The 57,671-nt window shown below is 43.1% G+C and carries 59 protein-coding genes (2 of these 59 cut by a window edge); 15 read left to right on the forward strand and 44 right to left on the reverse strand.

Translation table 11 applies throughout. The annotated features are described in order from the left end of the window. The 9 genes from ACQKL0_RS11015 to ACQKL0_RS11055 all read right to left on the reverse strand — a co-directional run. Positions 1-323, reverse strand: the 5' portion of a protein-coding gene (locus tag ACQKL0_RS11015; protein ID WP_427687558.1) for a hypothetical protein. 19 nt of this gene lie to the left of the window's left edge; only the first 323 of its 342 coding nucleotides appear in the window; it begins with the start codon at positions 321-323; the stop codon falls past the left edge of the window. A 410-nt stretch (positions 324-733) separates the two neighbouring features. Continuing rightward, a complete protein-coding gene (locus ACQKL0_RS11020) occupies positions 734-1,153 on the reverse strand; it encodes a hypothetical protein (protein WP_427687560.1) in 420 nt (139 codons plus the stop codon). Positions 1,154-1,275: 122 nt separating this feature from the next. Continuing rightward, on the reverse strand, positions 1,276-2,004 hold the full coding sequence (locus ACQKL0_RS11025) for an MOSC domain-containing protein (RefSeq protein WP_427687562.1): 729 nt from the start codon (positions 2,002-2,004) through the stop codon (positions 1,276-1,278). Positions 2,005-2,333: 329 nt separating this feature from the next. Then, positions 2,334-2,486: an FbpB family small basic protein gene (locus tag ACQKL0_RS11030; RefSeq protein WP_427687564.1), complete on the reverse strand. Its 153-nt coding sequence runs from the start codon at positions 2,484-2,486 to the stop codon at positions 2,334-2,336. A gap of 3 nt (positions 2,487-2,489) precedes the next feature. Beyond that, positions 2,490-2,645, reverse strand: a complete 156-nt coding sequence (locus ACQKL0_RS11035; protein WP_427687566.1) for a Fur-regulated basic protein FbpA — start codon at positions 2,643-2,645, stop codon at positions 2,490-2,492. 1,017 nt (positions 2,646-3,662) lie between these two features. Continuing rightward, a complete protein-coding gene (locus tag ACQKL0_RS11040; protein ID WP_427687568.1) occupies positions 3,663-4,118 on the reverse strand; it encodes a DUF600 domain-containing protein in 456 nt (151 codons plus the stop codon). A 21-nt stretch (positions 4,119-4,139) separates the two neighbouring features. Next, positions 4,140-6,104 (reverse strand): T7SS effector LXG polymorphic toxin, encoded by a 1,965-nt coding sequence (locus ACQKL0_RS11045; protein WP_427687570.1) that lies wholly within the window; start codon positions 6,102-6,104, stop codon positions 4,140-4,142. After that, the gene (locus ACQKL0_RS11050) at positions 6,101-6,388 is read right to left on the reverse strand and encodes a YwqI/YxiC family protein (protein WP_427687572.1); all 288 of its coding nucleotides are present in this window, start codon (positions 6,386-6,388) and stop codon (positions 6,101-6,103) included. The genes ACQKL0_RS11045 and ACQKL0_RS11050 overlap by 4 nt, the downstream gene beginning before the upstream one ends. After that, positions 6,389-6,853, reverse strand: coding sequence for a YwqH-like family protein (locus ACQKL0_RS11055; RefSeq protein ID WP_427687574.1), 465 nt, complete (start codon positions 6,851-6,853; stop codon positions 6,389-6,391). A gap of 323 nt (positions 6,854-7,176) precedes the next feature. Here ACQKL0_RS11055 and ACQKL0_RS11060 point away from each other — a divergent pair, with 323 nt between their 5' ends. Then, the gene (locus tag ACQKL0_RS11060; protein ID WP_427687576.1) at positions 7,177-8,538 is read left to right on the forward strand and encodes a cytochrome P450; all 1,362 of its coding nucleotides are present in this window, start codon (positions 7,177-7,179) and stop codon (positions 8,536-8,538) included. A gap of 250 nt (positions 8,539-8,788) precedes the next feature. Here ACQKL0_RS11060 and ACQKL0_RS11065 read toward each other — a convergent pair whose 3' ends face one another. The 4 genes from ACQKL0_RS11065 to ACQKL0_RS11080 form a co-directional block, all read right to left on the reverse strand. Continuing rightward, entirely contained in the window at positions 8,789-9,247 is a 459-nt protein-coding gene (locus ACQKL0_RS11065; protein ID WP_402987074.1) for a VOC family protein, read from the reverse strand. A gap of 143 nt (positions 9,248-9,390) precedes the next feature. Continuing rightward, positions 9,391-10,137: an amino acid ABC transporter ATP-binding protein gene (locus ACQKL0_RS11070; protein ID WP_402957679.1), complete on the reverse strand. Its 747-nt coding sequence runs from the start codon at positions 10,135-10,137 to the stop codon at positions 9,391-9,393. A 14-nt stretch (positions 10,138-10,151) separates the two neighbouring features. Further along, complete coding sequence (locus tag ACQKL0_RS11075; protein ID WP_427590850.1) at positions 10,152-10,811, reverse strand: amino acid ABC transporter permease; 660 nt, start codon at positions 10,809-10,811, stop codon at positions 10,152-10,154. Positions 10,812-10,881: 70 nt separating this feature from the next. Then, the gene (locus ACQKL0_RS11080; protein WP_402987076.1) at positions 10,882-11,655 is read right to left on the reverse strand and encodes an amino acid ABC transporter substrate-binding protein; all 774 of its coding nucleotides are present in this window, start codon (positions 11,653-11,655) and stop codon (positions 10,882-10,884) included. Positions 11,656-11,943: 288 nt separating this feature from the next. Here ACQKL0_RS11080 and ACQKL0_RS11085 point away from each other — a divergent pair, with 288 nt between their 5' ends. Beyond that, a complete protein-coding gene (locus ACQKL0_RS11085; protein ID WP_402874247.1) occupies positions 11,944-12,270 on the forward strand; it encodes a hypothetical protein in 327 nt (108 codons plus the stop codon). A gap of 49 nt (positions 12,271-12,319) precedes the next feature. Here the strand turns inward: ACQKL0_RS11085 and ACQKL0_RS11090 are convergent, their stop codons facing one another. From ACQKL0_RS11090 to ssuD, 5 genes are all read right to left on the reverse strand, one after another. Continuing rightward, complete coding sequence (locus ACQKL0_RS11090; protein ID WP_427687578.1) at positions 12,320-13,219, reverse strand: aldo/keto reductase; 900 nt, start codon at positions 13,217-13,219, stop codon at positions 12,320-12,322. Between the two features lie 22 nt (positions 13,220-13,241). Continuing rightward, positions 13,242-13,940: a carbohydrate ABC transporter permease gene (locus tag ACQKL0_RS11095; protein WP_402957375.1), complete on the reverse strand. Its 699-nt coding sequence runs from the start codon at positions 13,938-13,940 to the stop codon at positions 13,242-13,244. A 127-nt stretch (positions 13,941-14,067) separates the two neighbouring features. After that, on the reverse strand, positions 14,068-14,943 hold the full coding sequence (locus tag ACQKL0_RS11100; protein WP_402987402.1) for a carbohydrate ABC transporter permease: 876 nt from the start codon (positions 14,941-14,943) through the stop codon (positions 14,068-14,070). Positions 14,944-15,013: 70 nt separating this feature from the next. Continuing rightward, a complete protein-coding gene (locus tag ACQKL0_RS11105; RefSeq protein WP_402957373.1) occupies positions 15,014-16,258 on the reverse strand; it encodes an ABC transporter substrate-binding protein in 1,245 nt (414 codons plus the stop codon). A gap of 28 nt (positions 16,259-16,286) precedes the next feature. Next, positions 16,287-17,333 carry an FMNH2-dependent alkanesulfonate monooxygenase gene (gene ssuD / locus ACQKL0_RS11110; protein ID WP_427687580.1) on the reverse strand — a complete coding sequence of 349 codons (1,047 nt, stop codon included), beginning with the start codon at positions 17,331-17,333 and terminating at the stop codon, positions 16,287-16,289. A gap of 405 nt (positions 17,334-17,738) precedes the next feature. Here ssuD and ACQKL0_RS11115 point away from each other — a divergent pair, with 405 nt between their 5' ends. The 3 genes from ACQKL0_RS11115 (at position 17,739) to ACQKL0_RS11125 (ending at position 19,202) form a co-directional block, all read left to right on the forward strand. Continuing rightward, positions 17,739-18,122, forward strand: a complete 384-nt coding sequence (locus tag ACQKL0_RS11115) for a DUF302 domain-containing protein (RefSeq protein WP_402957369.1) — start codon at positions 17,739-17,741, stop codon at positions 18,120-18,122. A 326-nt stretch (positions 18,123-18,448) separates the two neighbouring features. After that, entirely contained in the window at positions 18,449-18,658 is a 210-nt protein-coding gene (locus tag ACQKL0_RS11120; protein WP_427687582.1) for a hypothetical protein, read from the forward strand. Further along, complete coding sequence (locus tag ACQKL0_RS11125) at positions 18,597-19,202, forward strand: hypothetical protein (protein ID WP_427687584.1); 606 nt, start codon at positions 18,597-18,599, stop codon at positions 19,200-19,202. The genes ACQKL0_RS11120 and ACQKL0_RS11125 overlap by 62 nt, the downstream gene beginning before the upstream one ends. 95 nt (positions 19,203-19,297) lie before the next feature. Here ACQKL0_RS11125 and ACQKL0_RS11130 read toward each other — a convergent pair whose 3' ends face one another. The 6 genes from ACQKL0_RS11130 to ACQKL0_RS11155 form a co-directional block, all read right to left on the reverse strand. Continuing rightward, positions 19,298-20,059: an SDR family oxidoreductase gene (locus tag ACQKL0_RS11130; RefSeq protein WP_402874229.1), complete on the reverse strand. Its 762-nt coding sequence runs from the start codon at positions 20,057-20,059 to the stop codon at positions 19,298-19,300. 176 nt (positions 20,060-20,235) lie between these two features. Beyond that, positions 20,236-20,367: a hypothetical protein gene (locus ACQKL0_RS11135; RefSeq protein ID WP_427687586.1), complete on the reverse strand. Its 132-nt coding sequence runs from the start codon at positions 20,365-20,367 to the stop codon at positions 20,236-20,238. Between the two features lie 565 nt (positions 20,368-20,932). Then, positions 20,933-22,492, reverse strand: coding sequence for a SagB family peptide dehydrogenase (locus tag ACQKL0_RS11140; protein WP_427687588.1), 1,560 nt, complete (start codon positions 22,490-22,492; stop codon positions 20,933-20,935). Between the two features lie 21 nt (positions 22,493-22,513). Continuing rightward, positions 22,514-24,430, reverse strand: a complete 1,917-nt coding sequence (locus tag ACQKL0_RS11145; protein WP_427687851.1) for a TOMM precursor leader peptide-binding protein — start codon at positions 24,428-24,430, stop codon at positions 22,514-22,516. Between the two features lie 14 nt (positions 24,431-24,444). Continuing rightward, positions 24,445-26,391, reverse strand: coding sequence for a putative thiazole-containing bacteriocin maturation protein (locus ACQKL0_RS11150; RefSeq protein WP_427687590.1), 1,947 nt, complete (start codon positions 26,389-26,391; stop codon positions 24,445-24,447). Between the two features lie 137 nt (positions 26,392-26,528). Further along, positions 26,529-26,774: a hypothetical protein gene (locus tag ACQKL0_RS11155; RefSeq protein ID WP_427687592.1), complete on the reverse strand. Its 246-nt coding sequence runs from the start codon at positions 26,772-26,774 to the stop codon at positions 26,529-26,531. A gap of 322 nt (positions 26,775-27,096) precedes the next feature. On the opposite strand from ACQKL0_RS11155, the gene ACQKL0_RS11160 reads away from it, so the two are divergent. The 3 genes from ACQKL0_RS11160 to ACQKL0_RS11170 all read left to right on the forward strand — a co-directional run bounded on the left by ACQKL0_RS11160 (position 27,097) and on the right by ACQKL0_RS11170 (position 29,380). Further along, positions 27,097-27,381 (forward strand): hypothetical protein, encoded by a 285-nt coding sequence (locus tag ACQKL0_RS11160; protein WP_427687594.1) that lies wholly within the window; start codon positions 27,097-27,099, stop codon positions 27,379-27,381. Then, positions 27,359-28,567 (forward strand): serine hydrolase domain-containing protein, encoded by a 1,209-nt coding sequence (locus tag ACQKL0_RS11165; RefSeq protein WP_427687596.1) that lies wholly within the window; start codon positions 27,359-27,361, stop codon positions 28,565-28,567. The genes ACQKL0_RS11160 and ACQKL0_RS11165 overlap by 23 nt, the downstream gene beginning before the upstream one ends. Positions 28,568-28,744: 177 nt before the next feature. Next, the gene (locus tag ACQKL0_RS11170) at positions 28,745-29,380 is read left to right on the forward strand and encodes a 2OG-Fe(II) oxygenase (protein WP_427687598.1); all 636 of its coding nucleotides are present in this window, start codon (positions 28,745-28,747) and stop codon (positions 29,378-29,380) included. 241 nt (positions 29,381-29,621) lie between these two features. On the opposite strand, the gene ACQKL0_RS11175 is transcribed toward ACQKL0_RS11170, so the two are convergent. Then, complete coding sequence (locus ACQKL0_RS11175; protein ID WP_427687600.1) at positions 29,622-29,951, reverse strand: inner-membrane translocator; 330 nt, start codon at positions 29,949-29,951, stop codon at positions 29,622-29,624. A gap of 579 nt (positions 29,952-30,530) precedes the next feature. Here ACQKL0_RS11175 and ACQKL0_RS11180 point away from each other — a divergent pair. Beyond that, complete coding sequence (locus ACQKL0_RS11180) at positions 30,531-31,715, forward strand: YhgE/Pip domain-containing protein (RefSeq protein WP_427687601.1); 1,185 nt, start codon at positions 30,531-30,533, stop codon at positions 31,713-31,715. A gap of 54 nt (positions 31,716-31,769) precedes the next feature. Beyond that, positions 31,770-32,315, forward strand: coding sequence for a PadR family transcriptional regulator (locus ACQKL0_RS11185; protein ID WP_427687603.1), 546 nt, complete (start codon positions 31,770-31,772; stop codon positions 32,313-32,315). 106 nt (positions 32,316-32,421) lie between these two features. Here ACQKL0_RS11185 and ACQKL0_RS11190 read toward each other — a convergent pair whose 3' ends face one another. After that, positions 32,422-34,221: a hypothetical protein gene (locus ACQKL0_RS11190; protein WP_427687605.1), complete on the reverse strand. Its 1,800-nt coding sequence runs from the start codon at positions 34,219-34,221 to the stop codon at positions 32,422-32,424. A 251-nt stretch (positions 34,222-34,472) separates the two neighbouring features. Here ACQKL0_RS11190 and ACQKL0_RS11195 point away from each other — a divergent pair, with 251 nt between their 5' ends. Then, positions 34,473-35,885: a hypothetical protein gene (locus ACQKL0_RS11195; protein WP_427687607.1), complete on the forward strand. Its 1,413-nt coding sequence runs from the start codon at positions 34,473-34,475 to the stop codon at positions 35,883-35,885. Positions 35,886-36,585: 700 nt separating this feature from the next. On the opposite strand, the gene ACQKL0_RS11200 is transcribed toward ACQKL0_RS11195, so the two are convergent. The 3 genes from ACQKL0_RS11200 to ACQKL0_RS11210 form a co-directional block, all read right to left on the reverse strand. Beyond that, positions 36,586-37,341 carry an SDR family NAD(P)-dependent oxidoreductase gene (locus ACQKL0_RS11200; protein ID WP_427687609.1) on the reverse strand — a complete coding sequence of 252 codons (756 nt, stop codon included), beginning with the start codon at positions 37,339-37,341 and terminating at the stop codon, positions 36,586-36,588. A 357-nt stretch (positions 37,342-37,698) separates the two neighbouring features. Next, positions 37,699-38,343, reverse strand: a complete 645-nt coding sequence (locus tag ACQKL0_RS11205) for an FMN-dependent NADH-azoreductase (protein WP_427687611.1) — start codon at positions 38,341-38,343, stop codon at positions 37,699-37,701. A 214-nt stretch (positions 38,344-38,557) separates the two neighbouring features. Beyond that, a complete protein-coding gene (locus ACQKL0_RS11210; protein WP_427687613.1) occupies positions 38,558-38,707 on the reverse strand; it encodes a hypothetical protein in 150 nt (49 codons plus the stop codon). Positions 38,708-38,825: 118 nt separating this feature from the next. Between ACQKL0_RS11210 and ACQKL0_RS11215 the strand changes: the two genes are divergently transcribed. Next, entirely contained in the window at positions 38,826-39,350 is a 525-nt protein-coding gene (locus ACQKL0_RS11215) for a GNAT family N-acetyltransferase (protein WP_427687615.1), read from the forward strand. A gap of 164 nt (positions 39,351-39,514) precedes the next feature. Here ACQKL0_RS11215 and ACQKL0_RS11220 read toward each other — a convergent pair whose 3' ends face one another. From ACQKL0_RS11220 to ACQKL0_RS11265, 10 genes are all read right to left on the reverse strand, one after another. Continuing rightward, the gene (locus tag ACQKL0_RS11220; RefSeq protein WP_427687617.1) at positions 39,515-40,342 is read right to left on the reverse strand and encodes an STAS domain-containing protein; all 828 of its coding nucleotides are present in this window, start codon (positions 40,340-40,342) and stop codon (positions 39,515-39,517) included. Between the two features lie 308 nt (positions 40,343-40,650). Beyond that, positions 40,651-40,815, reverse strand: coding sequence for a hypothetical protein (locus ACQKL0_RS11225; protein ID WP_427687619.1), 165 nt, complete (start codon positions 40,813-40,815; stop codon positions 40,651-40,653). Between the two features lie 112 nt (positions 40,816-40,927). Beyond that, positions 40,928-41,248, reverse strand: coding sequence for an antibiotic biosynthesis monooxygenase (locus ACQKL0_RS11230; RefSeq protein ID WP_427687853.1), 321 nt, complete (start codon positions 41,246-41,248; stop codon positions 40,928-40,930). Between the two features lie 201 nt (positions 41,249-41,449). Further along, positions 41,450-42,406 carry an ABC transporter permease gene (locus ACQKL0_RS11235; RefSeq protein ID WP_427687621.1) on the reverse strand — a complete coding sequence of 319 codons (957 nt, stop codon included), beginning with the start codon at positions 42,404-42,406 and terminating at the stop codon, positions 41,450-41,452. Next, on the reverse strand, positions 42,403-43,335 hold the full coding sequence (locus ACQKL0_RS11240; protein WP_427687623.1) for an ABC transporter ATP-binding protein: 933 nt from the start codon (positions 43,333-43,335) through the stop codon (positions 42,403-42,405). The genes ACQKL0_RS11235 and ACQKL0_RS11240 overlap by 4 nt, the downstream gene beginning before the upstream one ends. A 171-nt stretch (positions 43,336-43,506) precedes the next feature. Further along, positions 43,507-43,644 carry a hypothetical protein gene (locus ACQKL0_RS11245; RefSeq protein WP_427687625.1) on the reverse strand — a complete coding sequence of 46 codons (138 nt, stop codon included), beginning with the start codon at positions 43,642-43,644 and terminating at the stop codon, positions 43,507-43,509. Between the two features lie 13 nt (positions 43,645-43,657). Beyond that, positions 43,658-44,122 (reverse strand): VOC family protein, encoded by a 465-nt coding sequence (locus tag ACQKL0_RS11250; RefSeq protein WP_427687627.1) that lies wholly within the window; start codon positions 44,120-44,122, stop codon positions 43,658-43,660. A 45-nt stretch (positions 44,123-44,167) separates the two neighbouring features. After that, entirely contained in the window at positions 44,168-44,503 is a 336-nt protein-coding gene (locus ACQKL0_RS11255; protein WP_427687628.1) for a VOC family protein, read from the reverse strand. A 22-nt stretch (positions 44,504-44,525) separates the two neighbouring features. Next, positions 44,526-44,930 (reverse strand): PH domain-containing protein, encoded by a 405-nt coding sequence (locus tag ACQKL0_RS11260; protein WP_427687630.1) that lies wholly within the window; start codon positions 44,928-44,930, stop codon positions 44,526-44,528. Next, positions 44,930-45,442, reverse strand: a complete 513-nt coding sequence (locus ACQKL0_RS11265) for a DUF1572 family protein (RefSeq protein ID WP_427687632.1) — start codon at positions 45,440-45,442, stop codon at positions 44,930-44,932. Before ACQKL0_RS11265 ends, ACQKL0_RS11260 begins: the two co-directional genes overlap by 1 nt. 155 nt (positions 45,443-45,597) lie before the next feature. Between ACQKL0_RS11265 and ACQKL0_RS11270 the strand changes: the two genes are divergently transcribed. Together ACQKL0_RS11270 and ACQKL0_RS11275 are read left to right on the forward strand one after the other, a co-directional pair. Next, positions 45,598-46,185, forward strand: a complete 588-nt coding sequence (locus tag ACQKL0_RS11270) for a GNAT family N-acetyltransferase (RefSeq protein ID WP_427687634.1) — start codon at positions 45,598-45,600, stop codon at positions 46,183-46,185. Between the two features lie 284 nt (positions 46,186-46,469). Then, a protein-coding gene (locus ACQKL0_RS11275; RefSeq protein WP_427687636.1) for an IS3 family transposase occupies positions 46,470-47,797 on the forward strand; the annotation gives its coding sequence in 2 pieces (ribosomal slippage) (positions 46,470-46,716 and positions 46,716-47,797; 1,329 coding nt in all). Between the two features lie 37 nt (positions 47,798-47,834). Here the strand turns inward: ACQKL0_RS11275 and ACQKL0_RS11280 are convergent. Together ACQKL0_RS11280 and ACQKL0_RS11285 are read right to left on the reverse strand one after the other, a co-directional pair. Further along, complete coding sequence (locus ACQKL0_RS11280) at positions 47,835-48,080, reverse strand: hypothetical protein (RefSeq protein WP_427687638.1); 246 nt, start codon at positions 48,078-48,080, stop codon at positions 47,835-47,837. Positions 48,081-48,104: 24 nt separating this feature from the next. Further along, positions 48,105-48,425 carry a hypothetical protein gene (locus ACQKL0_RS11285; RefSeq protein WP_427687640.1) on the reverse strand — a complete coding sequence of 107 codons (321 nt, stop codon included), beginning with the start codon at positions 48,423-48,425 and terminating at the stop codon, positions 48,105-48,107. Between the two features lie 552 nt (positions 48,426-48,977). Here ACQKL0_RS11285 and ACQKL0_RS11290 point away from each other — a divergent pair. Continuing rightward, a complete protein-coding gene (locus ACQKL0_RS11290) occupies positions 48,978-49,775 on the forward strand; it encodes a peptidoglycan-binding protein (RefSeq protein WP_427687642.1) in 798 nt (265 codons plus the stop codon). 76 nt (positions 49,776-49,851) lie between these two features. Here the strand turns inward: ACQKL0_RS11290 and ACQKL0_RS11295 are convergent, their stop codons facing one another. The 3 genes from ACQKL0_RS11295 to ACQKL0_RS11305 form a co-directional block, all read right to left on the reverse strand. Continuing rightward, complete coding sequence (locus tag ACQKL0_RS11295) at positions 49,852-54,183, reverse strand: endonuclease (protein WP_427687644.1); 4,332 nt, start codon at positions 54,181-54,183, stop codon at positions 49,852-49,854. 77 nt (positions 54,184-54,260) lie between these two features. Further along, the gene (locus ACQKL0_RS11300) at positions 54,261-57,056 is read right to left on the reverse strand and encodes a 5'-nucleotidase C-terminal domain-containing protein (protein WP_427687646.1); all 2,796 of its coding nucleotides are present in this window, start codon (positions 57,054-57,056) and stop codon (positions 54,261-54,263) included. 355 nt (positions 57,057-57,411) lie between these two features. After that, on the reverse strand, positions 57,412-57,671 hold the 3' portion of the coding sequence (locus ACQKL0_RS11305; RefSeq protein ID WP_427687648.1) for a DUF1648 domain-containing protein. 133 nt of this gene lie beyond the right edge of the window; 260 of the gene's 393 nt are visible here — the last part of the coding sequence; its start codon lies off the right edge, out of view — the gene reads right to left on this strand; its stop codon occupies positions 57,412-57,414.

The raw sequence follows: 57,671 nt of genomic DNA on the forward strand, positions 1-57,671 counted from the left end.
GTCGTTTTGGATGGCGAAAATATAATTCTATAGTTTCCATCTAGCTCTTCTTTGATTTTTTCCGTTAATCGTAATCCCTTTTCATTATGTTCTTTTTCAAGAGTCATTCCGTCTGGAAGCATGGTATCCGTTTCCCAATCTATCCAGTCTCCATACTCTCTCACCCAATCTGATAGCCCCATTTTCAGTTCATCTGAAATGGGGACTTCATCTAAATCCAGGTTACATCCACAGAGATGGCACCATATCGGATCTGCGCCGGTATCTGCTTCCAATTTCAAGATGGACGGTTTCCGTCGTGCACATAAGCAATCCAGCTTCACTTATCCCCCTTTGGTTCTAAATTGGACGGGTTACCCACATAAGAACCAAGGATGAATCCGCAATTCGAACAATAATGAGAGGTGATCTTGGACGGTTTATTCTTTAAGTGGTCATAGGAGAACATTTGAACAAATTTGAACCCTGTCCCAAGTATCCCTTTCTTAATCGAGTATGAGTTACATTTCGGGCATTGATCCTCACTCAACTTTTTTCACTCTCCCTTCATCTATTTCTTCCACATTTTCTTCGGTTCCGTCTTCTTTAACCGCTTTTACTTTTACGTCCTTAATATCGCTAATGGCATAGCCTTCTCCCATTCGATGATTGCTTGGGCGCTATTTCATGCACTACACGTAATCAATCTATTTATTCGACCACGCCACGCACCCAAGCATCCTTCATCAAACTTTCAACCACGCTTCACTCCAAATAGGCTGGTGAATAGTGTCAAACCAGCTACGACCGGTATGATCCTGAAGCTATCTCTTGTAAGCAGCCAATATGGGTCGGGAAAATAGGCTGCGCTTGGAAGAAAGGTGTACACGATTGGTACGTATAAGGATAGAATCAGACATGGAAGGGTGACGCAGATAAAAAGAGGCATATGGAGTTTGAAGGTCCATCCCTTCACGAAAAGCAGGGACACGTATAGACCAAATACAAAGGGTACCATGCAATCGAACCAGAAAAGTGGCTCGATGATAAAAGTGGCTTCGACTTTCTTCTGAATGGTCAATCCAAGGGTATAACTGCCAACAAGCAGGACAAATAACCCCGCTAACCAAAGTACTTTCACCACATAAGTAAACCAAGTAGGATAAGGACGCATCTAAACAACTCCCCGCATAAGTCACCTTTATTTTACTGTTTTTACCAACATTATAATAGGTTAATGGGAGATAAAACCAAATAAAACTGCCTTTTATTATTAATAGGCAGTGTTCCTATTTTTCAGTCTAGAAGGAATACTTCATCTCCGACCCCTATTTCCCCTGTTCGAGTGACAGAGGCATACACGCCAAAATGGTTATCACAATTCTTTTGGACCGTTTTTTGCAAAGTTGGGTCCCGCTTTTCATCGTCAGGACTGACCGTGATGATCATGCACCTTTCACAGGGCCTTCTCAATTCGATTTCCACATCCCGGCCTATTTTCATCCGTTTTCCGAACCAGGTTTGTTCAATGAATGGGATTTTATCGGTTAATGAGATGACGAAGTTGGGCCGAAACCGTCGGTGATCGAGATGGTCTTTCCCCCATATCATTTGTAATCCATTCAGGGACGCATCCGTCACCAGTAGAATAGGCTCCGCTTCTATCGCTCCCAACGGTACATGGGTAGGTGAATATTCAATGAAGGATATCTTCCGTTTCGATTCATTTTCCATGGCCCTAAGTAAATCCTCATCACCCCAAGCCATGACCTTTCCTTCCGGTGAGGTAATTTCCACTGTGGGATAAGCAACCATCGACTCTTCCCCGACAAATCGCGCTTGATATTGAACCATTTTCTGGTGTTGAGTGATGGTCAAAAATTTACCTGGCCTGGTTTCATCCAAAAACGCATGACTGCGATCCCCATATACCCCGTACTGCATGACATTCGTTTTTTGGACGCTCTCCCCACGAAATGATTTAACAGGGTGCCGCACGATTTCCTTCATATGACCGACTAACATAGTATCCCTCCTACGTACTGTCCATTGATATTCTGCCATAATGCCTGGATGTGATGGGAGCACGCGACAAAAAAGAACGGACTCTACACATGAGTAGAACCCGTTCCTTTTTTATATGCTTTCATTATTCCTTTTAGAACCATTACTATGTCCCTATCGTAAATACAAGGGATGAACCGGATGCAGCTGCTGCAGAAGCGCCATTTTTCATGACACTGTTTGTTTTGATTTGGACATCAACTATCAAAATCAGAAATATGGTGTCTGGCATAAATAAAACCGAAAACCTAGACTGTTTCCGGTTTCCTTATATATGTGAGCCAAGGCTATCAGGATGAGTGTACGTGTCGATCGCTTTTTACCTCGCCCGTTGCCTTTTGGTCGATTTTGATATATATTCGCTCCAATTCACGTTTGTCTTGAAGCAAAGTATTTCGGTTTTCTTTAAGCAGTTGATTAAATGACTTTGTTCTTCTAGGCATTCTTCATTCACCTCTTAGCTGATTGAATTCTTTTTGAAGTACAATAACTGGTAACTCATATAATTGTTTATCGTTTTTCTTGAAAATGCCGAATTTCAATAGTTCTTGGATAAGCTGATCTTTATTTGCTTCTCCCTTTTTATCTATTTGGGTTCTCATGAAAACCCTCCTTCATAAATAAACAGACTCTCTCCTAGGTTGGGATACATCATATTCGATTGAACGGAAAAATCTCCACTTTCTCTTCCCCATATAAGAGCATGATCTGCAAAATCTTCGCACTTCTTTACTGAATTATATGCAGTAGGTACATGATGGGCTTATAGAATCCAATCACCATTTATGACCACAGCATTCTTTCATTTGTTCTAAAAAAATCTATATCGCGTCACAAGGATTTCTATAACCCAAATCGCCCGAACTCAAACATATAATCTTCATTTCGCGCAAGATTTACTCGATTGCTCCACAAGGTCATTCCTCTTTATTCCATGTATATAAACTGATAAAGGTCAAATCAAACCACTTTAAAGTGTCTACTTCTCAGGTATCCAATCTTTCCATATATACTTTCAGCCTACAGTTGTGAGGCTACTCTTCATAATTACGGCCATTTTCTCGGTAGTACCGGATAAAAAACGATAAGTACCTTCTTCCTCTCACCTGCCTAATTGAGAACTTTTTTCACTATACCCTCACTATAAATGAAAATGATTCTCAGTGTCAATTATATATATTCGACTGATTCGATAGAGGGGGAAGTTTACTTCATAAGTCATTTGGTGAAATCCTCTGGTGACCACCAGGTACCCAACACCACCATGGTTTGTATTTTAACCGTATTGGCAATAGTCATCATCTTCTTATTCCTCTATTGTTCGATTCCCTTATTGATTCATTCTTGATTAACTTGGCTGCCCCTGCAACCTCGGTGATGCAATCAACAGGCTGATTTGGCGCTGTTCATTGATTCCAAGAAAGCTACATTCAAGTCTTTCTTCTATAAAATTTCTCACAAAACAAAAACACCTGTTGTCTACTGACAATCAAGTGTTTTAAGGTATACATATATTCGAAGTTCAATAATACAATGGGAAGTTTCATATTTTTGGATAGTATCAAATTATTATTACTTCAAGATTCCAAATCCGAGCATATCTTTACCTGTATACAAAATTAAAGATTATTATTTTTTATCTCCATAAACCACTCATCAGCAATATGGCTAGCTGTTTTAATTTCATCATTCGTATATACTAAATCATACTTGTATTCGGCTTTGAAGTTTCCACTTTTAACATCATATATTAATTTCATTTCAGTTGGCATGTCACGCTCATATTCTTTGCATAATTCTTCAATTTTCTCAATATTTTCACATATAATGCGCAATACCATAGACTGTCTTTTGGTAGACACATCGTATCTTACGTCTTCATCTTCCAATGCATCATTTACTTTATGACGTTCTACATACTTATTGTTAATGCAATAAAAGAAACTTCCCGAAATAATTCCTTCCTCACGCGAAGCATAAACGTACACTTTATCCGCCCTATCTTCAACATATTCCATACATATAGATATCATATCTGCCTGCAATTCACTAAATTTATCTTCAAATTCTTTCATACTACTTTTTCACTCCTTAAATCAATTTTTAATAACTCTGAAGTCCGCCTTACCATCAATCGAGTAATTAACTATAAATTCCTTCGGACGCATATCATTGCCATGATAAATTATTTCAACATCAACAGTTACTTCTTTGGGAGGTATTTCCTTTAAAGCTGCAGCCCACATATCTTCAATCTTCTTATATTGCTTCAAATTAACATCAGATAATTGCGATACCAAATTATCAATTTTAGGTGACCCTCCAAACCTATCACCTGCCAAATGCCCTGCATGGTCTTGACCTTTTACTTTACCGGGTGTATTTTTGCTGTGTGACAATCTCTCTTTTCTCTCTGTTAATTGTAAATTTTCTGTTTCAAACTTTGAAATCCTTCCTACATTATCTGTTTCATAAAAGTAATCATACTCTCCTGTGTTATATCTAATATCAGGCTTTAACCTATTTTTTCTTCCGTTTGTAAAGTGTTGTCCTTTATCTACTAATGTTTTAACTTCACTTACTCCAGAACTACCTTTACTAGTTCCCTTACTACCTTCACCCTTCGCCGTTATCTTCTGCGCAAGATCCTTTATCGTCGTCTTATCAACCGAGATATTTTTGTAAGTATTTCCAGTTGTATCCGCGACTGTCCTAACCTTAACTCCAGTTGGCACTTCCACTTTCCCGATGGCCTTGCCCATATCCTTGATCGAGTCTTGGGCTTTCTGGACTTGATTTTGCACAAATTCCTTGCTGTAGGGGATGAACTTTGTCCCGTTTGCCATTTTGTCTGCGACCTTGGCTGCCCCGGCAACTCCGGCGATACCAAGGGCGTTCATCAGGCTGTTTTGACGCTGTTCATCAGTGAGTTCGTTTCCGAACATGTCCTTGCCGGTGACAGCTTCGCCGAGACCGTTGGCGGCGGTTAATCCATATAGACCGTATTCGGTTTGCTTGAGGACATCCAGCCCTTTACTTGATTTATAGGCGTCCAGTGCGTTTTCGGCAGCGTTGAATCCTTTGGCTGTTTTATAAATCGCACTTCCGCCTTTGACCGCACGCCCAGCCCAGCCGACGATGGGGATGAATCCGGCGGCGGCCATCGCGCCCGCGGCGATTCGTTCAGCTTCGGAAAGTTTACGGCCCGTTACGGGATCGACTCCCGTTGTCGCTCTTACTGAATCATAATACCCCGTGATTTCCCCTGTAAAGGTTTTTGTCGTGTCCCAGGCTTTTTCATACCATGGGCGGTTCTCGAGTTCTTCCATTTCCTTTTCGAGTTTCCGCGCTTCCTCTTCTTGCTTCTTGAAGTCCCGGTATCCTTGCATGTTCTCAGCCACTTCATCCTTCACTTGATAAGCTTGGCTCGCTTGAAAGGCACTTTGGTTGAAGTTCATCGGGGAAACGGTGCCATCCTGACTGGTGGCTTCAAGTAAGGCCTGGAAAAGGCTAATGGCTACACTTTCCTGGGCTTCGGTCACTTGGTATTCTTCTACTAATTTATTATCTACTTCGTGCACCTTCTTGATGGTATCGTTCTTTTCTTTTTCGGCCTTTTCCATTTTCTCATGGAAATCTTCTTGTTTGAACACCGTAAGCGGAAGGATATCATCAATGTTTTGAAAAATCTTCTGAAGATCGTTCGCCTGCTGGTTCACCATGGACTTGGCGTTAGAGAGACCGTGGGTCACTTCCCCCTCTAAAAAAGGCACCTCAACCACGGTCTCACCGGATAGGTCCGCTTCTTCCAAAATGGCCGGAATGCCTTTTAGAAAGCTGATCTGTGTCGTGAATAATTCGATCCAGGCATTGGCCACCTCTACTTGTGCTCGATAAAAGTTCTTGATGGCCGTCGCCCCGGCTCCAGCCAGCTCTTCATCCAAATCGACGATTCCCTGAAATTCCTTTTTCAGTGTCTCTACTTGCCCCTTCAGGTCTTCATATTGCTTGGCCCGTGACTTGACTGCTGACTTCAGAGGTTTGGCTTCGAAGATTGTCATAATGGCTGATACCCCTGTACAGTATGGGTGATGGCCTCATCCTGCTCTTTCAGTAAATCCACGTTGGCCCGGGTGTCTTCCAGATTCTTTTTGACGATCGTCAGGTATTGATTGAAGGTCTTTTCCAGATTGGTCTCCCGTTCTTCCCATTTCGATGTGAAGCTCAGATCGTTATTGCCGAGCTGATCGGCCGGCAGTGCTCCGATTGTCGTCCCATCCACGGCCGTTTTTACCTGGCTTACTTGTTTTGTCACGACTGCATGATTCAGTTTAATTGTCGTCATTTAAAACACCCACTTCTTTAAATCCGATACTTTACTTTCCACTTGGTCAAGGAATTCTTCCCCTTTACTCAACAGGTTGCTCGCTTCACGGGCAGCAGCTACGGCTGCTTCCAGTATGGCTTTTTGCCTCTCCAGGGAATTGATTTTCTCTTCAATTTTCGCTTGATAGTCATCATACTCATCCTGAACGATTGTCAGCATGACCTTGTATGCACCACTTCTTGACTCGTTAAAATCCGTTGCACGATTACCAGTCCAACTTTTTCCTAACTCGGGTTTTTTTATTTCTTTGATTTCTATAAGACTTGCTTCCTGTTCATTGTTGATTTGTGTTTTCGCCTGCTTCAATCGGCTAATTTGCTCTTCCAAATTAGCTATTCCACTAGAAAATGCCGAGCTATAATCGCTTATTACATCTACAAGTCCCAACAGGATCACCTCATCATTCGTTAACGGCTTTACCATTTGTCATATTTTTCATATTTTCTTATTATAAGGAATATAGTCCGAGAGATAAATAGGGATAAGTATGCTATTTATCTCCCTTGTTAGGAAATTGGACATACTTACTCCTTTAAGTAGTTCAGTCTTTTTACCCTAATTTTTCCAACATTAAACAATTATAGTTTTAAAAAATGAATGGAGAGTCTATAATCGCGATTTTTAACGGTTTTTCCTTCTATTAATATGTAAAAAACGCTATCCCTCTAAAAACTTGTCCAAACCAATTTGCGCAATCTACATAGAATGATTACAACCAGTTATATAGAAAGGAATGAAACAAACCATTGTTGGACAAAGATGTTCATGGTTCTCCCACTGGGCCAAAAGGTAGGCTCATCACCGGTCATACGAAGGAATTTCAATCAGATACCATTGGTTTTCTTACACGGTTAGCTAGGGAATATGGGGACGTTGCAAAGCTTCGTTTGGGGCCTTTCCAAAACGTGTACCTCATTTCGGATCCTGATTTAATCAAACAAATCCTTGTAACCAAACAAAAGTCGTTTTTAAAATCAAGGGATTTCAATAGCTTGAAGCCGCTTATCGGGGAAGGGCTCATCACGAGTGAAAAAGATTTTCACCTGCATCAGAGAAGACTCATTCAACCCTCTTTCAAAAAGACCCATATTAGTAATTACGGACAAGATATGATTGACCTAACCAGGGAATATATCTCGACCTGGAAAAACGGCGAAGAGAGAATGATGACCGAGGACATGATGAGCCTTGCCCTCAGTATAGTCAGCAAGACGATGTTCAGCACGGAACTCAAGGATGGGTATAACCTGATTGGGGAGCCGATAGATGACGCCTTGAAAGTTGCGATCAAAAGGATGCGTACACTCTTCCACTTGCCTCTATGGATCCCGACAAAAAGCAATAGGGAATATAAGGAGGTGCTCGACAGGCTGGATTCAGTGATATATAGAATCATAGAAAGACGGAGGGATGAAGCAGAAAGCCGTGACGATATGTTGGGGATTCTGATGGATGCCCGTGATGATGTGGGTGGGTTAGGGATGTCCGATCAGCAGGTGCGCGATGAAGTGATGACGATCTTCCTTGCCGGCCACGATACGACCGCCACTGCACTATCCTGGACACTCTACTTACTTTCGCAACATCCGGAAGTGGAAGCTAAGCTTTTCCATGAAATAGATACCGTAATCGGTAATCGCCCTCCCACTCCTGATGATTTCATGAAATTATCCTACACGCAGAATATTATCTGGGAATCGCTACGCATTTATCCACCCCTCTACGTCCTATCACGGAATGCTGCGGAAGATGTATCACTTGGAAACTACCATTTCAAAAAAGGCGATATGTTTTTGTTAAGTTCCTATGTGATGCATCATAAACCAGAGTATTTCGATCAACCCGAATCCTTTATTCCCGAACGATTTGAAAACAACTATTTGAAAACGATTCCCCCGTTCGCTTACTTTCCGTTTGGCGGAGGGCCAAGGGTGTGCATCGGCAATCACTTTGCTGTGATGGAAGCCGTGCTGGTCCTAGCCTGCATCACTCAACAATATCGAATCAAGCTCGCACCTGACCATCATGAAGTAAAACCCCTGCCCTTGCTTACACTCAGACCAAAGAGTGGATTGAGGATGATAGTGGAGGAAAGAAATAATGGATAAGGAAAGGTCATGTCAACGACAGGTGGATACCATTGTCGCTGATATGACCTTTTGTTTGGACTGCTCCTTGTATGAGGATTCTTTTGGTTGATCGTTTTTTGTCGAAAAATCGATATATTGCCGATATCCGCAGATAAAAGTTCGGTTTGCGTAGATAAATCGTAGAAACCGAAGATAAAAGTCCGAGATGGGAAGATAAAATGTAGAAATGTGCAAAAAATGATTTCCGTCACTAAGGAATGGGGTACTTCTATTTCAAATTTAGCCGTTCCCATTCACTTAGGTACATTCGCTTCATAATTCCTTGGGGATTGCCTATCTTACAAATAAACTCCAGGCTGTTTCCATCCGGATCATTGAAATGGATTTTGGCATGAGCATAATCTTTATGAGGCATCACAAAAGGTTCGATGGGTTCAAACCCAAAAGCCTCCCTTGGCTCGTATCCCTTATTCTTCAGCCAAGCAACCGATCCTTTTAATCCATCTAAGGATACCTCAAAAGCGATATGCCTTATGGAAGGATGATACTCCACTTCCACCTTCTCGGTTTCCCATAATCCCAACCAGCTTTTATCCTTTTCGATCCATAAGAAAGCCAAGCTATCTTCGACTCTATGGTCGAACTCCAACCCAAGTCCTTCATAAAATTCAATGGAACGATTTAAATCTCGAACGGGTAAATGTGCTTCAAATAACCCTTTGATCATCGGCAAAAGCTCCTTATTATGTTTGTCCCGTGTTTCATTCGACTCAAAAATAAGAAATCCTGCATAATCGCATGTGAAAGATGGACAAATTGTTCATGAAAAAGGCGCTCCCCATCGGAAACGCCCCTGATCGATACTATGAATTATTTAAAACTGCGTTTCAGGAAGGCTTTCGTCCGGTCATGCTGTGGGTTCGTCAAGACGTCGTCCGGGTGTCCGGATTCGATGATTTCCCCATTGTCCATGAAGATGACCCGATTGGCCACCTCTTTGGCGAATTCCATTTCATGTGTGACGACGACCATCGTCATGTGCTCTTCAGCCAGGTCCTTCATAACTTTCAATACTTCGCCTGTCAATTCCGGATCCAAGGCGGAAGTCGGTTCGTCGAACAGCAGGATTTCAGGATTCATCATCAGAGCCCGGGCAATCGCTACCCTTTGTTTTTGACCACCGGAAAGCTGGGCCGGAAGTGCCGATGATCGATTCGAGAGCCCCACTTTCCCCAATAACTCGGTGCTTCGTTGCTGGATGACGTCATAAGATTCCTTTTTGGCCATTTTTGGAGCGATTTCAAGATTTTCTTTGACCGTTAAGTGCGGGAACAGGTTGAAATGCTGGAACACCATCCCCATTTTGGAGGTGATTTGCTTGAGTTCTTTCGGATTCGAGTAAACCCCATCCTTCACCATATATTCGCCGGAGACAGCGATGCTGCCACCATTTATTTCTTCAAGATGGACGAGGCTGCGGAGCATCGTGCTTTTCCCGGATCCCGAGGGACCGATCACGGCGACTACATCGTTCTTATTCACATCCAATGTGATCCGTTTTAGTACATCTAGCTTGCCATATGACTTTTTGAGGTTGGACACTTCAAGGATAGCCACATTCACCACTCCTTCTATTCGATTTTGTATCGTTTTTCGAGCCATTTAAAGAACATCGTTAATACGAGTGTAATCAACAGATAAATGATCCCTGCCAAGAAGAACGGAACGATCGTAAAGTCACGGTTCACCGCAGTCTGGGCAAAGTGTAGCAATTCCGGTACAGCCACGGCATAGAGCAACGCGGTATCTTTGACCAGTGTGACCGATTCATTCGAGACCGAAGGAAGTGCGACACGGAACATTTGCGGCAGGATGATTTTTCTCATCGTTTGCCATTTATTCAATCCAAGCACTTGGGCGGCTTCATATTGACCTTTTTCAACTGCCAACAGACCGCCGCGGAAGATTTCGGCGTAATAAGCTGCATAGTTCAAGATGAAACCTAAACAAGCTGCAACGAAACGATCCAAGACCATGTATTCACCAATCACGGGCAGCATCGGCAACCCAAAACAGATAAATAACAATTGTAGCAAAAGCGGCGTACCGCGCATCAAATATATGTAACCCTCAGCAAGCCAGGCGACAGGCTTGAATTTACTCCTGACAAGAAGGGTTAGCAGGAAGCCCAGTGGAATGGAAACGACAATGGCAATCAAAAACAAGAGGACCGTTATTTGGGCCCCTTCCAGCATGGGCTTCAGAATGGAAGTAAGATAATCTATAGACATGAATTGATTCCCCCAAAAACAAAACAGGGTTCCCAAAAGGAAATCCTGTTTGCCTAATATTTGTTCGTTCTTATTTTAATACCTTATTTTCGCCAAACCATTTCTCAGAGATTTTGGCGGCAGTGCCATCTTCATTCATTTCATCCAGTGCTTTTTGAAGGTCTTTCAGAAGATCTTCCTTACCTTTTTTCACGCCTACTCCATATTGCTCCGGAGAAAGTGATTCATCCAGTACCTTGAATGTAGCTTCTTCTTTGGACATATAATAATCAATGACCACTTCATCAATGACTACGGCATCCAGACGGCCAGCCTTCAGGTCACTTAGGGCCAAGACGTTATCGGAGTATTCTGTGATCGTCTTGACCTCGGATTTAATCGGATTAGCATTCAATGCATCTGATGCGGAAGAAAGCGATTGAAGACCGACGACTTTACCTGCTAAATCATCAAGCTTAGTCAACTTGGAATCTTCAAGCGTCACGACCACCTGTGCATTTTCCAAGTAAGGTTTTGTGAAAAGGACCTTTTCCTTACGTTCATCCGTAATGGTGTATCCGTTCCAGATAAGGTCGATACGTCCACTACTTAACTCGGATTCTTTCGTTTTCCAGTCAATTGGTTGAAATTCAGCTTCTACACCCATTTTTTCAGTGGCGGCTTTGGCATAATCGATGTCAAAACCAGTAATTTCATTATCCTCATCACGGAATCCCATCGGGGCAAATTTATCATCGATTCCAATCACCAGCTTGTCTTCTTTTTCCTCGGAATTGGAGGAACAGGCTGCAAGAAGTGAAAACATTGCGATTATCGTTAATATGAATATACTTGAACGTTTCATTTCAGAAAAACCACCTTTGGCTGATTGTTGTTCTCTATGCTTTAGTTTACTAATGTACTAAAGTTAACATACACTAAAACTGATTGTCAACGGAATTTTTTAGGATGTTAGTCCCTCCTCGAAACCAAGACCATTCCCCCACTCCTGCCTGACTTCTTTGTACCTTCACACTCAAAATTTCAAACTTCTTGCAAAAAGTATGGAAAAACAGCAACAAGAGTTTTACTATTATTCTTGGGTATATATTCAATACGTATTTTGATTGAGCTAGATAGGAGAAGAGTGAGCATGAACAGACGCGAAATAATCGTGAAAGAATTTAAAAACAAGCCTTATAATAAGCAGTATCTCCTTTCTTTTCTAGAATCGTTGGGTTACAAAGACATAGAGGTTACGTTGACGGATGATAAGAAGTATTTGAGATACTATATGAAAGAATCGGAAGAGGCCAGAACCTTATTCATCAAGTGTGACCCGGCTGGAACGATCAACCAGATATCTTTATATAAAGGAAATCTTAAACAGTTTAAATCCGCTCCACTCGGCTACGGGTTATTATTACTAGCCATTGTCGTTGTGGCTATCGGCACTTGGTTCTTAATGACCAGATTTTAACCATAATAAAAAGGCAGGCACCGATTGAGGCGCCTGCCTTTTTTTTGCATCAATCCACATCCCGGCCACGAGAGCTGACCCAGATTTCATACCATTGCTGCCTGTCGAGCTTAAGCGATAGGCTATTAACCGCTGATTGAATGCGTTCAATCCGTCCGGATCCCACGATTGGCATGATGCCAGCCGGATGCTTCATCAACCATGCGTACATGACTTCGTCCATATCGTTCGCCCCGATTTCAGCCGCGGTTTTCTTCAGCGCGTCTCGCACCCTGATTGCCTTTTCCGTTTCACTGGTGAAGATAAGTCCTTGATTGAGCGGCGACCAGGCCATTGGCGGCATCTTCTTCTCGATGCACTGGTCCAGTACGCCATTCTCGAAGTTGTCTCGGTACATGACGGAAAGCTCTACCTGGTTCGTCACAAGCGGCATGTTCAAGGATGCCTGAAGCATGTTCACTTGTGATGGAAGATAGTTGGATACGCCAAAATGCCTGACTTTCCCTTGTTTTTTTAAAAGTGTAAAGGCTTCCGCTACTTCATCGGGATCGAGGAGCACATCCGGGCGGTGCAACAAGAGGACATCAATATAGTCCGTGTTCAGTTCCTTTAAGGATCGCTCGGCCGACTCGATGATATGCTCCTTGCTTGAATCATAGTGATTGAGCGAGAAGCCATTTTTGCCATTGGCGAGCTTAATGCCGCACTTCGTCACGATTTCCATTCGGTCCCGAAGGTAGGGTTTCGCTTTCAGCACCTTGCCGAAAAGCCCTTCGCATGTGTAATCACCGTAAATATTCGCGTTATCGAAGGTAGTGATTCCCAACTCGAGACATTGCTCGGTCAGAGTTAAGAATTCCTGTGTGGACTTATTCCAGTCCGCCGCCCTCCAGTGCCCGTGGACGATTCTTGAAAAAGACAATCCTTCTTGCAGTGTAACTCGTTCCATAACCGACACCTCTTCCTATTTATTAGCCTTTCACCGCTCCGGCCGTCATGCCGGCGATGAAGTACTTTTGCAAAAATACATAGATAATGACCATTGGCGCTGAAGCAATGATGACTCCCGTAAACAGAAGCGGATAATTCGTCATGTATTCACCCTGGAATTCCAGTAAGGCAAGCGGCAGGGTCTTGAACTCGTCTTGCGTGATGAACAGAAGCGGATATAAGAGATCGTTCCAGTGCATCACGAACAGGAAGATCGCCGTTGCCGATAAGGACGGCAGGGATAGTGGCAAGACAATGCGGGTATACATCTGCCAGTTGCCAGCACCGTCCATGATGGCTGCCTCGAATATCGTCTTCGGCAGGGACTTCATGAATCCGGTCAGGATGAACACCCCGACTGGCATCGTCACCGCTATATTGACAATCATCAACCCGACAAGGCTGTTCGTCAATCCTAAATCATACATGAGCTGATAAAGCGGAATCATGTTCGTTTGGGCGGGTACCATCATTCCGAGTGCGAAGAAACTGAACAATAGTCCACCGGCCCAGCCACCCATCCTCACAATTGAAAAGGCAATCAGGCTGGCAAAAAACAAGGTCAGGATGACGGATACCAACGTGACGGTCAAGCTGTTCTTAAAGTAGGTTCCCATCGACTGGTCGATGAACACATTGACATAATTATCGAACTGAAAGGATTCCGGCAACCCCAGCACATTGCTGTACATTTCAGACATTGGCTTGAACGTCGACAGGAAGATCGTCAGGATCGGAATGATGATCAATGACGCATAGAGAAGCATCAGTACCGTTTTTGAAAGTTTCATAGCTGCGGTCTCCCCCCTAATAGTTTACTCGATCGGCCCGTAAGGCTTTGAATTGTATATATGTAATAACTGCCATCAGAATCATGAACAGGACCGATTCAGCTGAAGCGTAACCGAACTTGAAGCTACGAAACGCCGTGGTATAGATGAAGGTTGCCAGAATTTCCGTCGAGTAGTTTGGCCCCCCTTTGGTCATCGCGAAGATCAAGTCGAACGCCTTGAACGACTGAATCGTCGTATAGGCAATGACGATGGTCGCTGCCGGTGCGACAAGCGGCCAGGTGACAGTAAGGAACGTCTGCCAGCGGTTGGCCCCTTCAATTTTTGCCACCTCATACAATTCGCTTGGAATCGCCTGAAGTCCGGCGACGAAGATGATCAGCATCTGCCCCGTATGGAACCAAACTTGAACGGCTGCAATCGAGAAGATGGCGATATCCTCATCTCCCAGCCAATTCTGTGAAAGAGACTCGAGGTTCAGGCCAGAAAGCAGGCTTGATAATAACCCCATGTTCGGGTCATAAATGAAGGTCCAGATGAACGCGACCGATACCGAGGAAAGGATCGTCGGGAAAAAGTATAACGCCCGGAGAAACACATTGACCTTCGTGTTTTTGATCAAAAATAAGGCGAACAGCAGCGACAGGATCGTCTGGAAAATCACGACGAACAGCATGAACTTGATGTTATTCGTAAAGGCCTTCGCAAAAATGCTGTCCTCGGTCACTAGCTTCACATAGTTATCGAACCCGACGAACTGATAATCGGGTGTGATGCCATCCCAGTTTGTGAAGGAATAGAAAAGGGCGCTAAGCGTAGGATAGATGAAAAAGATGAGATACATAAGTAAACCTGGTGCAATAAACAGGAACAATCGTTTATTCTTCTTCAGCACGATGCACAACCTCCCCTAACAGACAAAAGAAAGAGAGAGAGAAAGATCTTCTCCCTCCGTACGCTTTTCATTCATCGATATTTTGTTTGACGATTTTCTGGGCGTCACTTGCCGCTTTATCCGGTTCCGTGCCGCCGATGACTGCCTGGATGGAAGACAGGACGGCTTTTTCCACGTTCGCGTTGGTGATGGTATATCTTGGCTGGAATCTTGTATTTTTATCCATCCATTCCGTTGAATCCTTCAGAATATCGGACTCATACTCGACATCGTTCAGTGTTAAAAGCTGACCCGTTTCATTGGCATAGGCCGACGCGTTTTCAGGCTCTGTTAAGAAGTCGATGAACTTCTTGGCTGCTTCCTGTTTCTTCGATTTGCTGTTCACCGCCAGCATGAAGGTTGTCGTATGGACGCCTTCGAATTTTGCCTCATCCTCGGAAACCGTAATCGGTGCCAGCATCTTCAGCTTGATATCCGGATTGAGTGCCTGGATGTTCGCCATCGCGAAGGACCCAGTCCCCAGCATCGCCGCTTTTTCCTGTGCCACCAAGGCAATGGCACCGTCATGCTTCACGCTTAAGGAGTCTTTTGAAATGTATCCTTTATCAACTAGCTCCTTAAATTGCGACAGGGTTTTGACCCACCATTCTTCAGTCAGCTCATTCTCGCCATTAACTAATTTTGTGAAAACTTCTTCGTCCGGAGCATTGTTCATGACCATCGAGTTGATCAGCTGACCTGGGCCAATATCGGCTCCTGGGAAAGCGATGGGCAGGTAGCCCGCCTTTTTCAACTTTTCGCATAGGGCAAGGAAGCCATCCCAGTCCTTGGCAGGTTCTAGTCCCAATTTTTCAAAAAGGCCGACATTGTAAACGGGCTGGTTGAAGACAAGCTGAAGCGGAAGCGCCAATTGCTTCCCGTCATCCTGTCCGGCTTCAATCAGGCTTTCATTGAATTTCCCAACAAACTCTTCACCGCTAAGATCCGTGAATAGATCGGCTTTCTTCAGAATCTCAAATTGCGATCCCGGGAACGCCGTGAAGACATCCCCCGTCGAGCCGTCCTTCAGGATGGTCTGGGCAGTAGATTGGTATTCCTCGGACGGGTATACCGTCATATTGACTTTGATATCCGGGTTTTCTTTTTCGAATTTAGAAATTTGCTCCTTGAAGGCCTTGTTGTCTTCCCCACGCCAGTGGATGAAGCTGATTGTCGTTTTCCCGCCGTCGTCTGTAGAGCTTTTCGAAGAACATCCGATGACAAGGACCGCCATCATCATACATATAAATAAAACCGAAAACTTTCTTTTCATGTGATTCCCCCCTATCTTTCTTCTCTTTTCAATCCTTTAATTTTGGAAAAAGCAATTCCGCAACCCTATATGATTCTTCCAGGTGTGGATAACCAGATAGAATGAAAGTGTCTACACCCGCTTCCTGGTACTTTTTCATATTGCTAGCCACTTGGTCGGGATCTCCCACCAAAGCCGTTCCTGCCCCTTCCCGGGCCAAACCGATTCCTGCCCAAAGTCCAGGACTGATTTCAAGCGAATCCCTGTTTTTGTACGAGATATCGCTCATCCTGTTCTGCGCATTGGAATCGAAGCCAGCCATCTTCTTTCTCATTTCATCAATTGTATGTTGATCTACATACTTGATTAGTTCATCCGCTGCGGCCCACGCTTCCTCCTCCGTCTCCCTGACGATCACATGAAGCCTTATGCCAAACTTCACCTCTCGCCCTTGTTGTTTCGCCAACTCCCTTACCGTGTCGATTCTTGTTTTGACCACATCGACCGGTTCACCCCATGTCAGATAATGATCGACATGCTTCGCCGCCACTTCATAAGCAGAAGCTGATGTCCCGCCAATGTATAAGGCCGGAGATTGCTTTGGAGTGGAAGGATGGAGTTGACTATTCTCAATATTAAAATAATTCCCTTTAAAGGTTACGGATTCCTGCTTAAATAATTGATTCCATATAGATAAAAACTCGCCGCTCATTTCATAGCGTTCATCATGAGTCAAATGTAGACCGTCCCCGGCCAATTCCTTGGGGTCCCCACCCTGTACGATATTCAGCAGGAGGCGTCCTCCCGAAATTTTATTAAGAGTTGCCGCCATCCGCGCAGCAACGGGCGGAGCGACGAATCCTGGGCGGACCGCAACCAGGAATTTCATCCGTTTCGTCAATGGGACAAGACTCGACGCGATCACCCATGAATCTTCACAAGCAACCCCCGTAGGCAGCAGTGCACCGTCAAATCCGAGCGTGTCGACAGCCTTTGCCACCTGCTCAATATAATCAAACGTGACCTCACGCTTACCATGCTCCGTACCCAAATACCTGCCTTCTCCCGCCGTCGGTAAAAACCAAAAAACCTCCATGCCTATATCCCCCTTTTAAAATAAAAAAAACCAAACGCAAATCGCCCATATAATAATATGAGACGATGCCTTTGGTTTTCCAATCAGCTAATTATTCTTATTTGTTTAGTGTGTTTTATAATTACTAGCTAGTATAGTCGGATTGTCCCACTGTGTCAAACCTTTTTTCAATTAGGCATCTCCCTGTTATTTAATGCCCGGGAGAAGGTTTGGTGAAGATGAATTCTTGACAGGAGTGTCAATACTTTAACATTAGAAGAAAGAGCAACAATCATAGATTCCCCTCATGAATAGTTAAATGGAGCTGACTATTTCTCCGTTTATGATTTTCGCTATAGGGAATACCATAAATGAATGTACCATTCTAAAACTACTATTTTTTCATTAAGAATCGGAGGGTGAATGATGTTCGATTATACGGTTTCAACAGAGAAAAGCTTAGAACAAACCATTGCCTCATTAGAGAAAAATTTAAAAAGTGAAGGGTTCGGAGTATTGTGGAATTTTAATTTAACGGCAAAGCTTCAGGAAAAAGGCATGGAGTTTAATACTCCATATACGGTGTTAGAAGTATGTAATCCGAAAGAAGCTCAACATATCCTTTCGAAAAATCTGCTAGCTGGGTATTTCTTGCCATGCAAAATCGTGGTTTATGAAGATAATCATGTCATAAAAGTGGGAATGCCAAAACCTTCATCCTTGATTGAAATGCTTCAGAATGATGATATGAAAGCATTCGCCCTGGATATTGAAAAACGGTTAATTGGTTGTATCGATCGCAGCATTTAAGCCTTTGATAAAATGTCCATATACATCAAAAGACGGAAAGAAAAACAAATAGTTTTCATTTCCAATCATCGAACTATGTGGATCAGCTAACCCTCTCTTGCTGCTGTTCACCAGTTACAACTGCTTTTCATTTTGGATTTCAGACATTAACACTGAACGTTTATTTTTATTAGTTTGAGTTTTGACGGCTATCAAACCGGTTAGTTGGAGACGGCTCCCCTGAACAATTGAAATTTTTATCATAAATATAGTTAGGAAGATAACAAAAAAAGAAAAGAGGGATTACGCTGAAATATCTATTCGTTTTAACCTTCATGATGGTGATGATGACTGCTTGCGGAAATGAAGAGAAAGAGGCGGTACAAACGCAAAATCCTGAACAAACGGTAGACGAAGTTGAAACGGATAAGGGTCAGACGGAAGAGTTAGATACAGAAACAAAAGAAGCTGGTAAACCAAATACGAATGTAGCAAGTGATAGCAAAGCTGAAAAAGCAGATTTCCAAAGTATCATTCCAAGTGACTGGGGGCATTAAGCTACCAACAGATTTCCCTGTGACAAAAGGAAAACATGTAACGGCTATCGCGTCTTCAACACAGAATAAAGCGACTTTTACATTTTATAATACAGACAAACAACTAGAGATCAACGATCCAAAGATAAAAGAAACGGGGCAATTAGTTGGCAAACTTGTCATTACTCAATATAAAACAGAAAAAGCAGCAAGTGAGGAAATAGATCAAACCGTTTTCACAGATGGTAAAGCTGTTGATTTAGGGCATGGCATAACGGGATATCAAGATGCAGGAGCAGGTTCATTATTTACAAGTTGGAATGAAGGACGCTGGGCCATTATAGCCCGTTCCACAACAGAAAAGTCAGAAGAAAGCTTAGCGACAGCGAAGGAAACTGTCGAATTTTTGGAAACGCATATGATGCCTGTTCCTAAGAAATATGGGCAATTGCATGTCGATGCAAACGCTACAGGCAGCCTTGCAAAGTGGCAAAAACAAAAGTTTGTTTATACGCTAACTGATTTTGGTGACAACACGCTAAATTGGCTAGTTGCCTTTAAATAAGTACACTTGTCACCACCTGATGTTTTCTATTGAACTTTAGTACCTTAAGAAGGCCGCCAATAGCGGCCTTCTTTGTATGATCATTATAACCTCAACTAAAAAGCTGCGGTCCAGCCTGCATCTGCGGTTATGACTGTGCCATTTACGAAGCTTGAATCGTCTGAACCCAAGAATAGGGCCACTTTTGCAATTTCTTCAGATTGGCCTGCACGAGGGATTACAGATTGTGGGATTTTCGTACGACTTGAACCAAATTCATTCAGATTTTTCATGCCGGCCGTAATATTGGTCATAACGGCTCCGGGTGCGATGGCATTACAGCGAATCCCTTTATTGGCATACATAAAGCCTGTATTTTTTGTAAATCCGACCACTGCATGCTTTGAAGCCGTATATGCAGCGCCGGCATGTGCTCCGTTCAGTCCACCTGTAGAAGCCGTATTGACGATGACACCTTGTCCTTTTTCCAAGAAAATCGGCAAGGCCTTACGGGTGGCACGCATGACACCTTTTGTGTTGATGTTAAAGATCCGATCCCATTTATCATCATCGATATCACCCGCTGGTTCGAAGCCATCCATAATTCCTGCGTTATTGACCAGGATATCTAATGTGCCATATTCTGATACAGCGGTATCAATCATATGATCAATATCTGCTTGTTCCCCGACATTTACTTTTATCGCTTTAGCCGTTCCGCCATTACTTTCGATGGCATCTGCGACCTTTTTCGCACCATCCATATCAAGGTCTGCGAGAATGACTTTGGCTCCTTCTTTAGCATACAATTCCGCAATCGCTTTCCCCATACCCGATGCTGCACCTGTTACCACGGCTACTTTATTTTGAAGTTTCATATTTATCCCTCCTATTAAGGTTTTTCAATCAATGAATGCGTTCATAGCTTTTCCAACCCTCCTGCTTTTCATGTACTGTACCTCTGGGTAACCACCAAACAATTTTCTCCTATGTAAAAAAAGGGAACTGTCTCCAGTTCCTCAAAAAGAATAGAATTTTTTTCTAAGGCCTGATTTTATACCAGCTGTTCAATCACGATGGATGCACTTAGGACAGCTGCAGCCCCTGGACCGCTTATCGTATTATTCAGTGTAGTCGCCCCGTCGATATTACGTAAAGTAAGAACGGTACCAGCAGGTAATGTCACGATAACTTGTCCGCTATACGTTTGGTTACCAGATCTACTGCCATAATTGGAACCAGCTATTTGAGCCGCTCCAGCGAATAAAGCGAATGCTGACGTACCTTGTTGTGGAAATACTTCATACGTGATGAGGTACGTGCCTGTTTGCGAAATCGTAATCGCTGCGCTCCCCGGAGTATGAACAACGAACCCTGGAGGTACGATGCTTCCGTGGCTCCCGTGGCTCCTGTTGCTCCCGTGGCTCCTACTCCTCCAGAAACCCTAACTTGTACATTTTGTTTGATAATTTGTGAGTTTCCTTCGCACCGACATTTTTTGTGCCCACAGTCCTTGCACTTCTTTGATTTGCAACGACAATCACTATGGCCACATTTACTACATTTACTCAATATCTTCACTCATAAAATAGTTTCTCACTATCTTATGAGTGAAGAAATCAATTGGATTGGACAAACTCTCTATCTCTTCATAAAAGAAAACCCCTCTTTATGAAAAAAGTAGGGGTTGAGTTGGATCCATTCATTTGGTATTCAAGAGTTTATTTTCCCCACATTCCTCCATCCAGAAGCTAACCATGCAAACTTCCTTTTAGCCAAGGTCGCCCCCGATACGGTCCGATTGGGACTTGGATGAGCGTTGTTTTTTCATGCAGTCCTTTTTTATAAATGTCATCACATACGTTCACATCGAACCCAAGCAAAGGATGACCTCCCAAATCCAAGGCTGTCGCTACTAAAAGTAATCGTTGCACGAGCATTCCCGCTTCCATCTGTTGGATGCGGTATCCCCTGTAGCTTAGCTCCTTTTTGCGGTGATCTCTATTCCCTGCGACATGCAGGCAGATTGGAACTTGCAGTAAATTCACATTATCCAGTGACATGGCGTATTGCAACTGAGTTCGCTGATCACCTTGTCGCACAAGCCGTAATGTATGATTTTCTCTATCATAAACATAAGCACCATCTGAAATGTCTTCCATTTGATGCAAACAGGCATAGATGGAGACGTCGTGTTCTTGCTTCTCATCCACATCATTGGTATACGAAAAAGATGCCGAAGCCTCTTGCAACAGTGTGGCGAGTTGAATCTTGCTCACCTTCCCTAAATTGAAATCCATTTCCGGGGAAAACCGCTTACGGCAAATAGTAGCCAGGTCATACGACAACCGCTCCACCGCTGGCAAATCTATACTCCCCATACCTTTTCCACTTCGTGCTTCCTTTGCTTCGATTTTCCGAATGGATCGAGTGGAGTCAATCATGGATGCTTCATTCATCTGGATCAACATTGGATACTCTATGATTGTCTGTGATCGAACGTAATGGGTATGTGATATGGCAGGCAGCTCTCTACATAATTCAACCGACGTGACGGCACGTTTTATTTCCCTTTCAAATGCCACTCCATTTGTAGCTTCCACAGATAAAAGAATGGCGGCATATGTGCTTTCTTCTTGTTCAGATAATCCAATTAAGTGATTAATGGCCCGGTCCAGGAATTGAAAGGAAACGCCAGTCGAGAAGCCGAACTTCTTCGCCACTTCCAATAACTGACCCATCAGGACACCTGCGTCCAATCCTTGCAGGCGATAGGAAAAATCGTGGTACTTATAGAAGTTTTTCCAAAACATCGTCGACACGAAGACCGTTCCGAAACACGTTGTCATATCGCAACGACCGCCAAGTGCCTGGTCCAGATAGTCATCAAAATTACCTTCCCGCACTAATACCAAACGATGGTGTGCCACATCATAATGGTACACGCCAGCAGGCAACTCCTCGATTTTCAGGTAGATGTACAGTTCGTTTGGATACAATGCTCCCCCTGAAGGCGCAAAACGGCGGAACGACTGCATGAAGTCCATTTGTTCCGGATCATTCATGAACTGGCTCACTTGAGCAAGGCCGAATACATACCAAAGAAAGTGACCGATAGCCTTGAAGTCGGGCTGGGATGATGTTTGGCAGGCTTCCAATGTCAGCGGCACTTCCGGCGAAAAAGGGAACACAGGCAAGTCACGGTAAAGTTTATAGGAAAGTGGCGCATCCTCCCAATCCACTTCCCAGTCAGGCGGTCTGACCTTCGCTGTGTCAAACTGAAGATTATGCAAAAATTGATCTAGATTCATCCCCTGCCTCCTTACCACCGCTTATGGAAATGGATGCGGATCTTGATTAAGCTGTTCGATTGTCAGCGGCTGCTTCGCATATCCTAGTTCCACGGGAACCTGCAAAACCCTATCGAGTCCTGTAACGCGGGTCAGGTGATGACCGAATGTCATCGGCAGCATGCCCGGTATCAGCACTTTCACGCAATGTAATCCGTTCTTTTTCAGTTCCGGCGTCGTTTGATCCACGACAAGCACATCAAGGCCATGCTGTTGCAACTGTAAAAGCACGTCCTGTAGGTCATCCATTAAGTCGGCATGTTTCACCCCGGCCAAGAACTCCTCGTCGAACGTATGCAACGGCCGTCGATCATCCAATAAAAAGTGCAACCGTTCTTCCGCTTGCCGTAACCCAAACAGCATGCCATGATCATCCATCTGCTGGACTAGGTACGGGTCAGCGAGCATCTTCTCATACTCTTCCTGATTGGCCTCGAATTTATCGTCAAGGGTCAGCATCATGCCCGCCAACTCATGAATCGCACTTTTCGCCGCCCGGACGGGATCCAAATGGGCACCACCCGCGCAAATGAGGTTCAATCCTTTTCGTTTCCTGTTTTTCGCCATCGCCCAGACACTTGGAATGCCATGTTCCATCGTCGCGTTATACAAATGGATGTCATATCCCGCCGCTGCACGTGCCCGGTCCATCATCAATGCCAGTTCTTCATCATTCGCCGAATACGGGTCAAGGCGGGGAAGCGGGAGCTTAGCGTACCAGGTCAATAGAAAGGAATCGCGTTCCACCACTTCGAAAATCCCGTACAAAATCGCTTCTTCCAAACTGCCTCCTAATGCGCAGCCATTGGACGTTTCATAAACAAACCCCTCCCCGCAGCCCAAGCTATAATAAGCCACCAGCTCTGGAACCAAAATTGGACGCTCTTGTAAAAAAGAATAGCTCCAAACCCAGTTGATTGGGGAATCCGGATGAAAACGCTTGAAAGGAAAACCAGGCATTTCATACATTTCATCGGTGTGGACACCAAGCTTGCTGGGATCCAGGGCCTCATCTTTCAGATTATTGTAGCTGTCATGGACAACGGTCCGCTTTCCCCGGGGTTCAAGGCCACAGTACCGCTCCAATCCTTCCAAAATCGCAGTCATCTCGCTAACCGCGTAGGAATTCGTCCTCCCCGCTGTCCCTTCATCCCCCATGAACAAAGGAAGACTCACACTGACATCGGCAAATGGCGGCACAAGATCGACCATCTTATTATTCAGAAAACCCATCCGGGGATCGAGATAATCCTTGGCCAGCACCTGACTTAGCTCAGTCATTGAACGGGTGCGGTAGCCATCGGGATCCACCTTCGGACTTGGTTGTAACGAAATTCGGGCCGCCCTTGAAGAATCATCGGGAATGGGACTACAGACCGGGCAGATTGGATCCGCTAAAAAAGGATGCCAGGAAATATTCAGTGTCTTCATGTTGATCAAGGCTACAGCATATTCCGACCGGGCCCCAGTCCCTTCCGTCACCCGCTGCACCTCTTCTCCAATCAGGTAAGCCAATTGTAACAGTCCCGTGCGCGATGCCGCCGGGTCATCTTGCTTCCCTCCATTCTCCTGCAATTGCTTTTGGATGGCCCACATTTCTTTCCGATCGCGCCCCGCCATGAGATGCCGTAGATCCGCGCATTGCGAGCACCCTTCCTTCTCTATCCGCACTAGTGGCCCAACCATCCCTTCACCAAATGACACAAAGCCCCGTAACCATGGAATGTCGAGGACTTCCTCCGCCTTTAGGTGGGCAGAAGGATCCCAGGCATCCTGCAGCACGAGAGCCAGTTCAGCCGTTTCGGGTATCTCTGTCAAAAAGTCGACCTGGCGAATGATTTCGTATTGGACTGACAATATTCCGTACACCAGGTCCGCCAGCACTCCTTCTCCGATCATCAAGATGACAGGCTTCACCTTGATCCCTCCTCTCGCAGCAACACACCAAATACCCCTGCCAGCTCCTCTTTCAAAACAGGTTCCAATTCCAGTTCGAAGGCCAATAGCCGCTTTCCGTTCCAATCCAGCACTTGCAAGGCCTCCTGTAGCACTTCCGATTCTCTTGATCCTTCATACGACGCAATCCTAAGTGTCAACGGCGTCCTATTTTCCATTAGTACGGATGAAGCTCTCAAACCCTGCTTCTTGTAGCCCCCCTTTTCGTTTTGAATGACCATGAGTGCCTGCTGTAAAGCATTCCGTAAAGCCTGTGTACTATTCAACCCTACACATCCGTACCACTCATCCCCCGTACCGACCCATACGACAGGGAAACCGAATACTTCCTCTCCTAACGCAATCACGGGGTCACCTGCCATTCTAGTCAACGCCTGCAAGTAATACCGGCAGCGCTCATCGTCTATGACCTCCAACTGAATTCGACCACAGGCGTGCTTTTCGTTGCTTCGCTTGGTTAATTCCTCGTCCAAACACTTGTACAACCCCCGGCACATACACTCCGCGAACGTCTCTCCCGTACCAACTCCGACGAATCCTTCTACACCTACTCCATCCCATTGAGGTAAAGTCGGACCAAGATGGCTGACCGTTTCCGTGGCATACACTTCGACTCCCGTTAAGCCCGCTTCCCTCCTCGCTTCTTCATGCAATAATTCCGAGCAAATGATCGCTTGCAACAATTCAGCTGGACCCTCCGACATCGGATCAACCACTTGGATACGGCATTGAGCTAACGGCAGTTGCTTCAGCTCTCCTTCTTCCCAGCTATGGAAGATGCCCGATTGGCTGGAAGTCATTCGGCCAAAGGACATAAACAACTTACCCCGTTCGCCTCGGCTTGATTGCTGATTCAGTCTCAAGTCGAAATCCGTCACCCATCTTGCAGCCGCCGTGCCCGTGACAAACGGGTGGGGCAAAAAGGTGTGCCAGCTTCCTTCCAAGGTTTCCATATCAAGCAGGTAAAATTGATTGCTCTGATCCGATTCGCTCACTCCCGTACTCCTTTTGAATAACTCGAACGCCAGTACATTTGCGAGGAGCGCACCCGCCGTGGAGGAAAAAGAGGCAGCCTCTTGATCGGTAATCAGGGAAGACTGATGTAAACGGCGCCAGGCAGACTCCCAGCAGGAAAGCGATTCCCCGTTCACCATCGGACCGGCAAGACCAATTTGATTCAGACTCAGTGCAGGGAAAAACATCTTCTCTTCTTGCCTGCAAGCCGCGTGCAGCGCCCGCAGTTCCTCCACCTCTCCATCTTGTGACACAGACACGATATAATCATATGGCCGGATTATTTCCTGCCAAGCTCTTTCCCCCTCCTGACTCTGGGAAACCTCCTCCACCGCCACGTCCTCGTCTGTTGTACGGAAATGGGCAACAATTTCATTCAGTCGCTTTCTATTCGTCGATTCCGAATCCTTTATATGAATATGAAAAGCAGGCAATCCAGATTCAAGCAACGCGGATACCAGTGATACGAAAAACGGACCTGAACCAATCGCCAATACTTTCAGCTGACGATAATCCTGAAAACGACGGGCTCCCGAATCGCCGACACTATCCAAAAACGCAATCTGAGACGCATACTTATCCACAATCCGATCCGTCAACTGGTGTGGGGCATCTTGACTGATATCCCGAACGAACCCGTTCTTGTACAGAACTTCGGCAATCTCCATGACCCGATTCCGGTATGGGCCAGGCAATCCATCCGTCAAATCACTCAATGCATGTTCCCCGTTAAACATGGGTATTAACTGTTCAATCCATTGAACGATGGTACGTCCTTCCATACGGAAAGAACTTACATTATTCCGAAAATACACTCCCCCATTTGGTTCAGGGAGAAAAAACGTATCCCTATTCACTTTCAGACGCATAGAAGGGGTCAAATTCTTCATCTCGAACCTCCTAACCAACAAGCTTTACTTAGCTATCCCTCTAATCGTATGTATGACAATTTGTCTCTTATGTCTAATTCCATGGAGAAAAGCCCCTGCAGGCATTCTGCAGGGGTCGGTTCTTCTCTGAAAATCGATTAGCGACCGCAACGACCGCAGCGTCCACACCCTCCGCAACGTCCACATCCGCCACACCCTCCGATGCCTCCGAAGAAAAAGCATCCTAAACAACCAAGGCAACCAAAACACCCTAACGGGATAAGACGGGAATCTTCCATGGAATGCTGATGCTGAAATTGATTCGGATCCCAAGGGACCGGCTGACTGGCCTGGAACTGTGGGTCGACATTCAACATTTGAAGCTGATTTTGAAACTCATTCATGTATAAAACCTCCATATTTGAATTAATGAAAAATAACGAAGGAGTACTGAAAAAAAATAGTCTATAGGTTTTTCAATCTTTCAAGTACTCCTCCACACAAAATATGTACTCGGAATGGGTATTGCTACTGATTCAGATGCCCATTTTCATGCGTTCCCCCGAAATCTTCACGGAATATTTACTTATCAAAGGCGAACAGCAAAGTAGTGCACGAGCCATCAACGAATCTATTTATCTGGAATTCATTGACCCACTTTTGTTAAATCCTTACAATGATTCAAGAAAGATATTTTGCACTTGATAGAGAAAGGAAAATGAGAAGATGCGAAAAAGACATAAGATAATTAGTTTCATACTGACCATACTGCTCGTCCTGACAAGTGTTTCCGGAGTTGTGTTGGGAAACGAACAGGCGTCAAGAAAACTGGATTCTTCCGCTATTGATGAGTTTATGGCAAATGAAATCGAGCGGCTCAAGATTCCGGGAGCTTCATTGGCCATCGTAGAGGGAGATCGGGTGGAATACGTGCAAGGATATGGTGTGGCCAACCAAAATGGAACTGAAATGACTTCGGAAACCCCCATTGTTTCTTGGGTCCGTCAGTAAATCATTTACGGCACTTGCCCTTATGCAGTTAGTGGATCAGGGAAAAATACGAGTACAAGATCCCGTGCAATTGTACATCCCCTGGTTTCATCTTGACGATAAGGAGGCTTCTCGGAAAATCAAGATTCAGCACTTACTGAATCATACGAGCGGTCTTTCCACATATGACGGCCAAGTGGCTATCTCACAGGGAGATAAGACATTGAAAGAACATGTCAAAGGCTTGGCAGAGATTGAATTGAAGCACCCTGCCGGTGACCGCTATGAATATTCGAATCTAAATTACAACATCTTAGGTTTAGTCATTGAGGAAGTGACAAATCTATCATATAAAGACTATCTAAATGAATTCATATTCAAGCCGCTTGAAATGAAGAATACCTACGCTGACCCTAAAGATGTTGCAAACCATGCCATTGCGGGCGGTTATCAGACGGTATTTGGATGGAAGCTACCGACCAAGCAATTGAAACACGAGGGATCGGTTCCTTCCGGTTACATCATTTCTAGTGCGGAAGATATGGCAAATTATATGATCGCCCAATTGAATCATGGCACATTCAATGGAAAAGGCATTTTATCGAAGAATGGCATGAACACCTTGCATCAGCCATCATCATACATAGGGGATGATACGTACTACGCAATGGGATGGGAAGTGAAGGATGATGAAATCTCCCATAATGGATGGACAGAAAACACCTACTCAAAAGTGATCTTAGACGGGCAGTATGGCATCAGCTTACAGATTAATTCAATGGATTATTTCAACCTCAATGAATATGATTCGATCATAAGCGGAGTGAACAAGCTCGTACATCATGAAGAACCCCCTAGCCCCACTGACCACCCATTTATGAAATATGCAGTGATTGATCTGATTATATTGGGATTCGTGACCCTGATTGTCTGGTCAGTCTATAGAATATTCAAACCTAAATCACGAGAAGTACACGGATTCCTCCGTATTCTCCATATGATGTTCCTCGTCATGGTTTACTGGCTGATTCCGTTGAGTATTTTAATCAATTTCCCTTATCTATTCGGTCCTTTATCTACAGTTACACTATTTGCTCCTGGAATCGGTCACCTATTATTTGGACTGCCTTTGCTCCTCTTGATCGTGGGAATCGTTACGTTGGGGAAAGGCATACGAGCTGCACGGAAAACCACTTTGAATGCATGAAAAACGATGGTTGGGATTCACACCATCGTTCCACAAAAAACCTTTCGTACTAATAATATATACCAAAGTAAAAAATTTCCGTTATCCGAAAGGTTCGTGATATAATCATTTATCGCTAAAAAGCCAAATAAACTGATGGATTTTTCCGAAAATTCATTCATTGAGGGAGTGAACGACATGGAGAACAAAGAACAGACGATTTTTGCCCATAAGGGAAACACGATTGAAACAGAAGATAGAGAGATTACGATCCTTACTAGATTAGAAGAACCGCTCATCGCCGTTTTGGGGAATGTGTTAAGTGACGAAGAGTGTGATGAATTAATCAGTTTGTCCAAAGATAAACTGAACCGTTCCAAAATCGGGGATACACGCGAAGTAAATGAGATGCGGACAAGCAGTAGCATGTACTTTCAAGACAAGGAAAATGACCTCATCACGACCATTGAAAAAAGAGTTTCTTCTATTATGAATGTACCCGTTGAACATGGGGATGGTATTCAAATTCTAAAGTATACCCCTGGTCAAGAGTATAAGGCCCATTATGATTTTTTCGCCTCTTCCAGTAAAGCCGCGAAAAATAATAGGATCAGCACGATCATCATGTACTTGAATGATGTGGAGGAAGGCGGGGAAACGTTCTTCCCTAAACTAAATCTCTCGGTATCCCCCCAAAAGGGAATGGCCGTGTACTTCGAGTATTTCTATGATGATCAACATATAAATGAACAAACCTTACACGGTGGAGCCCCCGTCATAACAGGAGAAAAATGGGTAGCGACACAATGGATGAGAAAACAGAAACAGAACTAGACAAAAACATCCATGCCAGCGTGCCTTCAAGCTGTAAGTAGAGGTAAAAGGGAAGCTTTTGGGAACAGCACCCTCCCAAAAGCTGTCAAACACTCTCTTCAGTCTTCTTTCATGTTAAAGTTAACGTTGATATTTAAAGAAAAAACGCAACTTCCATAAATCTGAAAGTTGCGTTGTCTTTATTATTGAACTAAAGCACCCGAAAAACTCAATGTCTTATTCTTCTTAATTCGATAATGCACTAAGACATATCTTCGTTCCTATTATTTTTTACAATTAACTTAATCCCCCACCTAATAATTCCAATAACGAGTATGAGGACACCGTTAGCTATTGTTATAAGCCCTATAATTGCACCACTATATCCGGCACCCTCTCCAGTTCCCCCTGAATTCCAATCATAAAAGTGAAGAAATAATGCGCCACTTGAAAAACCAAAAACCGGAGCAAGTATCATCATAATGATGCCAGATATAATAAGATTCAGCTTTCCTTTTTTAGACAATGTAAAAATAGCGATATTAAGCGATATTATGACTATGATAAATAAAGATAAAATCAGAGCGTCCAAAGAATTCCCCCTTAGTCAAAACTTCACCGAAAAAAACATCCTTATCAACACGTTCTGTCCCTTACTTTAATGCCTTTGACACTTATAGAAGCTCCAATAGTGAGCAAATTAACCAATTTTAATAAACAAAAATCCATTACGGCTTTTGAACTAAACTGCTTCGCTAGCTTAAGTATATTTTTTACAAACTTCTTCTTATTTTAACATGAATATCCATTTAAGGTGAAAGTAAATTTAAACAGATGTGTTGGCTATCCGTCATCACGAGGACTTCCCTTTAATAGGGCATTCGTTCCATAGGATTCATCAAAGAAGACCACTTATTCGGTGATCTTTTTTATTTAAAACCCTTATGATTTGTGTGCTGTTCCTCCTTCACATCCATCACCAATGTCGATTCATTCTAAATCCGAATCAACCAAAATGGCCCATTCACCTCCATCGGGCCTAATGTTTCGTATCGTAATTTTTTATTGACTTTAAAAAAGGATTCGAGTAGACTGATGAAGCGGTTCAATTAAAGTACTCAAATTAAAGTAGTTAAACCAGAATACATGTAAAGAAGGATGGATGCAACAAATGAAGTTTACTTATAAACATTTCTTAAAGAAACAAGGTTCCATTGCTGCCATTTTCATGGGGATTTTCTATGGCCTTTGTATGCTAGGCATTTTCTTACCTGGTTATTCGGCCATTCCAGGAAATATCGATCAATTACCGGTGGCCATCGTCAATGATGATGCTGGTGAATACGGAGACAAGATTGCCAGCCAATTGAAAGAAAACTTACCGTTTAAAGAAATCGAAACGGATATAACAAATAAACAAGCATTAAAAGATCTGAATAAGAATGATTTGGCGCTAGTCGTACACATCCCGAAAACATTCTCTGCCGATATGCAAAATGGCGAAACGTCATCAAGCATCGACTTTACAGTGAATGAAGCGGGACCAACCGTTGTTTCCTCAACTATGACTTCCGTCGTTACGGAAATTAACAATCAGTTGAGCGCACAATTCTCAGAGCAAACTGCTCAAGGCGTATTGATGAACTTCAATTTACCGGAAGAAAAAGCGGCTGAAATGGCCAAACAAATCGAAACGGCCTATGCAGGAAACATCGTCACGATCAATGAAGTGCCAGACGGCATGCACCATAATATGCTGCCGATGTTCTTGACGATGGCAGGTTATGTAGGTGCCATGATCGGTGCTATGCAATTAGTGACCTCATTCAGACAGAGCCGTGGAAAAGCGAGCAAGACACGACTATTCATGTATGTACAGATGACTGCCTTATTGGTTGCCGTCGTTTCCTCATTCGTTGCTCTAGGCATCACTTATTTAGTGAATGAACCAAGTGGAGATCTATTCTTCAGCACGCTAGGTCAGCAAATCTTGAACTATATGGTATGTTTCAACTTTACAGCCATTTTGGTATTCTTGGTTGGCGATGGCGGTATGGTGTTAAACATCCCGATCTTATTAACACAAACCATCGCAAATGGTGCCACCGTGTCACGTGATATGATGTATGCACCGTATGAATGGATGAGTCACATTTCACCGATGTATTACTCGGTGCAAGCATACTTTGCCAACCTATACAGCACCACGAGCCCAAGTCCATTTATTTGGTCCATGGTAGCGGTCGGCCTGGGTGCCATGTTCATCAACATTCTCATCGTGGCCTTTGTCCATAAAAAAGTCCCATTGGATAGTCAAATAACACAACCGGAAACGGAAGCTGTAAAGACTGCTTAAATACCCGCTTCGTTTGCTATAATAAGGATAACCGTTTTCTGAAGGAGCTTAGAGATGCCCATTCAAGTTTTCATATTAAGCAAACTGATGAAGGATAATAATTATCCATATAAATTAAAAAAGCAGCTGTCTGAACCGATCCCTTTTGATCAACTGGGTGGGCTGACGGAGAGTAAACTGTATTACCATTTTGATTCGCTAGTCAAACAAGGCTTAATCGAGATAGTCGAAATCATTAAAGAAGATCATCGACCTGATAAACAAGTATTCGGGATTACCGCTAAAGGCCGTGAAGAGCTTCCGAAAAAAATCTACAAGTTGTTTGAACAAGCCAGTTCCATTAGTGATATGGTGGTGGGGCTTGCCTACATCAAATATGTAGACCGTGATAAGGTCGTCGAAATCCTGAAAAACAACAAAAAGAAGTTCCTTGCAAAGTGGGAACAAATTGCGGATTTTGAAAAACAGATCAAGATGGAAAAAGACCATGATAAAGAAAAGCTAGTGGAATATTTAGGTGAATACTTTTCTTCCCGAACAGATCACACCATTCACTGGCTTGATGAGGTAATCAAACGGATTCAACAAGGGGAATTATAAAGAAAAAACTGTACCTTCATTGTTAGACACACCTAACAATCGGAGGTACAGTTTTTTTTTCATGGAACAAGCCTTGCGCTCCTTCAAGGAGTACGCACGGCTTGTTTTATTTCTTCGGCAAATCTATATTCGTGAACTGATCGACGGGAACAATCTCTTCTTCCATGTCCATCACCTTCAAGATGACCCGGTCCCCTACCTTGGTCAAGACTACATCGGACAATCCTTGAACGGAAGGATCGATCGAGAACCTTTTGTTGCTGCCCTCTACAAGGAGATAGAACATATATCCACTCGAAAGATTGGCATCGTTGATCCTGATGACTTTCCCTTTGACCTCTTTCATTTCAAATCCTTTTTGGGGCGTCACGCCATTGACTTTCCCTAAGGAGGCGATCAGTTTCTTATAGTTCCGGAATGCTTCATCTTTGTTCTTCCCGAAAGCTACTTGAGGATTGTCGCTATTCGCATACACGATGGCCACCCCTTGGAACTTGCTGCCTTTTGTAACGGGGATTACATAGGTCGGTGCCCCGTATATCGTATAGAACACGCCATTGGTCGCTTTCCATCCTGGATATTTGGATAAGAATTCACTCGCATTGGCATTCGATTTTGCTTCTTTACCGGTTAAAACGGATGTCACGCCTTTATAATATGTCATTTCACCCGTCTTGGCGTTGAACACACCGTAACCTACCAGCGTTTTCGAGTTCCCTTTCGATTTGGCCCTCGTGAAATCGACGACATAAATCAACTCGCCTTTATCATTAAAGGTGACTTGCATATTTTCCTCATTCGGAATTAAGACATCCTTTTTCGGACCGATGAGTGATTGGTTTTTCCACCCGTGAACATATTTTCCCCAATAGCTCCAATACTCTAGAGCTGTTTCCTCAGTGAAGGTTCTGTCCACCCATTTCGGTTCTTTTCCTAATGGATAGAAGGTCGTGTCACCCGTTTCCGGATTCACCACTACCACCCCATCCACGACGGACCCACTTCTGTATTTCAAGTAATGGCCAACCGAAGCTACAAAGAAAGGCTTGCCTTCTTCATCTGGCTCCAGGTATGAATCGTAGATGACTTTGGTTGGATACGCCTTATGAATCTGTCTATCTACATCATAATCCAAATACTGTGACGGGGCATATAGCATCTTCCCTTTCACCGTGCTTGCGCCTTTATCGGTCGCTATGGCCGAAATCAAGTTATATCCTGGCGTGTATTCGGCTTTTCCAGCTTTCAGGAATCCGTCCATTTCAATGGGAGAGGTATACGTCAATTCGCCATTGATATTGGTCAGGCGGTATTCGCCTTCCGTGAAATATGAGGCATTCTGGATTTTATTAATGGCAGCATCGCCCTTTGCATCGGCCATCTTCACCGTCACGAGTGGCATCGTTTTAATATCTTGGACTTCCTCTAGTTTATTCTTCTTTACGACATCGGCCAATCCATGAAGGTTCCCGGCAATCGTAAGGGGATAAAACAGCATGATCACCCAAGTGGCAATCAGCAATAAACCGATGATATACATGGCATGGACATTCCAAGGCGTCCTCACTCGCTTCGAAACACCTTGTTTCCGGTCACGTCTTTTTAGGGAAGGTTCTTTATCCCTCGATAGGTACAAGCTTGCATCCACGATAAGGAACAACCCAAATACTATGGCCAAGTTGGAAAAGAACGCTTCAACCGTTTGGTCTAGTAGATTAATATCGATGATGATAAATAAAATGATAGCGGCCAGTAATAGTCGCAGCACCTGTTCAGTGAAAAAGAGCCAATCTTTTTTCCTGATGGCTATGGACCACCTTTGCGGAATGAGGGAAAGTCCCAATAAAGCAAACGGAAGCTTCGTCACGATCCCTTTTAAGATGAATACGAGTAATGAAAATATCATGATTGCAAAAAAACTCCCTTTATCTATTTTTCTAATTCTACCTAATTTTAACACAACCCATCACCCCACTTTTGCCTCTCCCCCACAAACCTATCCATTTTCGGAAAAAATATTTTTAGAGCATGCTACTTTTTCCTTTTTAAAGTTTATATAGACGGTGAAGTGGTCCTTTTCGAACGCTTCCATATGAAAGGTATATCATACCCTCTGCCCAATGGATGAAGGCGGATACTAAAAGGAGACGGAACCGGATGATTTATGAAGAAACGTACCACTACTTATTGAAGCATGTATCTTCCACTGAATTTGATGCGTGTTTGTACGCTTTGCTGCATAGTGATTGGGATGGGGTCATTCAGAGCCCGCTTCATGCAATGGCAGGCAGTTTGGGGACATCGGAAAAATATCTGAAGCAGATCATCAGGAAATTCACGTCACCAAAAGGGGACCTTCCGCAGGTTTTCGTACCCGTTCAACAAGATGGGGACACTTTATATAAGTTCAACCTTGGACCGACAAGTAACCTTGGCTTTAACTGGAAGACCGATCGTTATTGCAAGAAATACCGTTTCTTTTATCATGAGGCTTTCAAAGGGTTGACGATTTCGGCAAAACGTCTGTTGCTGATGGCCGCTTACCGGATGTCGGTTTCAAAATCGGAAGAAGTGATGTTCGATTATCATGAATTCGTTTCGGACTCCACTTCCCTATTCACAAGACAGCGCCTGTTCGAAGCGATGGATGCCATCTATGAAGCAGGCTTAGGCGATCTCGTTACGATTGCTTTCACAAGTAAGGCTTTCTCCAAGAAAGAAGTGATGATGTTTACCTTTAAGGAAGGGACGCTTGGCGAATATCGCGAAAATCGTGGCGAGCGGGCAGGACTGCGCCGGACCATTTTCAATGCGGGCTTTCCTGGCCATATCAGCGATGCCGTCTGCATGGAGTTGGAACGGGTCGGGAAGTATGTTTTCCGCTCGTTTCTTAACGATGCAAAGAAAGCGGAAACGCCGAACGATACGCAAAAGGAACTGCTGACCCTTGGACGATTCGTCTATTCACAAGCACTCAAGAAATTCGGCAAGGCCTTACGTGCCAACAAACCTTTGCTCACTGAACCAAAACAGGCATCGGCTTATTTAAGCACGATTGTCTATAATGAAACATTAGAACAAATGGCGAAGTATGCGCACCAGGCCGAGTCCATCAAGTCCCTGCTTGACCGTGAACATTTTCATAAAGAGATTTCAGAGAAGGCACTTGGACGGGAAGTGAACTATATGGAAGTGAACCACCACATCGAACCGATCCGCCTCAAGTTTCAGCAAGCGGACTTCATCTATTCCATACTGAACGGCTGGTGCGAAGAGTGGCTCATTTCCCGCGTGAAGACGGCGACCGAGACAATCGAGACGAATGAGGAAATGACTGTACCGACAACCAACCCGGTACCCACAAGGACCGCTTCGGAATATATCATAGCGCTTAGAAATGATACATATGATCAATTGGACAAACTGCTCGCTTTAATCGGAAAGTTCGGCAACGCGGCGGTATCACCGTCCAACCAGCAATATACACTCACGAGGAAAAAGGAAACCATCCAATCCTATTTCGCCATTCAACGAGATCGGCTCGATGCCTTTGCTCTATCCTCTTCTTAACAACACACTACCTTCCTAAGCTAGTGTGTTTTCCTCTGCTTTTTTAAATCCCTTAAAGCATTTCAACGCATACTCTTTTGCCCGCAAATACATACTCGATTTCACACGCAAAGTGGATGGGAATGGAAGGTACGAGACTCCTGCGGGAAATGTGCGTCTAGGGGAGACACCACAGGCGAAGCCGAGGAGGCTCCCCGACCGACCGCGGAAAGCGAGTGCCTGAAGTGGAAATCAACGTTACATCGAACAAGCCACAAAATAAACAAACATATTCATCGAGTTTGTTTACAGTTTAAAGAGAGCAGATCCGCTCTCTTTTTTGTGTCTTCTAAAGCATCTGTGGATAAAAGCAATTGGCTGTGAATTAAAGAATTTCGCCTGTGGATTGTGGATATCCACCTGTGGATGTCGGCTGATAGGATGTGAGTTGTGGGTGGTAGATGTGGATGGTGAATAGTAGCTGTAAATGATAAAAGAGGTAGTCTCAAAACCCAGTGATACCAAGGGCTTTTGCATGCAAGTTATCTAAGGGTCTAAAGAATGGGTCTGAAAAGAAAGAACTGAAAAAGATCCTGAATAATCGTTTGAATAAGGAGATGATCTCGTTCCATCACTTAGGAAAAAATGAATGTCCTTTCATCCTTTCTTTTTTCTTAAGAATGTTAAAAGCGCGTCGATAGAATCAACACGCCCGAACCTTTTAATGCAACATGATGGATCCACCGTCTACCATCAACGTTTGACCAGTAATATATTTACTATCATCGGAAGCTAAGAATACAGCCACGCGACCGATGTCTTCCTCGGGATCACCCAAGCGTCCCACCGGAATGCCCGCCAGCATCCCTTCATACATATCGGGATGCGCTTTGGCCCAAGCTTGCACACCTTCCGAGTTGGCTATCGGAGAAATGAGATTGATGGTGATGCCAAATCCGCCAAGCTCATTGGCCGTGACACGGGTAAGACCACGAATCGCTTCTTTTGCCGCTGCATAGGCCGCTTGTGTCGGCTGCCCTTTAATCCCCGCTCCTGAAGCGAAGTTGATAATATTCCCCTTCGTTTCTTTTAGATGGGGAACGGCCGCCTGCATTAAATAGAAAGTTGGATAAAATCCGGTATTGAATGATAGATCCAAATTCTCTCTAGTCGTTTCCATAAAGGGAATTTGTCTCGATACATGGGCATTATTAACGAGCACATTCAGCTTTCCGTATTTCTCCACAACCTGGTCCACTAACCCTTTCAGCTCATCATGCTTCGTTAAATCGAATCGAATGAACATCGAATCAGGTGAGTGTTGTTGCAACGAGGCTTCCACTTTCCTTCCTGTTTCTTCATTCACATCGACAATGACAACATTTGCGCCCTCTTTCGCCATCGCATGCGCCATACCAGCACCGATTCCACCAGCACCACCAGTAATCAAGACCACTTTATCTTCTAATTTTTTCATATAAACACCTTCCTTCACCATGATTATTGCTTTTTCTAGTAATAAAATCAAAAATTTGTCTCTATATAATTAAACTACCCTTAAAACATATCCCTTATCAATCCCACGACCATGGGATTAAGTCGATGCACACGTTGTTTTCTCACCTGGCATCCTCTATTGATTGTTTATCGTTAAAAAATCCAACAAAAAAACGCTGAATCAGATCAACGTTTTTTTTGTTGGATTTCATGATGAATATTATTCTAAATGGTCCACAGCATATTGAGCTTCTTCAAAATAGGTCCTTCTCCACTACTCAAAAAAGGCATTCGAGTCGAAGCTCAAATGCCTTTTTGTGATTTTCCCTCTATATTATTATGCTTCAACAGCCATTTCTACTAAGCGTTGTGCAGAAGCTTTCACTTCTTCCAATCCTGCAGAAATGATTTCTTGTGCTTTATCAGGCATTGCATTGTGTCCTTCGATGATGACCTCATCGATGATTTCCATGCCGAAGATGCCGCCAAATACGTTGCGCATGTAGTTAACAGCCATTTCCATTGGAGCCGCTTCCGGTGTTGAGTAAACTCCGCCACGAGCGTTTAGGAAGATTGCTTTTTTGTCTGTCATTAATTGAACCATGTTCCCATTTGCATCATATTTGAATGCGAATCCTGCCGCAAAGACATAGTCAATGAACGTATGCAATTTAGCCGGGATGGTTAAGTTCCATAATGGGAACGCGAATACCACTACGTCCGCTGCAGTGATTGCGTCCATCGCTTTTTGTTTAGCAGCCAAAAGACGTGATTCTATATCCGTTAACTCTCCGCCTGTTTGCACTTTGCCGAACGCGTTGAAAATTTCTTGTCCGAAGTACGGTGTATCTTCTTCATACACATCATACGTTGTTACGTTTACGTCTTTGCCTTCTAATGAAGCCATGAACGTTTCGTACATTTTGCTTGAGATTCCTTCTGTTGCCGGACGATTATTGGCTTTCACTACTAATACATTCATTATTCATTCTCCTCATTTATCTTATATATAGTTATTTTTAAATAATGTATCTTTATTTCAAGATAATTATATTTTGTCTCATTGACCTTGTTCTGTCAATTAATTAGATTAGTTTTCATTATACATTTATTATATTTTGAATAATAATATCTTCATGTATGCACCACTTCCGCTATTAAAAACCGCTCGGCCTTTAAGGCTAAGCGGTTCTGTTCTAATCTTGACTTTGGCCAGGATGGCTTCGCTTATGTCTTTCCGCAGAATATTCTTTGCCGTGTGCTTCATGTTCGGCAATGATGGCTTCTTCTGGAATGTGGTTATTCTTCTTCGGTGAACTGATGCGATTACGATGCTTTTTCCCCATGATCATCCCCCCTTTAAGTAAAGGATAAGCATATCTTGTCCGGTAATTAGAAAAACATGTATAGGGCAGGATTCCTCTTCTCAAGGTCGAATAACAAAAATGGAAGGGGATGATTCAGATGTTTCCGATACTCGAGACAGAAAGGCTGACCTTAAGGGAAATTACCGAAAGCGATAGCCAAGAAATCTACCGGTGCTTTTCCAATGATGACCTTACGCGTTTTTACGGGCAAGATTCATTCGAAAGTATCGAACAGGCAAGGGAAATCATTGGAAAATTCGCTGAGAACTATAAGGAGAAACGGGCCATCCGTTGGGGAATCGAAAGAAAAGGGATACCTGGACTGATTGGGACGATCGGATTTCACGCCTACCTTCCGAAAAACAGAAGAGCGGAAATTGGCTATGAACTCCATCCGGATCATTGGCATCAAGGGTATATGACGGAGGCGCTCAAAGAAATACTAGCCTTCGGTTTCAATGAGCTTGGTCTAACGCGAATCGGTGCGGTGGTATTTACCGAAAATGTTCCATCCAGTCACGTTTTGAAAAAGGCAGGCTTTGCCGAGGAAGGGATCCTTCGAAAGTACATGTATCAAAACGGGGTCCCGCACGATACGTATATGTATTCTTTGATCAAGTAGGGGATGCACAAAGAGACTGCCCCAAGCTTGATCTTGGGCAGCCTCTGATTTCCTATTTCTCGTTGGACTCCATCGATAACGGCATTTCCACCATGTAGAACTTGTTTTTTCTCCGTAATCCCGATCAAAATATAACCGATATGGAGAGATTACTTCGTCTTGACTTATATGATTAAATAATCCTGCAAGGCCTGTTGTAACGTTCCTTTTGTTTCCGCTTTATTCCCAAAACATACACCAGCTCGTACCATTTTCGTGACGATTTCAGGACGTAGGCCAGTGATGACCGCTTTACATCCCATCATCGCCGTCCCATCCAGAATGTTCATTAACTTTCTTAGGACGGAAATTTCCATATCGATAATTCCCGATAAATCCAAGATCAGAACTTCTATCCCCAGTTTGCCTATCTCGATCAATACTTTTTCCTCGATGATATACATGCGTGATTCTTCCATATCCCCAATCAAGGGCAAGATGCAAATGCTTGGTGTAATCGGAATGATGGGGACGGATAAGTTCTCCACCAAGTGCTGTTGCGATAGGATCAAACGATCTTTATAATCCGAATATCGAATGAAGAAAGCTTTAAGAAATTGGTCGACCTGTTCATTCACTTTCTTCTCTAAATCGAAAAACACTTCCACGTTATTGAAGGTATCTTGTAATTGTTCATATTCATAAAGGAAATTCCATAGCGTTCTGCGAATGGCCTGAACCCATTCCAACTTGAATGAAAGTGTCAAGGAATGCGTAGCCCACGCTTCTCCTTCCTGTTCAGCAAAAGCGATGATGGCTTCTTCATTCTGTTCCACAATGTATCGAACCAGCTTATGCGCATTATTAAGAAGGTCCACATTCCCAATCAGCAGGATCTCCTCGATTTTCTCTCTAACATTGACTGCCTCTTCCAAAATTCGGTACTCGAAATCTTCCTTTTTATCTAGGAGGAACTCCATGATTTTGTCTTCTTCGTTAATGGGAAAACTCAACATACCCACTCCTTTTTCGTCACATCTGTACTCCTAGATTTCTCTGTGACAGGAGGTTTTTCCTGCTAAATACTAATAAAAAGTGGCTATCGGACAAAGAAAAAGTCGAATGGCTGTAGTGAACTTGTCCTACACGGGTGATATTTCGACCTCATTTTTAATGCCTCCTCCCCTTTTGTGATCAATTCGACCACGGAATCCCTTTATTCGACCACGTTTTGCGTTAATTCGACCACGGACCCCGTTTATTCAACCATAAACAAAAAATAAGCATAACTTTTCAGCTATGCTTACATGCACATCCCTATTTATTCGGTCGTTTCTTTTTCGTCTTCCTCATTATTGTCATCACGATAGATTTCCGAGATGCCATTCATCCCGTTCAAAAGCTGTTGCATCGTAAAATCTTCCCCGCCGACTAAATTATCTTCACGCTTTTGCTTTTCATCTTTTTTCAAATTTGATTGATCCATATGATATCACCTCCATGATATAGGGTGTCTTATCATGGAAGGAGTATGCATGAGTAGCCTTTTGCATATAAAAAAAAAGCCGCCATCATAAATATGCTGGCTGCCTCATGTATTACTTTCCTGTTGTTTTCACTGCTTTCACTTCATATAATCCGCCTTCTGAACTGACGATATAATCAGGCTTTGGCTTGCCAAGTTTGGCTTTATGTCCAGCAATGTGTGCATCGCTCTTCTCCCACTGCTTCCAGTATTCCTCTGACTCCCAGCGAATCATGATGATTACTTCCTCATCGCCCCGTCGCACTTTTTTGACCAATACACTTAGATCGACGAACCCTTCCTGCTTTTCAATCAAACCTTCTCTACTGAACTTTTGCACGATTTGATCAGCATGGCCTTCTGTTACTACTGTTTTTTTCATTTGCACGAACATCATGTATCGCCTTCTCTCTGTTATCTATTAACCAGTTTAATCAATAATGATTCTCACTGTCAATCAATAGTCATCAAGATGCTCATATTTTTTTAATGGATTGAATCCCTATGAGGAAATCACCACCCGTTACAATCAAAGTGAGTGCACAAAAAAATCGAAACCCCAGCGGGATTCCGATTTTTCCTACGTACTGTACCATCAATTCGTAATATCCTTTTTTTGAAAGAAGAAAAAGGTTAGCGCTAAAAATAGGAAATAATAGACGGCGAGCACACCTATAGAGAATCCAAGGGATGCCCCATCGAACATGTTCACCGTCTCAGAGATATATCCTCTTAAATCGAGATGCGGGAACAGGACAAACTTTAACCACTCATTTTTTTCTATGAACGACTGAATGATCGCAGTCAAAGTGGAAGAAGCAAATAAAATGAAGATGGCAATCCCCACTGCAAGGGCTTGGCTTTTAAATAATGTGCTTAACATGAAAGCGATGGCTGTGATCACCAAGAATCCAGGGATCCAATAGACCATCATATTCACAACATATTCGCCAACTAACACAGGTGCGAATCCAAAAGAAGTCGGATCCATGATTTTATCTGAATAGGAGCCATTTCCAAAGAACAAAAGACCGATTAGAAAACTGAATGCGAGTAAAATCACAAGCAATAATGCCGCAAATAAAAGGGACGTTATGTATTTGGATAGAAGGATCTTCCAACGTTTATACGGTCTGATCAACAACTGCTTAATTGTTCCATCCGAAAATTCGGAAGACACCAGGGAACTACAAACGATGACGACAAATAAAGTAATGAAGGATGTGATGGATGTCGTCCATTCGGCCATGTACGTCCAGTTCGTTTGAAGGTTCGGGTTTATGTTTTCCTTCAGAAGCTGTTCGTTGACTTCCATTTGTTCCTTGAAGAATTCCTTGTCTTCGTCATCAAATTCCGGACTTTTCATTTGTTTTTCCTGCTCTTTAATATCTGCACGCACATCCTGCTTCCAGTCTGCATCTTTATCGACTGGGTTCAGTTTACTTTCAATGAACGCCGAGCCGATTACCATTAATAGAAGGAAACCAATAAACACATAGCTCGATTTTTTTTGAAAAATCTTCATCCATTCATTTCGTATCAAGGACATCATACCGTTTCCCTCATTCCCTGCTGTGTTATTTCAAAGAACTTATCTTCTAGTGACTTTCTAGTAACCACGATTTCAAAGACATCGATTTGATTCTTTATGAAACTACTATTTATACGGGCCGTCTGTCCACGTGTCGCTGATACGGAAATGGATTCCGCATTATGCTTGATCATGGGAAGATTAGGAAACTCTTCTAGCAAAATCGTTTTTGCCCGCTCCCCATCGCTGACCGTAAAGGCCACTTCATGAATGTCTTCTTGTTTTTCTTCTATTCTCTTTTCTTCCGTATGGATCAGTTTACCCTTTTCGATAATGGCAAAGGTATCACACATTAATTGCATTTCTGAAAGGAGATGGGAAGAAATCAACACGCCCACGCCTTCACTTGCCAGCAGCTTCAAGTGATCACGGAATTCACGTATTCCTTGTGGATCCAAACCATTGGTCGGTTCATCAAAAATCAATAAAGATGGTTTATGTAAGATAGCCTGTGCTACACCAAGTCTTTGACGCATGCCTAATGAATACGTCTTCACCTTTTTATCGATGGCCTCTTCCAATTTTACGATCTTGATTACTTCTTCGATCCGCTCGGGAGTAATCTTATGGTGTGACATGCGGGCATAATGCATGATGTTCTTTCTGCCCGTCATATATTTATAGAACTCTGGATTTTCGACAATGGCCCCTAGCTGGTTCATTGCCCCTTCAAAATCCTTATCAAGATCATGCCCCTTGATCATGACGCTGCCGCCCGTACGATTAATAAGACCGGTGATCATCCGGATAATCGTCGTTTTCCCCGCTCCATTCGGACCAAGCAAACCGAATATTTCATTGCTTTTGATTTCAAAGCTCACATCATCGACAATGACGTTTTTCCCAATTTTTTTCTTCAAGGATTGAACCTTAAGAACTGTTTCCGACATAGTATACCTACCTTTTTTTTGAATTGACCTATAAGTCCACAACTAAAACGTACCATAATATCCACTTAATTTCCATCCGATTTGCAATTACGACTGCCAAAATATGTTGTATAGTTTCTTATAATTAAGCAGATTTTCCAATGGGAAATGTCATAGTTTTTATGCATACTATTAATCTATTAACGTAACACTTTTTGAGGGGAAATGGGTTGGAATGGTCTTAATGCCATCGAGACAATAACCATTCGTAACGAAGGAAACAGTAGCGGTGGTAGTGAATAAGGCGCCCCATACAAGTAATCGATTCATTCACCTCCCCCACTTAGTACAATCTATTTCTTTTACTCCATTCCTCCAAGGACATCATGGGAAAGTCCTCTTCGATATCCAATCGTAAAGGGGTGATCAATTCGAGGGAGTTCCCATCGGGATCTTGAAAGTATATGGCTGCGTGGGCATGGGGGTGATTCGGTAAAACAAGCGGTTGCCTATCAGGTGGAAAGTCGAAAGCTGTTTTTATCTGAATCCCCTTATCCCCCAGCCATTCTTTCGCATGCTCGATATCCTTCTTGTCCACATGTAAGGCGACATGCCTCAGCGAAGGGTGATAAGGGGTTTGCACTTGAACCGTTTCCCATAAGCCTAACCAACTACGACCCTTTTCGATCCAGAAGAAAGCTAGAGTATCATTTTGAAAGGCTAATTCCAACTCCAGTTTTTTATAAAATTCGATGGATCGAGCAAGGTTTGATACAGGTAGATGTGCTTCATACAGGCCTTTGATCATGCGTTGGCCCTCCTCTTCTTTTCATATGAGAGGGGTCGTCCCCCTTCAACTCTTCGTTTTATCGATGATGCGGATCGGGTTTCCCGAGCGATCTTGAAAGATGGCGTACCTACCTGGTGGGATATCACATGGTTCCTTCACGAAATCCAATGTGCTGTTTTCACGGTAGAACCGGTCCACACTATCCACGATAAAAACGCCACCAGCCGAGTATCCTTCCTCATCATCTTCAAGCATTAACTGCACATCACTATCCGGAAGCTTCAGTGCAACCGTATGGTCCCCTTCCTGCCAAGCTTCCTCAAATCCCAACACTTCCCGATAGTAACGGGATGAACCTTTTAAATATTTGACTGGATGACATAAAAAAGCTAATTTCATTTTCTCGCCTCCCATTTTTTCATTATTTCTTTTGGACAATGACAATCGAGGGATTCAATTTCTTTAATTCTTCAAGGAACTTTTCACGATTTTCCGGGGAAATGAGCACCATTTTTCCATTCCCATATAGGATTTCCAACCGATCGAGTGAAAGCGCTGGCGAAGAAAGTGGATTAAATGTTCTCCTTATCGATTTGATTTCATAGACCGGGATGATTTTATGAATGAATGCAGACCGAACGACCAGACTATTCCTTTCAATGACATAATAGGTCGTAAACCATATCCAAAGAATCAAACCTGCGACTGGCACGCCTATATATATACTTGTCAGATCTTGATCCGTGAAAAGCGGGATGAAGACTGCGATGATGATCCCGAAGAAGACGGGGTAAGTCCACCAATCTTTCTTTGATTGAAATTTCATTAAAACTCTCCTTTTACTCGTTTTGGGATGGTCAAACTCTCCCAGGCATCCCCCTTTAGCAGCTTGGCTATATAGACGATCTGGCCGATATGGTAGGAATAGTGATACAGTTGCCGCTCAAGGGCCTCAATCAAGGTATGGGGTTCTTTTCTAATGAATATGTCTCGAAGCAGATGTTCCTTCTTGATGGCATGCAAGGAATAAAGAAGGACATTCCATCCCTTTTCCCACACTTCGATCAACTCTTTTCGACTGGTGATGGCGGGCTCGAATTCCGCATCCCGGTCCCTCGTCGGTTTCTCCCCATCCGTATATAAAAAGTCCGTCCACCGGGAAACCATATTCCCGCTCATATGCTTCACGATCGTGGCAATGCTATTGGATTGCTCATTCGGGGACCAAAAAAACATCTCCTCATCCAGCTGCTCCATCGCCTGATCCGCTGTATATTTCATATCCTTAAACCGCCGTTTAAACACCCTAATATATTCAGAAGAAATATCGTTTGACATCTCACCATCCCCTTTGTATGTATTTCTCTATGGAAGGGGAATTTCCTTCTCAGAAACGCTGATTGAATGGGATAAGTTTTTACCTTATAAAGTAAATGACCGGAATAATAATTTCCTATATAATGGTAATTATTATTAAGAAAAGAGATGATAAAATGGAGAATCCATTCGAAAATTTCCCTACTTTAGAAACAGAACGCCTGATCCTGAGGAAGATAACGTGGGAAGATGCTGAAGATATTCATGTTTACGGCTCTGATGAAGAAGTGACAAAATACGTGACGTGGGAAAACCATAAGACACTGGCAGATACTAGAGATTTTATTGAATTTGCCATGACACAGTATGAGAATAAGCATGTCGCTCCATGGGGAATTCAGTATAAAGAGACTGGGAAGATCATCGGAACCATTGATTTTGTCTCATGGCTGGTCGGGCATCGTGTGGCCGAAATCGGTTATGTACTTTCTCCAGATTATTGGGGAAAAGGAATCATGACAGAAGCGGCCAATGAAGTGATTGCCTTTGGCTTTAACCGGATGAATGTCGTTCGAATTCAAGCAAGATGTTTCGTGGAGAATACAGGATCCGCCCGGGTGATGGAGAAAATAGGGATGTCCTTTGAAGGAACCTTGAGAAAAACCATCTTCGTAAAAGGCAAACATCGAGATCTTAACATGTACTCCATACTACAAAAAGAGTTCTCCTCTCTTCATCAGCCCAAAATGGAAAATAACATTTAAGCAGCTTGTCCTTTCAAGCTGCTTTAGTTGGAGGAATGATAAGTACCCACTTACTATTCATGAGTGATTTTTGTACAGGCTTCCTCTTTTTCTTCAACCTCTCTTTAGCTAAAGGATTACCAATTTAATAAAAGGCTCGAAATGACCGCAAGGATAAAAACTATAAAAAAGAACTCAAGATATAAACTGGTACCTATAGATTGGACACTTGAAAAAGAGTGTTTCATCTATAGGTATTTTTTTATATACTTAATTCTTATATATCGTGGAGTAGGGGATTTACTATGAGCAAAGTGACGTTTACAGATCAAGACATAAAAATACTTCAAAACAACCCTCATGTACAGCGTGTCAGTCAGGTAGCGATTACCTATACAGATGAGTTTAAACAAACATTTATTGAAGAATATTTAGCTGGTAAACTTCCTAGACAAATATTTGAAGAATATGGATTTGATGTCCATATCATTGGAATGAAACGGGTCGAACAATCAGCCTATAGATGGAAGAAGGCCTATGAAAAAGATGGATTAATGGACTGTCAGATTCCCGAAAAAACGCTTCAGGTAGGCCACTCAAACGAGAACTTACACAAGAGGAAATCATTCAAAGACAAGAAGCCAGAATTAAGCTGTTAGAAGGACAAGTAGAACTTTTAAAAAAGCTAGAAACGACAGAAAGGAGGCTGTTCAGCAGAAGCGAAAAACTCCAAACCAATCAGATATTTAAGTTGATACAAGAAACGATTGAGGAAAATGATTTTAAGAACCTGACGAAATACTTTTGTGACTTAACAGGGGTATCCCGTTCGGGATACTATAGCTTCTTGAAAGCTTCCAAACATCGATTAGAAAAGGAAGTAGTGGATAGAGAGGCTAAGGCCACAATCCTAAAGGCGTTTAACCGACATGGTTATAAGAAAGGTTCCCGTTCCATCAAAATGGTATTGGAGAATGAGTTCGGTATTGTTTATAGCCGGAAGAAGATTCAGCGGATTATGAGAAAGTATCAGATCGTTTGTCCATATAGAAAATCTAATCCGTATAAAAAGATCGCAAAAGCGACCAAGGAGCACCAAGTCGTGCCCAATCAGTTAAATCGGGAATTCAAGCAAGGAATCCCCGGGAAGGTATTATTAACGGATATTACTTATTTGCCATACGGAAATAAAGCGGTGGCTTATTTGTCTACCATAAAAGATGGTTCCACTAATGAACTTTTAGCCTATCATATTTCTGATCGAATCACGTTAGACATCGCCACAAAAACCATAGATAAATTAATGAGCAACAAGAAGATAGAACTACATAAAGATGCCTTTATTCATTCCGATCAAGGGTGTCATTATACAAGCCCTACCTATCAAAAGTTACTAAATAAATACGGGTTAGGACAATCGATGTCTAGACGCGGGAACTGTTGGGACAATGCGCCACAAGAATCTTTTTTTGGCCATTTGAAAGATGAAGTAGACTACGAGTCTTGTCAATCGTTAGAGGAATTGAAGGCTAAAATCAAACAGTATATGATTTACTATAACTATTCTCGATACCAATGGAATTTAAAGAAGATGACCCCCATTCAATATAGGAATCATCTTCTAGCTGCTTAACCTCTTTTTTTTATGTGTCCTTGACAAGGGTGCCAGTTCAATAATATCTTCTTTCCTTTTTTTCTTTTTTTCCTTCCATGCTCCGCCACCCAATAAATAAACAGACAAACATCGAAATAATACTATATCTCAGTAAAGAGAGGATATAGTCAAACACAGGTTTCGCCTGCGTAATAGTCCCTCCTTGCACATGGGTTACATCTTTATTACTAACTAATAAGATAGAAATGGCCAAACCAAGTAAGAATCCATAACTCGCCCATTTTCTAAGGACTTTTTCCATATCACTTTACCCTCCCTTCTTAACTCACCGCTTGTGCCGACTGAAATAAATCAATGGATTGACTATGCTGAAACCTATAATGACCAAGAAAATGTAGGTAGTCATCGCATCTCCGCCCAATCCAAGCTCATCGACAATGACTCCTTCGTAAAAGACCACTTGAGCAGAAACAATAATAGATAGTAGGGATAGGATGATGACCGTCGAAGCATGGATAAACGAATAGACCCTTTTTTGAAAAATAACCCCTATGAACAAAAGAAAGCCCATGATGACAAACGTAATGAGCATCGGCCTCAATAACGTAAAGACTCCATCTACTGCAAATGACTCGTATGTATACATATATACCTCCTCTATCAATCCATTGATTACATTATAAGGCTTAAGAGTGTCTATAGTTAATAAATTCCATAAAAACTCCTTGCGAATCAGTAGATAGCTTATACAGATTTACCAGCCACTTAACTATAAATAGTGGTTTTTTGCTGTATGTCTTGATTTTGAATCATTTCACTCGCAAACTAGCTCAAATTTCATACATTTCAAGGGATCATGACACTTTTTCATCAAAACCTTTTACATTCCATTCATTTATCGGTCAAATTGCAGGTTTTATCGGTCAAACTCGCCTATTTATCGGTCAATCTCGGCCTTTTATCGGTCAAATGCCCGGAACGAGATTTAACCTCTCAATCTTGCACAATTCAAAATACAAAAACAACCAAATCCCTTAAAACAAGGGATTTGTAATCACATCGAACCTCCCCGTTTTCTCCGAGTCCGTTACATGTATTAACAGTTCCTTGGTCCCTTTGCGGTGTTTTTCCGTTCCCTGCACGTAAGAATCCGTAACCGAACGAATTGTATACGTGAGATACAACAAGGAGGACAAACATGAAGAACATTATATGCATGATCATCACGGTTTCGATATTCATGATAGGATTAGCGATGCCGACTAAAGGTGAAGCTGCCCTTGGAGATCGTACGCTATCGCAAGGTACAAGCCATAGTGATGTAAAGGAATTACAAGAATCATTGCTGACAAAAGGGGTCTATCCCTATCATGAGGCAACCGGGTACTACGGTTCCATTACAAAAGAATCGGTGAAGGAATTCCAGGAAAAGTCGAACCTGAAAGCCGATGGAATAGCTGGTCTACAAACGAATCAAAAAATACAGGTTCTCCGCACGGGGGACATCGGTAAGCATGTGGCCGATTTGCAAAAATTATTGAAGGTGTGGGATGTATACACATCAACGGTTGATGGGATATTCGGCAGCGGGACAAAACAAGCCGTCTCCACATTTCAAAGACAAAAAGGATTGACTGCCGACGGAATTGCCGGGGCAAAAACCATGAGTAAGCTAGAAACGAAAGCCCATTCGGTTAGTAACAACTCGAAGACTTTGACGGTTTCAAGTACCGCTTACACGGCTAGCTGTACAGGTTGCTCGGGTATTACGAGAATGGGCGTAGATTTGAAGAAATATGATGATGCCAAAGTAATCGCCGTCGATCCAAGTGTGATTCCATTAGGTTCAACAGTGGAAGTGGAAGGCTATGGAAAAGCCCTAGCCGTCGATACTGGGGGAGCGATTAAAGGGAATAAGATCGATGTATTCATCCCTAAACAATCGGATGCCCTAATCTGGGGTAAAAAACAAGTCAAGGTGACAATAGTAGACTAATAATCTAGTAGTTATAACGACGAAAAGAGCATGGTATTATCCATGCTCTTTTCGTCATTTGCTAGTTTTATCAGAACTAACTCGCTTTTTTCAAACCCTTGGCCGCATCCCAAATCTCGTTGGCCCATTCAGGATGGTCGATGAATGGATTACGATTGTGCTGCCATTTTTCATAAATGACCTCGTTGCGGTTGCTCTCGAATTCATCAACTGGATCGAGTTCATTCCACTCCAAAAGCGTTGATAACTTTCCATGGAGCGGCTTTGGATACGTATTGACCGTATCCGATAACTCCAAATCAAGTTCGCCGTTTCCTTCATAGCGAACGGCCATATAAAACAACATGCGGGCGATATCGCCTTTAACATTGTCAGGTGGCTCCCATGAATCCGAATCAACCTTACAGTCACATCCGCTATAGCTTTTACCTCCATTGTCGAAATCCAGATGCCCTCGTTTACTATTCACCGACACATCTTCCGGACGAAGGTGATGAAGATCTGTCCCAGGACCTACGCTTGTCCCAAAATTCCCGTGGGATTTAGCCCAAACATGCTCACGGTTCCACTGTCCAGAATTCCCTCCATTCGAACTTTTCGAAATGGATTTGCCAGAGTACAGCAAGATGACATTCTTAGGGTTATCGGGATCTTCATCTGCATCCTTAATGCCATCCCATACTTGAGCATACGTCAACTTTGTCTGACTTTTGATGATGGTGTGTAGCGTCGCTTTCAACTCGTTGCCCGTTTTTCCGGACGCTTTTTGGTAATATGCTTCAAGTGGCTTATCCCCTGATACTATCAGGCTGAAACGAGCAATCACTTCTGAAGACTTGTCCTTTGCTGTTACAGCGACAATGTAATTTCCCACTTTATCGGTTGGAAGGGTCAATGTTGACCCTACTACTGAACCGAATGTAGACGAAAAGGTAAGTGAATCGTTATCGGGATCTTCAAAGTACTCACGTAAATTAAGAGTAACCGTCGAACCCACTTTTACATCTACATTTTCTATTTTCTTCTTTACAACTGGGGCTTTATTCTCCTTTGAAGCGAAAGGAGAAGCAATCGCTTCCCCTTTTGCATTCAAGAACTTGATTCCAGACGTATTGACACCTTCTTTCGCCGTCCATTTCTGAACATTTTCGGCGCCTCGGATTTCTTTGATATTGTCATTGTTAATGATGACTTCTTTTACCTCAGCTCCACCAAAGTCAATGATGGCACCTGCTTTGGTCGGCTCAAGGTTCACTCTTGTATTTTTCAAACCGGAACCCTGTAGTTTGGCCAAGTCACTCTTGATAAAGATGCCCTCTTCGATGGTAGAGTCCCCATCAAGATCGATCAAAACGCTCGGTGACGCAATCGTAAGTTTTTTTGTTTTGAACTTTGATAGATGGTACGTCTTTTCTGGAACGATAGGTTCTACTGCTCCTGACGCCGTTAAGTCCGTCCGAATCAATACAGGATCATGATCGCTTGCCCGTCCATGGGTTTCCATGAAGGATGAGTTAATATGGACGATGTCCACTTCTGTGGATTCTGCCATATTGTTGGATACAAGAATATGATCGAGTACTTGGGAATTTCCTTGGTATGTGTACGAGTAACGTTGTTCAAACGGTACTTTCTCGATCATATTGGTTAATTCTTTACCCTTTAACTCTTTAAGTGGTGCTGAGAATTCAAAGTCATTGAAATCCCCGAGCAATACAATATGTTCATCAGGATTTTCTTCCGTGATTCCTTTGACAAATTGATTGACGATGGACGCAATTTTTAGCCTTTGAACCTCACTTGATAGGACAGGTGGCTGATTTTTCCCGAATAAAGGTTGGTCACCGCCCTTGGAATTGAAATGGTTGGCGACGACGACTACACTTTCCCCTTTAAACTCAAACTGGGCAGCCAATGGCTTCCTACTTGAAGAAAAAGCCGAATTAGTAGGATCGATTCTACCAGGATTCAAGGTAAGCTTATCTCCTTTATACGCAACGGATTCCGTCGGCTTCCCTTTTGTTCCCTCAACTAATTTCACTCGGTCTGTATTATACAAAAAGCCTACGCGGATATTTCCACCAGGTGCCCCGCCATCCGCTTTATCTTCTGGAGCAATATCAATATATTGATAGGTTGGTCCACCTGATGCCTTGATTTTGTCGATCACTTTCTGTGCACTTTGCTTAGCATCCGTCGTACCGCTATCTGTTGCCCCGTCATTATCCTGCATTTCCGTCACGCCGATAATGTCTGGCGCTTTTAGATTCGTAACAATGGAATTTGCTATTATAGTAACCTTTGAATCAGCCGTTTGTGTCGAGAAATTCTCTATGTTATAAGACGCGATCGATAGTTTATCAGAATCTGCTGATAACGACGTCACTTCTCTGGCTGTTCCGCCATCCTGTAATGTCGGCAGCTTGTTTTTGTCCGTCAGCACTCTATAGTTGCTATAGCCGTAGCTGATTACTCCGGTAACATTACTAGTAAAGAAGTCTCCTGTTTTTGCGACGAATTTTTCATCATCCATATCCAGGGTGATTCTTTCTGGGTTGTAGTCTTCTTCCGTTACTTTGACTCCGCCCACTGCCGTATTTGTTTTCATATCTCCCGGAATCACAACCAGTTCACCATAATCTTGGGGAGCTACCACTTTCGGTTGATAGACTTCTACAAGCATTCCTTCTAAACTCTCATAAAAATCAATTCCGTCTTCTGTCGGTTCGAAATCAGTCAGTTGATCATCATCGATATTTTCAGAAGGTGGGATGACATCTTTGCCTATAACGATCGGTTTCGGAAGGGCTTGAGTACCCGTCTTTTTTATAGTCGTATTGGTCAATTCAGTCGTTGGCAGATCCGTCGTTTTCATTTCAGCGTAGCCCTCGACATACCATTCCACAACTTTACCATCCACCGAGACGGAATCTCCCGCTTTCAACCCATGCGCTTTGTTGTAGACAAGGATTCCTTCCGACGTCGTCAAATCTTTGTCCGGATTAGGATCTTGCATGTAAAAGTTATTGGCATCCTTTACATACGTGACGACACCTTCGACATTGGAGACGAGCTGATTTTCATACGGTGAAAAATGATTCATTCCTTGGATGTCACGAATCTTCAAATCATTCGTTTTCGTGACGATATAGGAAAATGTGAATACTTCAGATGTTTTGTCGTTCACGGCGATTGCCTTGATGTCTGTATCTTTCGTTAATGTAATCGGTCCTGTGTATAACGTGCTTGAAGAGGTCGGAGTAGAACCGTCTAACGTATAATGAATCTTTGCCCCTTCCCAGCCAGATTCAAGGGATATTTTTGTATTTTCACTGACAGTACCAGGATAAATATCCGTATACACAGCTGGTTTGTTCACCAATTCATAGTCTTCAAGCCCTCTTGGCTTAAGCTGATATGCATCATTGAATTGTGATGCGATTCCAGTGACGGAAATGAGGTCTCCTTCTTTAAAGCTCTTTTGGAAATCCTCATAACTTGAACCATTCCGATTATCATGGCGAACGAGTACGGAATGACCTTTCTCATCTATCGCTTTAAATTCGAATGTTCCGTATGTGCCAGAAGCAGCCAATTCAGTGATGGTCGCCTTTTCAATGGTAACTAGCTCTCCTTGTGTGGCCTCATTTACTCCTGCCGCATCGATTAATTGGGTTTCAGGAAGGGCATTCCCGGATGAAACCACTTCAAGGGATGTAGGTTGAATTTGCAATTCGTTATTATAAGCAGAGACCTTGCCGATTAATCGAACCTTATCTCCCTGCTTTACATCCGTTGTCCATGAAGTTCCATACACATAGAGTCCAGCGGTTTCGTCTTGGATGTAAAAGCCTTTTCCTCCCCAATAGCCAACCCCTGTCGTAACGATTCCTTCAATCTGCACCACATCTTCCGTATTCGCGCGTGCTTTTGCAAGGGAATCCAAAACCTTCACATCAGGTTGCTCCGGCGGGTTGCCACCATCGCTAATGAGTGTGTAAGCGGTTGGAGATTTCAGACCAGGAACACTGAAATAGGCTTCCAGTGACCCGGTAATCGTCACCTGTTTCTTGAGTAGCTCCGGGTGATCCACTAAATTCAAGGATGACCGAATGTTCCCGTTAGGTAGCTGAACCGGCATGATTTTTTTACTGTCGGTTTCATCCGGACTATCCGCGATTCCTATATTGGTATTTACGCTAAAAGGTGCTTTTTGGACATAGCTTGTACCACTAGTAGCTGTTCCTACGATATATCCTTTCACCATTTTACCTTTCCCACTGTTATTCGCGATGGCTTCCGCTACAGATAGGAACTCTTCCGCTTTTGCGACCGCTGCGTATGGCAAAATCGTTGATAGAACTAATAATATGGCAAAGAACATCTTACTTATCCCATTTTTCTTCAAGTACTCAACCCCTCCAGTTTTTCATTAAACCTTGGCAATGTTTCTGTTAATGAATCCTATATATTTCTTCTTATCTATTAAAAAATGGTGTCTCCCTTAACTGTGATGCCCGCCAGATTTACTCTTTTCCCATTCAGCCCCGATACATCCAAATCCCCTTCCACTGTCACATCTGAAATAGTAATGGTCTCTGAAGGAGTTCCAGTCAAGGTTAAATTACCTTTGACTACTATATTGTCCAAAGATGAGAGATTTGTAATATCCAACTCAGTATCACCCTCGTAAGTTTTGGTTGGATCTTCAGGTGTACCTGGTTCTGGATTTGGTGTATTTCCAGAAACGTCCTTAATCCGTCCCTCGATGGCTGGGTTGACCGTTTTTAACTGACTTACGTAATCCGCAAGGTTCTCCCAATCAGGAAGGCCGATATCCGTCACCCTTCCTTCTTCATAGGCTTTTGCGAAGACTGTAAAGCCGTCTCCCCCCTTAGCCGTAAAGGCATTGGTGGCTACAGTGTATTGCTTGGTTTTATCCAATTCGCTATACGTTCCATCTTGGCCTTTTACTTCAACCTTTTGTACACGTTGACCCGCATCCTTCGTGCTGTCATAGGTGAACTTCATGCCAGAAACATGTAGGAAACCGCCACTCTCTCTCGGTGCCTGGCTCACGCTATGCTCCAACGCTTGGGTTATTTCCTCACCCGTTAGCTTCATTGTCGCCAGTGTATTGCCAAACGGTAAAACGGTCAGGATATCCCCTAATGTGATGTCACCCTGATCGATTCCAGCACGGATGCCTCCACCATTTTGGAAAGCGATGACCGTGTCTTTATTAAATTCCTTTGCTTTCGTCAGCATGGCATCGGTGATCAAGTTTCCTAATTCCGTTTCATTTTTACGGACACTTGGTTTCGTGACGTCACCTGAGTCACGCGGACTGGCCATTTCCTTCACTGCGGTTGCGCCCGTAGTAGTTTCTTTTACCTCTTTAATCTTCTTGGAGTAGGTTTCCAACTTCTTGGCCGCTTCTGCATCATCCTGTTTATCGGCTAGTTTGATCAATTGTCCCGCTTGCCCTATTATTTTCCCTTTACTATCAAATTCCACATCGAGTGTGCCTAGATAATCACTATATTGATAAGCTTGAACAATCAGGGTCGGATCCTTCGTTTTTCCTTTTTCATCCTTACTGATCACGACTGGTGCATCTAACTCCGTATGGCTATGTCCACCGACGATCACATCAATCCCTTTCACCTTAGCCGCCAGCGTTAAATCATTATCATATTCGGCATTGTCATCATAGCCCAGATGGGAGATGGCGACGATTTTATTCACGCCCATGCCTTCGAAGGCTTTCACGGCTTTTTCTGCTTCTTTCAGATAGTTCTCGAATACGATACTTCCAGGGCTTGAAATGTCTTTCGTTTCTTCTGTCGTCAGGCCAAAGAACCCGACCTTCTCACCATCGATTTCCTTCACGATGCCATTGTAGATTTTTCCTTTTTCAGGCTCACTTGAATACAAATCCGAGAATAACCCTTTAAATTTATCATCTTTGGAAAAGTCCACATTCGAACTGACAAATGGGAACTTGGCGCCTTTAATAAAGTCCGCCAATGCTTGATGGCCTTCTTCACTTGACCCTAAATCAAACTCATGATTCCCGAATGTCATCACGTCATACTTCATTAAATTCATGAATTGAAGATCGGCCTGACCCTTGAATTCATTGAAATACAAGGTTCCTGAGAATACATCACCTGCATCAATCAAAAGCGCCTTTGGCTTGCTTGCCCTTACTTCCTTAACGGCAGTCACCCGTTTGGCCACGTTATCCAAATGAGCATGCGTGTCATTCGTATGCATTAAAGATAGGTTGAATTGAAGCCCTTGTTCAGCTTTTGCGACCAACTTGTCCGCTGCGGCAATCCTTGCTTGGAAAGCCTTGATATCCGCTTTATTGATTCCAGTCAAATCAATAGCCGCTTTCGCTTGTTTTGCCGCGTTGATCTGTGCTCTCGTCTTAAGTGGCCCCTTTGCCAGCTTTTCGTACGCACTTACTTTCTTTTCTATTGCTTTTTTCTTTTCGGCATATTTCTTTTCGGCTTTTAGGGCCGCTTCATATTTTCCGTTTACTTTCTTCGCGTATGCATGGATGGCCTTACCGAGCTTCGATGTTTTGCTTACCTTTTTCAACTGGCCTGAAACGGCGTTCATCCGTTTGGCAGCCGTTTTCAAGTCCCCTTTAGCGATCCAATACTCGGCCTTTTCATAGTAATACGGAACTTTAAGATCCCCGTTTAAGGATTTTTTCGTTGCCTTGGTGAACTTATCGTATAGAAGGGCTTCAATCTTGGCGCCGTACACGGTATCTTTAATGTCCTTTTCGGCCTTTTTCACGGCTGTATCCAGTGCATTATATTTTTTCTTAACTTCCGTCGGTTTTTGGGCGATGACGGAATTCGTCAGAGACTTAAGTGCTTTATTATGGGCCGCCTTAGCCTTTTCCGCCTTTTGATAGCCTTTCACATAACCCTCTGCCCGTGTTATGTATTTATCATAGGACTTGATTTCCTTAAGCTTTGCATCTTTTTGTTTTTTCGTTAAGGTTGACTTTTTAATCGAAGCGGTTATGTCTTTTTTCGCCTGTTTGGCTGCTTTGGTTTGTTTCTTGATGGTGGATACGGAAGCGAGTTTAGAAGAGTAGAAGTACGTGTCGAATGGCTTTTTGATGGTGGCCTTGGCTGTCTTGATTTTACTGTTTAAGCTTGTTGTTGCAGCATCCGTTTGCACAGGTGCCACTGCGACGATTGTTGATGCGGCCAGTACGGTGGCTGACGCTAATTGAATCATTTTCTTTTTCCCCATAAAAAATAATTCCTCCCCATTCTATTTCTATGCCGATATAAGGTTTCATTAGCATGCCCACCAAGGATACAAGGCAAAACATGCTTTTAAAAAAACAGAAGTTATCCAGCATATACCTTAATCACAAATCCGTTTTTCTAGATATGTGTACAACCTATAATACAACAGAATATTCCAAAATTACATAAAATCTATTATTTTTTATACAATATTTACATTTTTTATAACTTGAAGAATATTGCTTCCGGCACCTTTCCACATCCCTTTACAAAATTCAGCTCCCACCGCCACAACAATTTCTATAGTAAAAAAGCGATTCCTCTATATGAAGAATCGCCCGTTAAATCTGTACCTATTATAGAACCGCTTCCATGATCCTCCAGTTAGCAAGAAGCAGACAAATGACGATGCCCGTTTTGATGATATTCACCATCAGCCTATTGTACGTTACCTCCTTGTCTTTATCTTCACTTTTATAGATTCGTAAGTTGATGGAATCAGGATACCTTTCAACAAGGCTAAACACACCAAAAGCCAATAGCCCGATTAATGGCAGACCTAAAATGCTTTTCTTATCTCCCCATTGGGATACGGCACCCGATGGATCAAAACTCA

This window comes from Peribacillus sp. NPDC097264 (genome assembly GCF_050277925.1).
GTDB lineage: Bacteria > Bacillota > Bacilli > Bacillales > DSM-1321 > Peribacillus.

What these genes read in the sequence shown, in the direction of transcription:
- ACQKL0_RS11020 (WP_427687560.1), bottom strand. Translation starts at nt 1,153, where the DNA reads ATGCGTCCTTATCCTACTTGGTTTACTTATGTGGTGAAAGTACTTTGG.
- ACQKL0_RS11025 (WP_427687562.1), bottom strand. Translation starts at nt 2,004, where the DNA reads ATGTTAGTCGGTCATATGAAGGAAATCGTGCGGCACCCTGTTAAATCA.
- ACQKL0_RS11030 (WP_427687564.1), bottom strand. Translation starts at nt 2,486, where the DNA reads ATGCCTAGAAGAACAAAGTCATTTAATCAACTGCTTAAAGAAAACCGA.
- ACQKL0_RS11035 (WP_427687566.1), bottom strand. Translation starts at nt 2,645, where the DNA reads ATGAGAACCCAAATAGATAAAAAGGGAGAAGCAAATAAAGATCAGCTT.
- ACQKL0_RS11040 (WP_427687568.1), bottom strand. Translation starts at nt 4,118, where the DNA reads ATGAAAGAATTTGAAGATAAATTTAGTGAATTGCAGGCAGATATGATA.
- ACQKL0_RS11045 (WP_427687570.1), bottom strand. Translation starts at nt 6,104, where the DNA reads ATGACAATCTTCGAAGCCAAACCTCTGAAGTCAGCAGTCAAGTCACGG.
- ACQKL0_RS11050 (WP_427687572.1), bottom strand. Translation starts at nt 6,388, where the DNA reads ATGACGACAATTAAACTGAATCATGCAGTCGTGACAAAACAAGTAAGC.
- ACQKL0_RS11055 (WP_427687574.1), bottom strand. Translation starts at nt 6,853, where the DNA reads ATGGTAAAGCCGTTAACGAATGATGAGGTGATCCTGTTGGGACTTGTA.
- ACQKL0_RS11065 (WP_402987074.1), bottom strand. Translation starts at nt 9,247, where the DNA reads ATGATCAAAGGGTTATTTGAAGCACATTTACCCGTTCGAGATTTAAAT.
- ACQKL0_RS11075 (WP_427590850.1), bottom strand. Translation starts at nt 10,811, where the DNA reads ATGTCTATAGATTATCTTACTTCCATTCTGAAGCCCATGCTGGAAGGG.
- ACQKL0_RS11080 (WP_402987076.1), bottom strand. Translation starts at nt 11,655, where the DNA reads ATGAAACGTTCAAGTATATTCATATTAACGATAATCGCAATGTTTTCA.
- ACQKL0_RS11085 (WP_402874247.1), top strand. Translation starts at nt 11,944, where the DNA reads ATGAACAGACGCGAAATAATCGTGAAAGAATTTAAAAACAAGCCTTAT.
- ACQKL0_RS11090 (WP_427687578.1), bottom strand. Translation starts at nt 13,219, where the DNA reads ATGGAACGAGTTACACTGCAAGAAGGATTGTCTTTTTCAAGAATCGTC.
- ACQKL0_RS11105 (WP_402957373.1), bottom strand. Translation starts at nt 16,258, where the DNA reads ATGAAAAGAAAGTTTTCGGTTTTATTTATATGTATGATGATGGCGGTC.
- ssuD (WP_427687580.1), bottom strand. Translation starts at nt 17,333, where the DNA reads ATGGAGGTTTTTTGGTTTTTACCGACGGCGGGAGAAGGCAGGTATTTG.
- ACQKL0_RS11115 (WP_402957369.1), top strand. Translation starts at nt 17,739, where the DNA reads ATGTTCGATTATACGGTTTCAACAGAGAAAAGCTTAGAACAAACCATT.
- ACQKL0_RS11120 (WP_427687582.1), top strand. Translation starts at nt 18,449, where the DNA reads ATGACTGCTTGCGGAAATGAAGAGAAAGAGGCGGTACAAACGCAAAAT.
- ACQKL0_RS11130 (WP_402874229.1), bottom strand. Translation starts at nt 20,059, where the DNA reads ATGAAACTTCAAAATAAAGTAGCCGTGGTAACAGGTGCAGCATCGGGT.
- ACQKL0_RS11140 (WP_427687588.1), bottom strand. Translation starts at nt 22,492, where the DNA reads ATGAATCTAGATCAATTTTTGCATAATCTTCAGTTTGACACAGCGAAG.
- ACQKL0_RS11145 (WP_427687851.1), bottom strand. Translation starts at nt 24,430, where the DNA reads ATGATCGGAGAAGGAGTGCTGGCGGACCTGGTGTACGGAATATTGTCA.
- ACQKL0_RS11150 (WP_427687590.1), bottom strand. Translation starts at nt 26,391, where the DNA reads ATGAAGAATTTGACCCCTTCTATGCGTCTGAAAGTGAATAGGGATACG.
- ACQKL0_RS11155 (WP_427687592.1), bottom strand. Translation starts at nt 26,774, where the DNA reads ATGAATGAGTTTCAAAATCAGCTTCAAATGTTGAATGTCGACCCACAG.
- ACQKL0_RS11160 (WP_427687594.1), top strand. Translation starts at nt 27,097, where the DNA reads ATGCGAAAAAGACATAAGATAATTAGTTTCATACTGACCATACTGCTC.
- ACQKL0_RS11170 (WP_427687598.1), top strand. Translation starts at nt 28,745, where the DNA reads ATGGAGAACAAAGAACAGACGATTTTTGCCCATAAGGGAAACACGATT.
- ACQKL0_RS11180 (WP_427687601.1), top strand. Translation starts at nt 30,531, where the DNA reads ATGAAGTTTACTTATAAACATTTCTTAAAGAAACAAGGTTCCATTGCT.
- ACQKL0_RS11185 (WP_427687603.1), top strand. Translation starts at nt 31,770, where the DNA reads ATGCCCATTCAAGTTTTCATATTAAGCAAACTGATGAAGGATAATAAT.
- ACQKL0_RS11190 (WP_427687605.1), bottom strand. Translation starts at nt 34,221, where the DNA reads ATGATATTTTCATTACTCGTATTCATCTTAAAAGGGATCGTGACGAAG.
- ACQKL0_RS11195 (WP_427687607.1), top strand. Translation starts at nt 34,473, where the DNA reads ATGATTTATGAAGAAACGTACCACTACTTATTGAAGCATGTATCTTCC.
- ACQKL0_RS11200 (WP_427687609.1), bottom strand. Translation starts at nt 37,341, where the DNA reads ATGAAAAAATTAGAAGATAAAGTGGTCTTGATTACTGGTGGTGCTGGT.
- ACQKL0_RS11205 (WP_427687611.1), bottom strand. Translation starts at nt 38,343, where the DNA reads ATGAATGTATTAGTAGTGAAAGCCAATAATCGTCCGGCAACAGAAGGA.
- ACQKL0_RS11210 (WP_427687613.1), bottom strand. Translation starts at nt 38,707, where the DNA reads ATGGGGAAAAAGCATCGTAATCGCATCAGTTCACCGAAGAAGAATAAC.
- ACQKL0_RS11215 (WP_427687615.1), top strand. Translation starts at nt 38,826, where the DNA reads ATGTTTCCGATACTCGAGACAGAAAGGCTGACCTTAAGGGAAATTACC.
- ACQKL0_RS11225 (WP_427687619.1), bottom strand. Translation starts at nt 40,815, where the DNA reads ATGGATCAATCAAATTTGAAAAAAGATGAAAAGCAAAAGCGTGAAGAT.
- ACQKL0_RS11230 (WP_427687853.1), bottom strand. Translation starts at nt 41,248, where the DNA reads ATGTTCGTGCAAATGAAAAAAACAGTAGTAACAGAAGGCCATGCTGAT.
- ACQKL0_RS11235 (WP_427687621.1), bottom strand. Translation starts at nt 42,406, where the DNA reads ATGATGTCCTTGATACGAAATGAATGGATGAAGATTTTTCAAAAAAAA.
- ACQKL0_RS11240 (WP_427687623.1), bottom strand. Translation starts at nt 43,335, where the DNA reads ATGTCGGAAACAGTTCTTAAGGTTCAATCCTTGAAGAAAAAAATTGGG.
- ACQKL0_RS11245 (WP_427687625.1), bottom strand. Translation starts at nt 43,644, where the DNA reads ATGAATCGATTACTTGTATGGGGCGCCTTATTCACTACCACCGCTACT.
- ACQKL0_RS11250 (WP_427687627.1), bottom strand. Translation starts at nt 44,122, where the DNA reads ATGATCAAAGGCCTGTATGAAGCACATCTACCTGTATCAAACCTTGCT.
- ACQKL0_RS11255 (WP_427687628.1), bottom strand. Translation starts at nt 44,503, where the DNA reads ATGAAATTAGCTTTTTTATGTCATCCAGTCAAATATTTAAAAGGTTCA.
- ACQKL0_RS11260 (WP_427687630.1), bottom strand. Translation starts at nt 44,930, where the DNA reads ATGAAATTTCAATCAAAGAAAGATTGGTGGACTTACCCCGTCTTCTTC.
- ACQKL0_RS11265 (WP_427687632.1), bottom strand. Translation starts at nt 45,442, where the DNA reads ATGTCAAACGATATTTCTTCTGAATATATTAGGGTGTTTAAACGGCGG.
- ACQKL0_RS11270 (WP_427687634.1), top strand. Translation starts at nt 45,598, where the DNA reads ATGGAGAATCCATTCGAAAATTTCCCTACTTTAGAAACAGAACGCCTG.
- ACQKL0_RS11280 (WP_427687638.1), bottom strand. Translation starts at nt 48,080, where the DNA reads ATGGAAAAAGTCCTTAGAAAATGGGCGAGTTATGGATTCTTACTTGGT.
- ACQKL0_RS11285 (WP_427687640.1), bottom strand. Translation starts at nt 48,425, where the DNA reads ATGTATACATACGAGTCATTTGCAGTAGATGGAGTCTTTACGTTATTG.
- ACQKL0_RS11290 (WP_427687642.1), top strand. Translation starts at nt 48,978, where the DNA reads ATGAAGAACATTATATGCATGATCATCACGGTTTCGATATTCATGATA.
- ACQKL0_RS11300 (WP_427687646.1), bottom strand. Translation starts at nt 57,056, where the DNA reads ATGGGGAAAAAGAAAATGATTCAATTAGCGTCAGCCACCGTACTGGCC.